General features: G+C 69.8%; 46 protein-coding genes and 1 riboswitch. Of the genes, 21 read left to right on the top strand and 25 right to left on the bottom strand.

Features of this window, described 5'->3' with window-relative positions:
* The first annotated feature begins 200 nt into the window (after positions 1–200).
* The 3 genes from QJS31_RS23555 (at position 201) to QJS31_RS23565 (ending at position 5,444) form a co-directional block, all read left to right on the top strand.
* Positions 201–2,015 carry a protein kinase gene (locus tag QJS31_RS23555; protein WP_372341805.1) on the top strand — a complete coding sequence of 605 codons (1,815 nt, stop codon included), beginning with the start codon at positions 201–203 and terminating at the stop codon, positions 2,013–2,015.
* Positions 2,016–2,136: 121 nt separating this feature from the next.
* On the top strand, positions 2,137–2,913 hold the full coding sequence (locus QJS31_RS23560) for an ABC transporter ATP-binding protein (protein ID WP_029931541.1): 777 nt from the start codon (positions 2,137–2,139) through the stop codon (positions 2,911–2,913).
* Positions 2,913–5,444, top strand: coding sequence for an ABC transporter permease (locus tag QJS31_RS23565; RefSeq protein WP_306357699.1), 2,532 nt, complete (start codon positions 2,913–2,915; stop codon positions 5,442–5,444). The genes QJS31_RS23560 and QJS31_RS23565 overlap by 1 nt, the downstream gene beginning before the upstream one ends.
* Positions 5,445–5,584: 140 nt before the next feature.
* Here QJS31_RS23565 and QJS31_RS23570 read toward each other — a convergent pair whose 3' ends face one another.
* The 5 genes from QJS31_RS23570 to QJS31_RS23590 form a co-directional block, all read right to left on the bottom strand.
* Positions 5,585–7,057: a serine/threonine-protein kinase gene (locus tag QJS31_RS23570; protein WP_306357700.1), complete on the bottom strand. Its 1,473-nt coding sequence runs from the start codon at positions 7,055–7,057 to the stop codon at positions 5,585–5,587.
* A gap of 171 nt (positions 7,058–7,228) precedes the next feature.
* Entirely contained in the window at positions 7,229–8,401 is a 1,173-nt protein-coding gene (locus QJS31_RS23575; protein ID WP_282786273.1) for a VWA domain-containing protein, read from the bottom strand.
* A gap of 228 nt (positions 8,402–8,629) precedes the next feature.
* Positions 8,630–11,203: a DUF5682 family protein gene (locus QJS31_RS23580; RefSeq protein ID WP_306357701.1), complete on the bottom strand. Its 2,574-nt coding sequence runs from the start codon at positions 11,201–11,203 to the stop codon at positions 8,630–8,632.
* Positions 11,200–12,300, bottom strand: coding sequence for an AAA family ATPase (locus QJS31_RS23585; RefSeq protein WP_306357702.1), 1,101 nt, complete (start codon positions 12,298–12,300; stop codon positions 11,200–11,202). The genes QJS31_RS23580 and QJS31_RS23585 overlap by 4 nt, the downstream gene beginning before the upstream one ends.
* Positions 12,297–15,017: a DUF5691 domain-containing protein gene (locus QJS31_RS23590; protein ID WP_306357703.1), complete on the bottom strand. Its 2,721-nt coding sequence runs from the start codon at positions 15,015–15,017 to the stop codon at positions 12,297–12,299. Before QJS31_RS23590 ends, QJS31_RS23585 begins: the two co-directional genes overlap by 4 nt.
* Positions 15,018–15,119: 102 nt before the next feature.
* Here QJS31_RS23590 and QJS31_RS23595 point away from each other — a divergent pair, with 102 nt between their 5' ends.
* Positions 15,120–15,407 (top strand): SelT/SelW/SelH family protein, encoded by a 288-nt coding sequence (locus tag QJS31_RS23595; protein ID WP_282786411.1) that lies wholly within the window; start codon positions 15,120–15,122, stop codon positions 15,405–15,407.
* Between the two features lie 103 nt (positions 15,408–15,510).
* Here QJS31_RS23595 and QJS31_RS23600 read toward each other — a convergent pair whose 3' ends face one another.
* Complete coding sequence (locus QJS31_RS23600) at positions 15,511–15,732, bottom strand: zinc ribbon domain-containing protein (protein WP_306357704.1); 222 nt, start codon at positions 15,730–15,732, stop codon at positions 15,511–15,513.
* A gap of 96 nt (positions 15,733–15,828) precedes the next feature.
* Here QJS31_RS23600 and QJS31_RS23605 point away from each other — a divergent pair, with 96 nt between their 5' ends.
* Positions 15,829–17,403, top strand: coding sequence for a carboxylesterase/lipase family protein (locus QJS31_RS23605; protein WP_306357705.1), 1,575 nt, complete (start codon positions 15,829–15,831; stop codon positions 17,401–17,403).
* Here the strand turns inward: QJS31_RS23605 and QJS31_RS23610 are convergent.
* The 3 genes from QJS31_RS23610 to QJS31_RS23620 form a co-directional block, all read right to left on the bottom strand.
* Positions 17,400–18,701, bottom strand: coding sequence for a cytochrome P450 (locus QJS31_RS23610; protein ID WP_372341753.1), 1,302 nt, complete (start codon positions 18,699–18,701; stop codon positions 17,400–17,402). The genes QJS31_RS23605 and QJS31_RS23610 overlap by 4 nt on opposite strands.
* A gap of 127 nt (positions 18,702–18,828) precedes the next feature.
* A complete protein-coding gene (locus tag QJS31_RS23615; RefSeq protein WP_282785808.1) occupies positions 18,829–19,548 on the bottom strand; it encodes a TIGR03089 family protein in 720 nt (239 codons plus the stop codon).
* Entirely contained in the window at positions 19,536–20,957 is a 1,422-nt protein-coding gene (locus tag QJS31_RS23620; protein WP_306357707.1) for an LCP family protein, read from the bottom strand. Before QJS31_RS23620 ends, QJS31_RS23615 begins: the two co-directional genes overlap by 13 nt.
* A gap of 324 nt (positions 20,958–21,281) precedes the next feature.
* Here QJS31_RS23620 and rfbD point away from each other — a divergent pair, with 324 nt between their 5' ends.
* The 3 genes from rfbD (at position 21,282) to QJS31_RS23635 (ending at position 24,253) form a co-directional block, all read left to right on the top strand.
* Positions 21,282–22,157: a dTDP-4-dehydrorhamnose reductase gene (gene rfbD / locus QJS31_RS23625; RefSeq protein WP_372341755.1), complete on the top strand. Its 876-nt coding sequence runs from the start codon at positions 21,282–21,284 to the stop codon at positions 22,155–22,157.
* An 11-nt stretch (positions 22,158–22,168) separates the two neighbouring features.
* The gene (locus QJS31_RS23630) at positions 22,169–23,071 is read left to right on the top strand and encodes a glycosyltransferase family 2 protein (RefSeq protein ID WP_029931555.1); all 903 of its coding nucleotides are present in this window, start codon (positions 22,169–22,171) and stop codon (positions 23,069–23,071) included.
* A gap of 108 nt (positions 23,072–23,179) precedes the next feature.
* Entirely contained in the window at positions 23,180–24,253 is a 1,074-nt protein-coding gene (locus QJS31_RS23635; protein ID WP_282777788.1) for an NDP-sugar synthase, read from the top strand.
* Between the two features lie 71 nt (positions 24,254–24,324).
* On the opposite strand, the gene QJS31_RS23640 is transcribed toward QJS31_RS23635, so the two are convergent.
* Positions 24,325–24,540 (bottom strand): DUF4287 domain-containing protein, encoded by a 216-nt coding sequence (locus tag QJS31_RS23640; protein ID WP_282777790.1) that lies wholly within the window; start codon positions 24,538–24,540, stop codon positions 24,325–24,327.
* Positions 24,541–24,909: 369 nt separating this feature from the next.
* Between QJS31_RS23640 and QJS31_RS23645 the strand changes: the two genes are divergently transcribed.
* On the top strand, positions 24,910–26,409 hold the full coding sequence (locus QJS31_RS23645) for an NAD(P)/FAD-dependent oxidoreductase (protein ID WP_306357708.1): 1,500 nt from the start codon (positions 24,910–24,912) through the stop codon (positions 26,407–26,409).
* A gap of 191 nt (positions 26,410–26,600) precedes the next feature.
* Here QJS31_RS23645 and QJS31_RS23650 read toward each other — a convergent pair whose 3' ends face one another.
* Positions 26,601–27,524, bottom strand: coding sequence for a cation diffusion facilitator family transporter (locus tag QJS31_RS23650; RefSeq protein WP_306357709.1), 924 nt, complete (start codon positions 27,522–27,524; stop codon positions 26,601–26,603).
* 142 nt (positions 27,525–27,666) lie between these two features.
* On the opposite strand from QJS31_RS23650, the gene QJS31_RS23655 reads away from it, so the two are divergent.
* Positions 27,667–27,912: a type II toxin-antitoxin system Phd/YefM family antitoxin gene (locus QJS31_RS23655; RefSeq protein WP_306357710.1), complete on the top strand. Its 246-nt coding sequence runs from the start codon at positions 27,667–27,669 to the stop codon at positions 27,910–27,912.
* Positions 27,893–28,282: a type II toxin-antitoxin system VapC family toxin gene (locus QJS31_RS23660; RefSeq protein ID WP_282777798.1), complete on the top strand. Its 390-nt coding sequence runs from the start codon at positions 27,893–27,895 to the stop codon at positions 28,280–28,282. Before QJS31_RS23655 ends, QJS31_RS23660 begins: the two co-directional genes overlap by 20 nt.
* Positions 28,283–28,293: 11 nt before the next feature.
* On the opposite strand, the gene QJS31_RS23665 is transcribed toward QJS31_RS23660, so the two are convergent.
* The 6 genes from QJS31_RS23665 to QJS31_RS23690 all read right to left on the bottom strand — a co-directional run bounded on the left by QJS31_RS23665 (position 28,294) and on the right by QJS31_RS23690 (position 30,464).
* Positions 28,294–28,431: a hypothetical protein gene (locus QJS31_RS23665; protein ID WP_282777800.1), complete on the bottom strand. Its 138-nt coding sequence runs from the start codon at positions 28,429–28,431 to the stop codon at positions 28,294–28,296.
* A 183-nt stretch (positions 28,432–28,614) separates the two neighbouring features.
* A complete protein-coding gene (locus QJS31_RS23670) occupies positions 28,615–28,878 on the bottom strand; it encodes a hypothetical protein (RefSeq protein ID WP_306357711.1) in 264 nt (87 codons plus the stop codon).
* A gap of 35 nt (positions 28,879–28,913) precedes the next feature.
* The gene (locus QJS31_RS23675; RefSeq protein ID WP_306357712.1) at positions 28,914–29,090 is read right to left on the bottom strand and encodes a hypothetical protein; all 177 of its coding nucleotides are present in this window, start codon (positions 29,088–29,090) and stop codon (positions 28,914–28,916) included.
* Between the two features lie 2 nt (positions 29,091–29,092).
* Positions 29,093–29,260 carry a hypothetical protein gene (locus QJS31_RS23680; protein WP_306357713.1) on the bottom strand — a complete coding sequence of 56 codons (168 nt, stop codon included), beginning with the start codon at positions 29,258–29,260 and terminating at the stop codon, positions 29,093–29,095.
* Between the two features lie 2 nt (positions 29,261–29,262).
* Positions 29,263–29,514 (bottom strand): hypothetical protein, encoded by a 252-nt coding sequence (locus QJS31_RS23685; RefSeq protein WP_306357714.1) that lies wholly within the window; start codon positions 29,512–29,514, stop codon positions 29,263–29,265.
* Between the two features lie 176 nt (positions 29,515–29,690).
* Complete coding sequence (locus tag QJS31_RS23690; RefSeq protein WP_306357715.1) at positions 29,691–30,464, bottom strand: GntR family transcriptional regulator; 774 nt, start codon at positions 30,462–30,464, stop codon at positions 29,691–29,693.
* A 45-nt stretch (positions 30,465–30,509) separates the two neighbouring features.
* Between QJS31_RS23690 and QJS31_RS23695 the strand changes: the two genes are divergently transcribed.
* Positions 30,510–31,601 (top strand): DUF1152 domain-containing protein, encoded by a 1,092-nt coding sequence (locus QJS31_RS23695; protein WP_282777810.1) that lies wholly within the window; start codon positions 30,510–30,512, stop codon positions 31,599–31,601.
* A gap of 122 nt (positions 31,602–31,723) precedes the next feature.
* On the opposite strand, the gene QJS31_RS23700 is transcribed toward QJS31_RS23695, so the two are convergent.
* The 5 genes from QJS31_RS23700 to QJS31_RS23720 all read right to left on the bottom strand — a co-directional run bounded on the left by QJS31_RS23700 (position 31,724) and on the right by QJS31_RS23720 (position 37,080).
* Positions 31,724–32,653 (bottom strand): cation diffusion facilitator family transporter, encoded by a 930-nt coding sequence (locus QJS31_RS23700; RefSeq protein WP_306357716.1) that lies wholly within the window; start codon positions 32,651–32,653, stop codon positions 31,724–31,726.
* Between the two features lie 106 nt (positions 32,654–32,759).
* Positions 32,760–33,986, bottom strand: a complete 1,227-nt coding sequence (manA, locus tag QJS31_RS23705) for a mannose-6-phosphate isomerase, class I (protein WP_282777815.1) — start codon at positions 33,984–33,986, stop codon at positions 32,760–32,762.
* Positions 33,986–35,167, bottom strand: a complete 1,182-nt coding sequence (locus QJS31_RS23710) for a tobH protein (protein ID WP_306357717.1) — start codon at positions 35,165–35,167, stop codon at positions 33,986–33,988. Before QJS31_RS23710 ends, manA begins: the two co-directional genes overlap by 1 nt.
* A 70-nt stretch (positions 35,168–35,237) precedes the next feature.
* The gene (locus QJS31_RS23715) at positions 35,238–36,614 is read right to left on the bottom strand and encodes a phosphomannomutase/phosphoglucomutase (RefSeq protein WP_306357718.1); all 1,377 of its coding nucleotides are present in this window, start codon (positions 36,612–36,614) and stop codon (positions 35,238–35,240) included.
* A gap of 79 nt (positions 36,615–36,693) precedes the next feature.
* Positions 36,694–37,080, bottom strand: coding sequence for a DUF3499 domain-containing protein (locus QJS31_RS23720; RefSeq protein WP_029931564.1), 387 nt, complete (start codon positions 37,078–37,080; stop codon positions 36,694–36,696).
* Between the two features lie 652 nt (positions 37,081–37,732).
* Between QJS31_RS23720 and QJS31_RS23725 the strand changes: the two genes are divergently transcribed.
* Positions 37,733–38,212, top strand: coding sequence for a metallopeptidase family protein (locus QJS31_RS23725; protein WP_162836498.1), 480 nt, complete (start codon positions 37,733–37,735; stop codon positions 38,210–38,212).
* Positions 38,213–38,979: 767 nt separating this feature from the next.
* Here the strand turns inward: QJS31_RS23725 and QJS31_RS23730 are convergent.
* On the bottom strand, positions 38,980–39,246 hold the full coding sequence (locus QJS31_RS23730; RefSeq protein ID WP_169335033.1) for a WhiB family transcriptional regulator: 267 nt from the start codon (positions 39,244–39,246) through the stop codon (positions 38,980–38,982).
* Between the two features lie 584 nt (positions 39,247–39,830).
* Here QJS31_RS23730 and cofD point away from each other — a divergent pair.
* The 4 genes from cofD to QJS31_RS23750 all read left to right on the top strand — a co-directional run bounded on the left by cofD (position 39,831) and on the right by QJS31_RS23750 (position 43,561).
* The gene (gene cofD / locus QJS31_RS23735) at positions 39,831–40,790 is read left to right on the top strand and encodes a 2-phospho-L-lactate transferase (RefSeq protein ID WP_306357729.1); all 960 of its coding nucleotides are present in this window, start codon (positions 39,831–39,833) and stop codon (positions 40,788–40,790) included.
* Positions 40,787–42,142 carry a coenzyme F420-0:L-glutamate ligase gene (locus QJS31_RS23740; protein ID WP_282777824.1) on the top strand — a complete coding sequence of 452 codons (1,356 nt, stop codon included), beginning with the start codon at positions 40,787–40,789 and terminating at the stop codon, positions 42,140–42,142. The genes cofD and QJS31_RS23740 overlap by 4 nt, the downstream gene beginning before the upstream one ends.
* Before the next feature lie 28 nt (positions 42,143–42,170).
* Positions 42,171–42,689, top strand: a complete 519-nt coding sequence (locus tag QJS31_RS23745; RefSeq protein ID WP_282777826.1) for an NUDIX hydrolase — start codon at positions 42,171–42,173, stop codon at positions 42,687–42,689.
* Positions 42,690–42,873: 184 nt separating this feature from the next.
* A riboswitch (FMN riboswitch) is annotated at positions 42,874–43,041 on the top strand.
* Between the two features lie 55 nt (positions 43,042–43,096).
* A complete protein-coding gene (locus tag QJS31_RS23750) occupies positions 43,097–43,561 on the top strand; it encodes a 6,7-dimethyl-8-ribityllumazine synthase (RefSeq protein ID WP_255222221.1) in 465 nt (154 codons plus the stop codon).
* A 141-nt stretch (positions 43,562–43,702) separates the two neighbouring features.
* On the opposite strand, the gene QJS31_RS23755 is transcribed toward QJS31_RS23750, so the two are convergent.
* Complete coding sequence (locus tag QJS31_RS23755; protein WP_282777828.1) at positions 43,703–45,079, bottom strand: cation:dicarboxylate symporter family transporter; 1,377 nt, start codon at positions 45,077–45,079, stop codon at positions 43,703–43,705.
* A 120-nt stretch (positions 45,080–45,199) separates the two neighbouring features.
* Between QJS31_RS23755 and QJS31_RS23760 the strand changes: the two genes are divergently transcribed.
* The 3 genes from QJS31_RS23760 to QJS31_RS23770 all read left to right on the top strand — a co-directional run bounded on the left by QJS31_RS23760 (position 45,200) and on the right by QJS31_RS23770 (position 49,119).
* On the top strand, positions 45,200–46,756 hold the full coding sequence (locus tag QJS31_RS23760) for a sensor histidine kinase (RefSeq protein ID WP_306357719.1): 1,557 nt from the start codon (positions 45,200–45,202) through the stop codon (positions 46,754–46,756).
* A 169-nt stretch (positions 46,757–46,925) separates the two neighbouring features.
* The gene (locus QJS31_RS23765; protein ID WP_306357730.1) at positions 46,926–47,618 is read left to right on the top strand and encodes a response regulator; all 693 of its coding nucleotides are present in this window, start codon (positions 46,926–46,928) and stop codon (positions 47,616–47,618) included.
* 343 nt (positions 47,619–47,961) lie between these two features.
* A complete protein-coding gene (locus QJS31_RS23770; protein WP_282777831.1) occupies positions 47,962–49,119 on the top strand; it encodes an alkane 1-monooxygenase in 1,158 nt (385 codons plus the stop codon).
* A 187-nt stretch (positions 49,120–49,306) separates the two neighbouring features.
* On the opposite strand, the gene QJS31_RS23775 is transcribed toward QJS31_RS23770, so the two are convergent.
* Positions 49,307–51,397, bottom strand: a complete 2,091-nt coding sequence (locus QJS31_RS23775) for an NAD(+) synthase (RefSeq protein WP_306357720.1) — start codon at positions 51,395–51,397, stop codon at positions 49,307–49,309.
* 489 nt (positions 51,398–51,886) lie between these two features.
* Between QJS31_RS23775 and QJS31_RS23780 the strand changes: the two genes are divergently transcribed.
* A partial coding sequence (locus tag QJS31_RS23780) for an adenosylhomocysteinase (protein WP_306357721.1) occupies positions 51,887–52,109 on the top strand: 223 nt, incomplete at its 3' end.

The following is a 52,109-nucleotide window of genomic DNA, read 5'->3' on the forward strand; positions in this document are numbered from 1 at the left end:
GTGGTCAGCGTATCGACCCCCACCGACAACCATGCCAAGCGATCCATAACTGTTGCGTAAGCGGCCCGACGGAAGATAAGTCCGTAGACCTACACGGCCCCACAGCTGGATTCGGGTGGTAAACAATGATGCGGCACACGCCGCGAACCCGCCCCGGAGCGCAGCGGAGGGGCGAATTGAACACGGAAGTGGGATTAGCCATGCTGTCCAGCGGTGACGTTTTCGCCGGCTATGTCATCGAGCGCCAGCTGGGCCGCGGCGGCATGGGCTCGGTGTACCTGGCCAAACATCCGCGCCTGCCCCGGCTGACCGCGCTCAAGCTGCTGAACCGGGACATGGTGTTCGACAAGGAGATCCGCACCCGCTTCGAGCGCGAGGCCGATCTGGTCGCCCAGCTCGACCACCCCAATATCGTCACCGTCTACGACCGGGGCATGGAGGACGGTCAGCTGTGGATCTCCATGCAGTACATCGACGGCCCGGACGCGGCCAGCGTGGACGCCCGGACGCTGCCCCCGGAGCGGGCCGTGCAGATCGTGGCCGAGACCGCCGACGCGCTCGACTACGCGCACCGCAACGGCGTCCTGCACCGTGATGTGAAACCGGCGAACATCATGCTCGCCCGCGCCATCGGCGGTAAGGGCGAGCGGGTCTACCTCACCGACTTCGGCATCGCCCGGCTCCGCGACGACACCGGCCACCTCACCCAGACCGGAACCTTCACCGCGACCCTGGCCTATGCCTCCCCGGAACAGCTGACCGGCTCGGCGCTGGACGGCCGCTCCGATCAGTACTCCCTCGCGTGCAGCCTGTTCTGGCTGCTCACCGGTGCGGGACCGTTCGCGGCCACCAATCCCGCCGCCGTCATCCAGGGCCATTTGCAGAATCCGCCGCCGCCGCTGAGCACCGCGCGCCCCGGTCTGCCGCCCGCCCTGGACGTGGTGCTGCACAAGGCCATGGCCAAGCGTCCCGACGAGCGCTTCGACAGCTGCGCCGAGTTCGCCGCCGCCGCCCGCCGCGCCCTGGCATCGCCGGGCGCGTCCGCCGTGCCGCTGTCGAATCCGAACACCGCCCCGCCGCAGCTGCTCCAGCAGTTGCGGCCGCCCACGCAACCGCCCACCGCGACGGCAGCGCCCACGCCGTACCAGCAGACCGGCACCGCGCCCACCGCGTACCAGCAGCCCGGCACCGCGCACACACCGTTCCAGCAGCCCGGCACCACCGCGGGCACGCTGACCCCGCCGGCGCAGCCGAATTACACCGCGCCCCGCCAGGCCAACCAGTACACGCAGCCGGGGTACACCCCGCCGCCCTCCTTCCCCGCGCAGCAGTTCGCGGGTAGCGGGGCGCCGCCATCGGGACCGCCGCCCCAGGGCTTCCACGGGCATCCGCCGCCGGGCAAGTCCAATGCCGGGTTGATCATCGCCGCCATCGTGGGTGTGGTCCTGCTGCTGGTCGTCGCCGTGGTGGTGATCGTCGCGGCGAGCGACAGCGGCACGACCACCACCTCGGGCGGCACCACGACCACGACCGCGGCGACCACCACGGTGGTGGCCGACCGGCCGGTCGACGCACAGTCCCTGATCGCCGAATTCCCGAACATGGTGCCCGCCACCGCCTCCGCCGATGTGGGCTACAACGGGGCCAGCTGCTACCTGGCCGATCCGAACAGCCCGCCGGACAAGACCGAGGGCGAACCCGACTTCAAGACGTGGGCGGTGCAGTGGCGCTGCTTCGGCGGCGCCGACAACGCCGACCCGTTCTACCGTCTCTACGCCTACGCCACGGCGGCCGAGGCGCAGGCCGTGGTCGCCGCGCTGGCGCCGGACCAGCGGACCACCGACACCAACGGTGGCAAGACCTACACCAACTACCAGTTCGGTGGCGACCGGCCGCGCATGGTCACGGTGTTCACCGGTGACGACAACCGCACCCAGTACCTCATGTACACCGACGGCATCGTGGGCACATTGGACGAGGTGCTGACCTGGTGGCGGTCGGCCCCCCTGAACTGACGGCTTGCGCGAAAGCCCGCGATTCACCCGTTGTCGTGGGCTTTTGTGAATTTCCTGAGGGTGCGTGTTTCCGGGTGTTCCCCGATGGCGTCAGGTCGCGATCCTCGACACACTGGACACCATGACTTCAGACGCCTCGGCTTCCGTCGCCCTCGACAAGTCGGCCCCCGCCTCGGTCGCCGCCCGCGCGACCGATCTGGTGAAGCTCTACGGTTCCGGTGATACGCAGGTCAAGGCGCTCGACGGAGTGTCCGCGGAGTTCGCCAGGGGGGAATTCACAGCCATCATGGGCCCGTCCGGTTCGGGCAAGTCCACCCTCATGCACTGCCTGGCCGGTCTCGACTCGGCCACGGCGGGCACCGTGCACATCGGTGACACCGACCTCACCACGCTGTCCGACAAGCAGATGACCAGTCTGCGCCGCGACCGTATCGGCTTCGTCTTCCAGGCGTTCAACCTGGTGCCCACCCTCACCGCGATGGAGAACATCACCCTGCCCCTGGATATCGCGGGCCGCAAGGGCGATGAGGAGTGGATCGCCACGGTGGTCAAACGTCTCGGCCTCACCGATCGCCTCGGGCATCGGCCCGCCGAGCTGTCGGGCGGCCAGCAGCAGCGCGTGGCGTGTGCCCGCGCGCTGGCGGGCAAGCCGGACATCATCTTCGGCGACGAGCCGACCGGCAACCTGGATTCGCACTCCTCGGGTGAGGTGCTGTCGATCCTGCGGGCGGCGGTGGACGAATTCGATCAGACCGTCGTGATCGTCACCCACGATCCGCGCACCGCCTCCTTCGCCGACCGCGTCGTATTCCTGGCCGACGGCCGGATCGTCGACGAATTGCGCGACCCCACCGCCGATTCCGTCCTCGACAAGATCAAGTCCCTGGAGACGATCTGATGTCCGGAAGCCCCATGCGCAAGGTCGCCTTGCGCAATCTCGCCGCGCACAAGGTGCGCCTGGTGCTCACCGTGCTGTCGGTGGTGCTCGGGACCGCCTTCATCGCGGGATCGTTCGTCTTCACCGACACCCTGCAGCGCACCTTCGACAATATCTTCGCCAACCAGGCCAGGGGCGTGGATGTCCGGATCAGCCCGGAGGAGCAGCAGTCCATCGGGGTACCGCTCACCCTGGTCGACAAGGTCACCGCCATGGATGGTGTGCGCACCGTGGCTCCGGGCGCCAACGGCCCGGTCACCCTGCTGAAGGACGGCAAGGTCGTCCAGACCGGCGGCGCGCCGACCATCGGCGAGGCGTACCTGCCGCCGGAGCGTGCGGTGGCCGAACCACAGCGGTTCGTCGACGGCGGACCGCCCTCCGAACCCGGGCAGGTCGCCATCAACCAGGGCGGTGCGGACCGGGCCGGACTCCGGGTCGGCGATCCGGTCACGGTGGTCACACCCGCGAAAGGCAATGTGGCCGCCACCATCTCGGGTATCTACCAGCTCGACGGCGGCGGTGCGACCGGCGGCTTCATCGGCCTGCAATTCGACTACGACGAGGCCATGCGGCTGTTCACCGACGGCAAGCACGTCGCCTACCTGGACATCGCGGCACGACCCGGAACCGACCCGGACCAATTGCGCTCCGAAATCGTCACGGCCTTACCCGACTACAAAGTGCAGAGCGGTGACGAGGTCCGCGAGGACATGAAACAGCAGCTCGGTGACGCGCTCAAGTTCATCAACTACTTCCTGCTCGCCTTCGGCGCCATCGCACTGATCGTCGGTACCTTCATCATCTACAACACCTTCTCCATGCTCGTCGCCCAGCGGCTGCGGGAACTGGCGCTGCTGCGCGCGGTGGGCGCGAGCCGCGGACAGGTGGGCCGCTCGGTGGTCGGGGAGGCGCTGATCGTCGGATTGGTCGGCAGCGCACTGGGTCTCGCCGCCGGTATCGGTCTGGCCTACGGCCTCGCGGCGCTGCTCAACGCCTTCGACCTGGGGCTGCCCACCGGGGCCATGGCCGTGCTGCCGCGCACCGTGGCGGTGGCGCTGGTGCTCGGCGTGGTCGTGACCGTGGTGAGCGCCTACGCGCCCGCCAGTCGCGCCGCCCGGGTGCCGCCGGTGGAGGCCATGCGGGAGGAGTTCGCCTCGCACTCCGAATCGCTGCGGCTGCGCACCATCGCCGGTGCGGTACTGGCCGTGATCGGTGTGGCGCTGGTGGTGCTGGGCGCGCAGAACACCGGCGGCAATGCCGCCGCCACCGTCGGAATCGGCGCGGCCGCACTGATTCTCGCGGTGCTGTTCGCTTCGCCCGCGCTGTCGCGCCCGGTGCTGGCCGGGCTCGGTGTGCTGGTGCGACCGTTCGGTCCCGTCGGCCGGATGGCGCGCAACAACGCCATCCGCAATCCGCGCCGCACCGCCGCCACCGCCTTCGCGCTCACCCTGGGACTCATGCTGGTGTCGGCCATCGGCATGCTCGGCGCCTCGGCCAAGGCCAGCGTCGGGGAGCTCGTGGACAAGGGAGTGCAGGCCGACTACATGCTGTCGGGTCCGCCCGGCGCCCTCATCGGCGTTCCACTGCAGGCCACCGACGAGGTGAAGGCGGTGCCCGGTGTCGAGGAAGCGGTGGCCTTCCATGGTCTCGCCCTGAAGGTCGGCGGTGACCAGGTCTTCGGCACGGTGCCGGAGGGGCCGTTGGACCGCGTGCTGTCCTACGAGATCCAGCAGGGCAGCGCTTCCCTCGGGGACAACCAGATTCTGGCCTCGGAAACCCTTGCCTCCGACAATGGTTGGCAGGTCGGGCAGACCGTCGAGGTAGCCGGCGTGGACGGCAAGAAGTACCAGGTCGAGGTGGCGGGCATCTACGCGGACACCCAGCTGCTGCAAGCCCTGGTGGCTCCCATGTCGCTCTACGAGCAGACGGTGCCGACCAGCTTCCGGAGCAGTTTCATGGTGGCGGTCGATGCCGCGCCGGGCACCGACCTCGCCACGCTGCGCACCGATCTGGAGCAGGCCACCGAGAAGTACGGCAACGTCCAGGTGATGGACCGCGAGGACTTCAAGGGCGTGCAGGGGCGTCAGATCGACACCATGCTGGCCATCCTTTACGGGCTGCTGGCCCTGGCGGTGGTGATCGCCATTCTCGGCATCGTCAACACCCTGGCGCTGTCGGTGGTGGAACGCCGCCGCGAGATCGGCATGCTGCGCGCGGTGGGCATGCAGCGACCGCAGGTGCGGCGCTCCATCTACCTGGAGTCCATGCTGATCGCCATCTTCGGTGCTGTGGTCGGCGTCATCCTCGGCCTGGGTCTCGGCATCGGATTCCTGCGCACCCTGCAGGATCTCGGCCTCGGGACCATCGCGGTGCCGTGGGGGCAGATCGTGGGCATGCTCATCGCCTCGGGCGTGGTCGGCGTGCTGGCGGCGCTGTGGCCCGCGGTGCGCGCGGCCCGCACCCCACCGCTGGCGGCCATCGCGGATCTGTAAGCGGTTCCGCGCGAATGCCTTCCGCCCCCGCGCGATCGGCGCGGGGGCGGTGGCGTGAGAGGAATATTCGGGTGGTGCGCTGGGCGCCGGTGCAGGCGAGCAGGTGCCGGAAGTGACGTGCGGGTGGGCCGTCGGCGATGTCAGGCCAGGGCCACGATGACGATCACCGCGATGACCGCGATGATCACCGCCGCGACGATACCGAGGATGATACCGGTGTTGGAACCGGAACCCTGGTGGGGCGGACCGTAGTTCGTGGGCGGATTCTGATATCCGTACGGCTGGGGCGGGGTGCCCTGCGGGGTGAACGGCGCGGACTGCGCGTAGGGAGCCGGGCGGGGCATGGACTGGCTCGGATTGAACGCCGACGGCGGATTCGGCTGTCCCGGTAGCGGATTGAGCGGGGCCGACTGTGGGTTGTGCGGCGCGGCCTGCGGCTTCGGCGCGCCCGCCTGCGGGTTGTACGGCGTGGATTGCGGTCCGACCTGCCCTGCCTGCGGGCTGTGCGGGGCGGATTGCGGTCCGACCTGCCCTGCCTGCGGGTTGAAGGGGACGGATTGCGGGTTCGGCTGGCCCGCGTGCGGATTGTGTGGCGCGGACTGTGGATTCAGCGGACCCGGTGGCGGGGTGTACGGCGTCGACTGTCCCAACGGACCCTGCTGGCCGACGAGCGGGCGCGGCGTTGAGGGCGTGTGCGTCGGCGGCACGACGGGCTGCGGGCGGGCCGGGGTGGGCGGGCGCGGCGGCTGCACCGGCTGCGGGGGAGCGGTGCGGGAGATGGTGAACGCCCGTTCGGCCGCGTTCGCGAACTCGGTGCACGAGCGGTAGCGGTCCTGCGGGCGCTTGGACAGCGCCCGGGCCAGCACGCCGTCGATGGCGCGGGGCAGGTCCGGGCGCAGCGCGCTGGGCAGGCGGGGACGCTCCTGGAGATGGCCGCGGATCACCGCCGCCGGACTGGTGCCCTCGAACGGCACACTGCCGGTGAGCAATTGGAACAGCGTGCAGGCCAGCGAGTACTGGTCGGAGCTGCCGTCCAGCGTCGCGCCGGTCAACTGCTCCGGGGAGGCGTAGGCCAGGGTGGCGGTCACGGTGCCGGTCTGGGTGAGATGACCGGTGTCGTCGCGCAGCCGGGCGATGCCGAAATCGGTGAGATACACGCGTTCACCACCCGCCCCCGCACGACCCGAGCGGGCCAGCAGGATATTGGCGGGCTTCACATCGCGGTGCAGGACGCCGATACCGTGCGCGTAGTCGAGGGCCTTGGCGGTCTCGGTGATGATCTGCACCGCGCGTAGCGGCGGCAGCTTGCCCGGATCGACGTTGGCGGCGTTCACCCCGTCGATGAACTGCATGGAGATCCACAGCTGTTCGTCCACCGCGCCGCGGTCGTAGACCGTCACGATATTCGGATGATCGAGCTGGGCGACCAGATCGGCTTCCCGGATGAACCGGGCGCGGATCTCGTCATCGGAGAACATCTCCTGATTGAGCAGTTTCAAGGCCGTCATGCGCGGCAGCCGCGGATGCTTGGCCAGGTAGACCGAACCCATACCGCCGCGGCCCAGTTCGCGCTCGATGACGTAACCGGCGAAATCTTCACCAGAGTTCAGCAACCGAGAGCCCCCCGTTTCCACGAGTCGAATCGCCAGGCAGCCTAGCAGTGTTTGCGTGCGCCGCTTCCGCGCTCACTGCGAATATATCGCCTGAACTGGGCGTTTTCGTTATCCGACCGGAATCCTGGCGATCCGGCCGGGCCGCCGGACGCGCTCCGTCGCGCACCCGAGTCAGGGGGAGGCCCGCCCGGCGTTCAGCTCGGCCCACCGCCGCACGTCCCCCCGGTCCAGGGCCACCGCCAGCAGCTCCGGGAAGCGATCGGGAGTGCACGCGAAGGCGGGGACGCCGAGGGCGTCCAGGGCGGCGGCGTTCTCGCGGTCGTAGGCGGGCGCGCCGTCGTCGGACAGCGCCAGCAGCACCACGACCTGAACGCCCGCCTCGGTCATGGCGCGCACGCGGCGCAGCATATCCGCGCGGACTCCACCCTCGTACAGATCGGAGATGAGCACGAACAGGGAGTCGGCGGGGCGGGTGATGAGCGACTGCGCGTAGGCGAGGGCGCGGTTGATATCGGTGCCACCGCCGAGTTGGGTACCGAACAGCACGTCCACCGGATCGGCGAGCCGATCGGTGAGATCCACGACGGCGGTGTCGAACACGATCAGCGAGGTCCGCAGCGACCGCATGGTCGCCAGCACCGCCCCGAACACCGACGCGTACACCACGCTCGACGCCATGGAACCGGATTGGTCGATGGCCAGCACCACATCGCGCCGCACCGCCTGCGCCTTGCGGCCGTAGCCGACCAGCCGCTCCGGCACGATGGTGCGGTACTCGGGCAGATAGGTGCCGAGATTGCGGCGAATGGTGCGGTCCCAGTCGATATCCCGCGGTTTCGGTCGCGCCACCCGCGCCGCCCTGTTCAGCGCGCCGCCCACCGCGGCGACGGTGCGGGCGGCGATGCGCCGCTCGATCTCGCGCACCACCCGCTCCACCACCATGCGGGCGGTGGCCCTGGTGGTCTCCGGCATCACCTTGTTCAGGCCGAGCAGGGTGCCGACCAGATGGACGTCCGGTTCGACCGCGTCCAAGAGTTCCGGTTCCAACAGCAGTTCGGTGAGATCCAGCCGCCGCACCGCGTCGCGCTGCATCACCTCGACCACCGTGGTCGGGAAGTACGAGCGGATATCACCCAGCCAGCGCGCCACATTCGGCGCCGAACCGCCAAGCCCGCCGGAACGCCGCCCACCCTGCCCCATGCGGGCGTCGGAGTCGTAGAGCGCCGACAGCGCCCGGTCCATGGCGGCGTCCTCGGCGCTGCCGAGCCCGCCCAGCTCTGTCTCGCCCGCCGCCCCCAACACCAATCGCCAACGCCGGGAACGGGTTTCGTCATAGTCGTGCATCGGCCAGCCTCGTGGTTCGAGTGGAGGTCACGGGTTCGGCGTACGCGTGCCAGCGTGGGGGGAAGTCAGCGACGGCTGCTCCGCGCATGGACGGTCGCCGGACTTCCCGAGGCCACCCGGCCGCGGCCGGGCACTGGCCCGAACGGTGAGCGGGGGTGCCCGCCGAATCCGGGACGGTTCTGGTGCTGGGGATCGCAGCGCTGCGTAGCGAGTCTCCGAGTCGGCCGTTCATGTGCCGGCTCCCAGGATCTCGCGGGCGGCGCGTAGTGCGATCGCACCACGTGCCGGGTCGAAATGTGCTGTCGTCCCGGCCGTGGTGACGGGCGCTCCGTGGCGGATCGCCGTGGCGATGGATCGCCGCTCACCGCTGTCGAAGTCGCCGAACGTGCGGCGCAGCAGGGGCAGGACGGCGACGAAATCCGGCTCCGCCAGGCCGACCAGCCAGGAGTCGACGAGTGTCAGCAGGTTGCGGTCGTGGACGAGCAGCAGGCCGCGCCCACCGAGGAAGCCGTCGATCCAGGCGGCCTTGTCGGTGGCGGTGCGGCCCACCGAGAGCGCGGCGGAGAATCGCCGGGCCGACTCGGCGGCGTCGATGACCTCGGCGTCGCGGAGCAGCCGCACGGCGCGGCCGACGAGACCACCGTGCACATCGTCGCGGTCGGCCAGCCCGCGCAGGGTGGTGAGCCAGGCGTTCGTGGCCCAGTCGTCGGCGCGGGTGGCCAGCGCCAGATGGACGGCATCGAGCCGGGCGCGCAGGTGTGCCGCGGCGTCGGTGTCCAGGCCGGCGACCGCGCTGGGCAGGCCCGCGCACACCCGCACCAGCAGGCCGTCGGCCACCCGCGCCAGCGCGGCGGTATCGGTGCCGCGCACATCGCCGTAGCGCAGGGTGCGCAGCAGTTCGGGCAGCGCGGCCAGCAGGTGGGTGATGTCGTGGTCCAGCGCGGCCACCGACTCCAGTCGGCTGACCAGTCCGTCGACGGCGTCGCCCAGATCCGCCAGCAGGGCGGCGTCGAGGGCGGCGGCCACCTCGGGCAGCCCGGTATCGGGCGCGTGCACGCGGTCGAGGATCCGCGCCGTGGCGGCCGTCGCCAGGGTGGTGCCCCAGCGTGACGCCTCCACCACCGCCATCACCAGTTCGGGCCGCCATTGCAGCGTCCAGGTCTCGCGGAAGGTGCCGGTGCCGCGCACCTCGTCGCGGGTGCGCCGCCCCCAGTCGATGCCGAGCAACTCCAGGCGGTGCAGCAGTTGGGATTTCGCCATATCGCGCTCGGTGCGCAGATCCAGCTCCACGGTGCGTTCCGCGGTTTCCTGCCGCAGCCGCAGGGTTCTGATTCGCGCCCGCAGATCCGCCTCCAGCGGGACGGTCGGCGTGTCCTCGGGCACGGTCCCCAACGCCTCGCCGATCACCAACTCGCGAGTGACCAGATCCAGCATGGTCTCGTCGCCGTCGCACAGCACCGATCGGGTGGCCTCGGTGACCTCGGACAATCCGGCCAGCGGCCGTCCGCGCAGGGTGGCGAGGGTCTCCGCGAGCCGGACGGCCTCGATGATGTGCGCACTCGACACCGGCAGGTCGTGCCGCCGCAGCATCCCCGCCACCTGGGTCAGCCAGCGCGCGATCGGCTGCTCGGTCTCGGCGAACAGGTGCCGGTACCAGCCCGGCGAGGTGATGCCCGCGCCGTACCCGGATGAACTCGACAGTCGCGAATGCGTCCACGGCACCCAGGTGAGTGTGGTCTTCACCTTCGGCATGCCCTTCAGCAGCCGCGCGTCCGCCACCGCCGGAGGCAGCGTCCCGCTCAGTGCGGGCGCGTGCCAGGCACCGCACACCACGGCCAGTCGCCGCGCCCCGCCCTGCAACGCCTTGCGCATGACCTGCCGCATATGCGCCTCCCGGCGCAGGGTGTGCGCGTCGACCACGATCTCGGCCGCGACCCGCCGCCGCACCTCGATATCGGCGCTCGCGACTTCCCGTGCTTCGCCCCCACCGGTCGCCGCGCCGTGTCCTGCCTCGCCTGCACCGGCCGCCGCGGGGTATCCCGCACCGCGCGCACCGGCCGGCGCGGGGTGGGGCGTCGTATGGTCGTGGCTTGGAGCCGCGCCGCTCGCGGTGCTGATGTCCGTCGGGGTGCTGATGTCCGTCGGGGCGCTGGCGTCCGTCGGAGTGGTGTCGTCGGTCGGTGCTGTAGCCGCGCCGTCGGCCGGGGCGGTTGGTGCCGCGGCGCTGCCGGCGGTCGGGGGTGGGGCGGCGTCTTCGTTGTTCGAGGTGGTGTTCGCGGGGACCGCGGCTTCGCGCAAGGCGGTCATGGCCTCGTGCACGGCATCGAAGATGTCCGCTTCCGAGCTGGATTCGATGACGGCGTCCCACCAGCGCTCGGCGTCGTCGTAGCCACCGGCGGCGGCCAGCAGGCTCAGCGGGTCGGTGCGGTCGCCGGGTTCCTCCGCCGCCGCGAGCGCGGTGGCGGCGGGCAGATCGCAGAACCCCACCCGCACACCGTGTTCCACCCCGTACCGCAGCGCCTGCCATTCGGGGGAGAACTCGGCGTAGGGCCAGAACGCCGCCGTGGACGGCTCCTCCGGTCGATAGGCGAGCAGCGCCACCGGCGGTGCCATCGCCTCGGCGGCCACGTAGCGGACCAGGCCGTCGGCGTCGGCCGGGCCCTCGATGAGAATCACGTCCGGCCGAAACCGCTCCAGGGCCGAGCGCAGCGAACGCGCCGATCCGGGCCCGTGGTGGCGGATGCCGAAGATCCGGGTCCGCGGCTCGGAGTCGGCCTCCGGCGGCAGGGCGGGGGCACTCACGTGTGCACCTCGCGGCAGGCACGGTAGAAGTCGGCCCAGTCCTGGCGTTGGCGCACCACGGCTTCCAGATATTCGGTCCACACCACGGCGTCGGCGACCGGATCGGAGATGATCGCGCCCTGCACCGCACCCGCCACATCCTCGGCGCGCAGTACGCCGTCACCGTAATGCGCGGCCAGCGCCAGCCCACTGGTGATCACCGAGATGGCCTCGGCGGTGGACAGCGTGCCCGACGGCGACTTGAGTTTGGTGCGCCCGTCCACCGTCATCCCCGAACGCAGCTCCCGGAAGACCCGGACCACCCGCCGGATCTCCTCCGCGGCGGCGGGCACGGCGGGCAATTCCAGTGCCGCGCCGAGCTGTTCGACCCGCCGGGTCACAATGGCCACCTCGTCGTCCTCGCCGGCGGGCAGCGGCAGCACCACGGTATTGAAGCGTCGCCGCAGCGCCGAGGACAGCTCGTTGACGCCGCGGTCGCGGTCGTTGGCCGTCGCGATCACCGTGAAGCCCTTGGTCGCCTGCACCTCCATGCCCAGTTCCGGTATCGGTAGCGTCTTCTCCGACAACACGGTGATCAGCGCGTCCTGCACGTCCGAGGGGATGCGGGTGAGTTCCTCGATGCGGGCGACGGACCCGGTCCGCATGGCCGTCATGACCGGCGACGGCACCAGCGCCGCCGCGCTCGGCCCCTCCGCCAGCAGGCGGGCGTAGTTCCAGCCGTAGCGCACCGCCTCCTCCGTCGTCCCCGAGGTGCCCTGTACCAGCAGGGTCGACGCACCCGAGATGGCGGCCGAGAGATGTTCCGACACCCAGGTTTTGGCGGTGCCGGGCACGCCGAGCAGCAGCAGTGCGCGATCGGTGGCCAGGGTGGCGACCGCGACCTCCATGAGCCGCCGCGGCCCCACGTACTTGGGTGTGATGACGGTGCCGTCGGTCAGCGTGCCGCCGAGCAGATAGGTGACCACCGCCCACGGTGAGAGCCGCCACGACGGTGGCCGCGGGCGGTCGTCGGCGGCGGCCAGGGCGGCCAATTCGTCGGCATAGGACTGTTCGGCGTGCGGGCGCAGCAGGGCGTCCCGATCCGCGGTGCTGGTCACTGCAACTCCTCGAGCATGGTCCGACGTTCCACGAGGTCCGCGGCGAGCTGGTCGAAGGCCTGCTCCCAGTAGGGTTCTCCGCAGTGTCGGGCGGTGGCGGTGACGGCGGGCGCGCTCGTCACCGGGAAATGGGTGGCGGCCGCCCGGAACAGCGTCCGGTACGACCCCGGCACCAGACTGGGCGCACCCGGCCGGTCCGCGCTCAGCCGCGCCCGCTCCAGGAGCAGGCGCAGCACATGCTCGGCCACCGGTTCCGGCCACGGATGCGGGAGCGCCCGCAGCAGCGATTCGATCTCGGCCAGCCAACTGCTGTCCAGGCGGCGCAGATGCCGCACCTGATCGTCGAGCGGCTGCACGGCGAACAGTTCGCGCAGCTGCTCCATATCCGGATCGCCCGCCGCCGGCGGCGCGGCGATGATCGCGAACAGCGCTCGCGCCCAGGCCGGATCACGTTGTGCCAGGGCGGCATCGGCCCAGCCGTGCAGCATCGGGCCGCGCAGTCCCTCGGCCATGGGCACCCGCACCGCCTCCTCGGGCGGGCCCAGCGGTTCCCAGTGCCGCAGCGGGGTCGCGGCCACCACCCGGTGCAGCCATGCGGCGGCCAGGTCCGGTGCGCCGTCGGCCCGGTAGGCGGTGAAGGGGAACGGGTCCGCGATGCCGTCGCGGCGGGCGGCGTCGTCGAGCACGCCCGGACCGGTGGTGGTCAGGCGCGGACCGTCGGGGTGCGCGCCCATGGTGAGCCATGCGCTCGCGCGCCGCGCCATCCGCTCGGCGAAAGCCGAATCGGGCAGGCGGGCCAGCAGATCCGCGGCCAGTCTGCGCACCTCGGCCCGGCGATCGTCCAGGCCGGATTCCAGCAGCGGTGCGTCGGCCGTCGACAGGCCGTCCGCCAGCACCGCCAGCAGCTCCACCTTGCCAGGGCCGGATTCGGTGGGCCAGGAGGTCGCGAGTGCCGTGCGCGCCGCGCCGGGATCGGTGCGGCGCAGCCGAGCCAACCAGGCCCGGCGCTCCGCCGGGCGGCCGTGCGACCATACCGAGTCGTCGTCCGCGGCGGCGCGGATCAGACCGCGCCAGCCGGGATGCCGCGCCGCCAGCCAGCGACCGCGCGCACCGGCCAGGCGCAGCAGGGCTTCCCGATGGGCGGCAACCGATTTGGCGCGTTCCAGCAGCCGGCTGCACATGGCGTCCGGGGCGCGGTAGTCGAACGGCTCGGCCGCCGCGAACCACTCCGCCAGAAAGGACGAGGTACCGGTCAGCAGGCTTCCCAGCCGTGCCGCGGCGGCGGGCGGCAGCAGCGGGCGCGGATCGTCTTCGGCGATATCGGACTTCTCCGCCGCACTCGGCGATACCGCCCCGCGCACGAAACAGTCCTGCAGGGCAATGGCTTCGAGCAGGGCGACGGCCGGATCCGCGCCGGACCGGGACGCCGCCGCGACGGGTGCCGGAAGCGCGGCGGTATCGACGGTGCGCCGGGCCGTGCCGACCAGCGCCGTGGAGACGAGCTCCGCGATACCCGGCTCGGCGGCGGCCGCGGTACCCGACCGACCACCCAGCGCGCCGGCGACCGGCGGCGTGGCGACCGAAATCCCGTCCGCCGCCACGGCATCCACGACCGTCCCCCCGGCGTGCACGGCGAGCGGCACCAGCCCGTCCGTGGTCCACTCGCCGACCACCGTCACCGGATGGCCGCCGGAGACGCCCAGCATGCGCCACGGCTCGCCGTCCTCGACGGTGACCGGAAGCGAATCCCCCGCGGCTTCCACCACATACCAACCATTCTCGGACCGCACCGGCACCACATCGACCAGCATCATCGGCCACGAGCGCAGCAACGGATCCGCACCCACCGCCGCGGCATGCGCGCCCAGCGCGGCGGAAATGCCGAGCCCGGCCGCGTCGATGGAGCCCGGTGGCCCGGTGACCGGATCGCGCCCGATCCCCGCGCTCGCGGCGGCCGGTGGTGCGGTGGAGGTTTCGGGTCCGGGTGCGGGGAGCGGGCCGGGCGGTGGTGAGGCCGAGGAGATGTCGGCGTTCGGTCGTTGGGTGTGGGAGGCGGGTTCGCCGTAGCGCTCGCCCCAGACCGCGCGCAGTGGTGCGGCGGCGGGGTAATAGTGCAGGTCGGCGTCGATGTGGACGCCGGGGGCGGGGGTGTCCTGGGGGAAGGTGGGGCTGCCGTAGTGGTGGTCGAGCAGGAGCGCCCAGCGGGCGGTCGTGGTGCCGCGCAACCAGGTGCGGCGGGAGTACAGGCCGTCTTCGACGGTGGTGCGGGTGGCGAGCACCTGCCAGATGTCGCGCACCGCGGGTTGTTCGCGCACCGAATCCACGGGGGTGGGGTAGCCGATGTGGGCCCGCACGCTGGCGCGGAGGGCGGGGGAGAGGTGGTCGAGTCGCTGGTGGGCGGCGATCAGCAGATGCAGGCGGCCGAATTCCCGCAGCAGTCGCTGCGGCCAGTCGGCCCGCGTTCCGACGCGCGCGAGTTCACGCAGCGCCCGCGCCACACCGGGGGCCTGCGCGTCGACCATCCGCGCCGCCACCGCCTCGAACACCTGGTGCGACCGATCCATCTGAGCCAGGCCGGTCCGTACCTGATCGGCCAGCCACATATCCAGATCCGCCAGCCCCGCGCTCACCCGCACGTGCCGCTTGTCCGCCGTCGACGGTCGTCCGGCCACCGCTGGCGGATCATTCGGCACCGCCGCGGTCTCTCGCGTCCGCATCGCTCCCCCTTCCACTGTTGCCCCGAGTTCTATCGCAGACCACCGACATGTGCGGTCGCCCGCACGATCGGCGTTCTGCCCCGGACCGGTAGGGTGCGCACCATGTCCCGCGTCGCGATCGAGTACTGCACGCAATGCCGCTGGCTGCTGCGCGCCGGCTGGATGGCGCAGGAACTGCTGAGCACCTTCGCCACCGACCTCTCCGAGGTGGCGCTCATCCCGGGTGAGGGTGGCATCTTCCGGATCAGCGTCGACGGCGATCAGATCTGGGAACGCAAGGCCGACGGCGGCTTTCCCGACATAGCCGTGCTCAAACAACGCGTCCGCGACAAGGTTGCCCCCGGCCGCTCCCTGGGCCACTCCGACAAACGCCAGGAGAGCGCGGACTGACCGCGACCGTCCCACCGGCCCGCCGCTCGGGCCGTGGGCACGTCAGCCGCAGCGCGCTCTCGGAGGTCGCCGCCGCGTGCTCCGCCCGTCCCGTGCCGCGGCCTCAGCCGCAGCAGCCGCCTCCGCAGCACCCGCCACCGGCGGGGGCGCTGGGGGCGGGGGCCGGGTTGCCGCCGCCGCGGGTGACCGCCGCGAAGGTGGTCAGCAGTTTCACGGTGTCGGCGTGCCCGTGCGGGCAGGTGGCCGGGGCGGACGCCTCGGCCATGGGGCGCGTCAGTTCGAAGGTGTCGCCGCAGCCGCGGCAACGGTACGCATAACTCGGCACGACGTCAGGGTAGACCAACGGCACGCTGGTCGGCGGTGTCGATAGCGCGGTCGTATCAGCCAGTACCCTCGAATACGGAGTACGAGGAGGTCTGGTGTGAGCGCTGCGGAATCCTTCGATGCCCCCGAGGCGGACGTTCTCGCGAACGGCCCGGTGGTCAAGACCGAATTCGGAGCGGTGCGCGGCCGACGCGAGGGCGATGCCCACGTGTGGCGCAGCATCCCCTACGCCGCCCCGGCGGCCGGACCGCACCGGTTCGCGCCGCCGCGACCGCCCGAGCCGTGGGAGGGCGTGCGCGACTGCCTGGAATACGGCGAGATCGCCCCGCAGACCCTCGGCGTCATGGTGCCGGTCGACTCCACCCTGCGCATGGGGGAGGACTGTCTCTGGGTGAACGTATGGGCCTCCGCCGCGCCCTCCGAGGAACCCCGCCCGGTCATGGTGTGGCTGCACGGCGGCGCGTACTGCCTGGGCACCGCCGCCCAGGAGATCTACGACGGCCGCAAACTGGTGGAGACCGGCAAGGTGATCCTGGTGTCGGTGAACTACCGGATCGGGGTGCTCGGCTTCCTCGACCTGTCCTCGCTGGGTCCGGAGTTCACCCCCAATCTGGGCCTGCACGACCAGATCGCCGCCCTGGAATGGGTGCGCGACAATATCGCCGCCTTCGGTGGCGATCCGGGCAATGTCACCCTGTTCGGCGAATCCTCGGGCGCGGGCTGCGTCACCGCACTGCTGACCGCACCCCGCGCGGCGGGCCTGTTCCATCGTGCCATCGCCGAATCACCGCCCGCCACCACGGTTTTCGGTAAGGAGCGGACCGAGGCCGTGGCCCGGCGCTACCTGGAGATCCTGGACCTGCCCCGCGATCGCGTCGGCGACCTGCTGGAGTGTCCGGTCGAGGTGCTGCTCCCCGCCGCCGGGGTGCTGCTCGACGAGGTGCCGCTCACCGAACCCGGCCGCCTGGCCGCCGCCCCCGTGGTGGACGGTGACCTGCTCCCGGCGTACCCCACCGAACGCTTCCGGGACGGACGCTCGCATCGGGTGCCGCTCATCATCGGCACCAACAAGGACGAGGCGTCGCTGTTCCGGTTCTTCCGCTCGCCGATCATGCCGGTCACCCCGGACGCGGTGAACGCCATGCTGCGCAGCGTGGCCGAGGAACATCCGGGGCTCTCGCCCGCCCGGATCGCCGAGATCACCTCCGCCTACCCGGATCTCACCTCCACCCGTGGGGCGCTGGCCATGTCCACCGACGCCGCCTTCCGGATGCCCGCGCACTGGGTGGCCGACGCCCACTCCCGGCATTCGCCCACCTGGATGTATCGCTTCGACTACGCCACCCCCATGTTGCGCGCGGCTCGGGTCGGCGCCGGACATGCCACCGAATTGCCGTACGTCTTCGGCAATTTCGGCTCCTTCAACTACGACCCGACCTTCTGGCTGGGCGGACGCAAAGTGGCGCAGGAGGTTTCGGGTCGCATCATGCGGCGCTGGCTGGCCTTCGCCGAACACGGGGTGCCCGCGGCGCTGGACGGGTCCAAACACTGGCCGCCCTACCACGGGAACACCCGCACCACCCTGGTCATCGACGCCAACGACCGGGTGGTGGACGATCCCGACCGGGACCGGAACGCGGTGTGGGGCAGCGAGGCCGTGGGGTTCTTCTAGGGCTGGACGGGCGCGTGCGCTCGATTGCCCAGCGTCACCGGCATGCGCTGATATCCGTGCAGTGTGAACAGCTCTCGCAGTTGAGGTTCGCCCGCCAGTGACAGTTCCGGGAACTGCTCGAAGAGGGTGCGCAGCGCGTGCGTGGCCTCCATCCGCGCCAGGGCGGCCCCCAGACAGGTGTGGATGCCGCTCGAAAAGGTGAGGTGTTCACGGGCATTGGAGCGGGTGATGTCGAAATGGTTGGGGTCGGTGAACATGCGAGGATCCCGATTGGCCCCCGCCAGGGACAGCACCACCACCGCACCCCGCCGCAGTCGCACGCCGTCGAGTTCCACATCGCACAGCGCCTGCCGGGCGGTGGTGCGCACCGGCGGATCGAACCGCAGCACCTCCTCCACGGCGCCCGCCCACAGGTCCGGTTCCGCGCGCAGCCGCGCCAACTGCTCCGGATGCGCCAGCAACTGCACCACCGCGTTGCCGATGAGGTTGACGGTGGTCTCGAAGCCCGCGCCCATGAGCAGGGTGGCGGTGGCCTTCAGCTCCCGTTCGTCGAGGTGTCCGGCGGCGACCAGGCTGCTGAGGATGTCCTCGCCGGGCTCCCGGCGCAGCCGTGCGATATGTCCGTCGAGGTAGCGGTCCATCTGCGCGATGGCGCCCGCCGCGCCGCGCCAGCTGCGCCAGGTGAGCCCCAGATCGAGCATGGGCGTGGTGCGGTCGCCCCACTCCAGGAACTCCGCGCGCATCTCGTCCGGGAAGCCGAGCATCTCGGAGATGATGGCGATCGGCACCTGCGCGGCGAAGTCCGCGACCAGATCGGTCGACCCGTTCGCTCCGAGCGCGTCGATCAGTTCCGCGGTCACCGACTCCACCCGGTCCCGGAGGCGGCCGACGGCGCGCGGGGTGAAGGCCGCGGACACCGATTTGCGAATGCGGGTGTGATCGGGCGGGTCGATGGTGAGCATGGACGGCGGCTCCACCGGGTTGGCGGGCAGCGCGGCCCTGCGCACCACAGCGCGCAACGGTGCGGGGGTGTTCACATTGTCGAGGACGAAGACGCCGAAGCGATTGTCGCGCAGCATGCTTCGGGTGAGTTCGTAGTCGGTGGCGATCCACGCGTACGGGGTGCGCACCAGCCGACCGCGCTCGCGCAGCTCCTCGATGAGCGGGTACGGGTCCCGCCGTGCCTCCGGTTCGGTGTGCAGCTTGCCGAACGGATCGCCGCGGCGGGCCTGCCAGCGCATCACCCAGCGGGGCGCTCCCTGCTCCACCATCCATCGAATCCAGTACCGAGGCATCATCGCCGCTGACTCCCGTCGTCGTCGGATGTCTAGACGGTACGGAAATCCGGTGCGGTCCGGAACGTTCCACGGCGGGAGCCGCAGGTCCTACCACGGTATGAGTGCGTACCGCGGCTGGCGAGCGCGATCAGTCGCCGCGGCGTGCGGTGACCCGCTCGCTGGCCACCCGCTTCTCCTGGACCGCCGGATCGGGATTCGCCACCTGCACCAGCGAAGCCCCCGCCGCCAGCACCGCCACCAGGCCGTCGATCAACTCGGTCGGCGTCTCCCACGGCGTGGTCGACAGCACCCGGTCCTCGGCCGTGAAGCCTTGTCGCGCCGCGGATTTGCGGGCCTCGTCCAGGACCGCGCCCGCTGTCATGCCGTCCAGTGCCGCACCGACGCCGCCGGGCAGGAACTGATCGCCGTGCACGCGCACCGAGGTGGCGTAATCGGTGACACCGATCGGCAGATCTCGCACCGGCATGCCCATCGGATCCAGTGACAGCGCGGCCACCTCGGCGATGCCGTCGGCCTCGTCGACGCGGTCGGCGGTCACCAGCGCCAGCTCGGCGTCCGGGTCGGCGCGCAGCACCACCTCGGTGCCCGCCCACCAGCAGCCCAGCAGCACCGCGGCGGTCTGCCAGTGCGCGGGCAGCAGCACGGCCACCCGCGCGCCCGGGGTGAGCCCGAATTCGTCGCGGATCATATTGGCGGTCTTGGCCGCCCAGTTGGCGAGGGTGAGCGCGGACAGTTCGATACGCGCACCGGTGGTGTCGTCGTAGTAGGTGATGCGGGGGCCCGCGGGGTCGCGGGCCAGGATCGGGTCGAGCACCGCTTCGGTGAGGGTCTCGGTCAGTTCACGCATTTCGGTCCGTTCTGCCCGGCGTCGATGGGTGGGGCGGGCGGCACCGGCGTGGGGGTGGTCGACATTCCGGTGAAGTCGACGCCGCCGTCCGCCGACGAGCCCGGACCAGAGTAGTCACCCGCAAGCAGCACGCGCACCGCCCCCGCCGCCAGGCCCGGCTCGCTCATCACCGGCAGTCCGCCCAGGGCCTCGGCGACGGCGCGCGCCCCGGGGTCGGTGGCGCTGCTGGCCAGCACCCGGCTGCTCTGGATGGGGCCGCCGATCCAGTTGTCCACGGTGCCGGTGCCGAACCCCTTGCCCGCCAGCGCCTGTGACACCTGACCGGCCAGGCCGCCGATGGAGCTGGCGTTGTACACATCGGCGGTGACGGTGGACGGGTCGACGCCGTTTTTCTTCTCCTCCGGCTTCTCCTCGCCCACCATGGCGGCCACGTACTTCTGGACGGGCTCCGGGTCCACCTTCACCACCGAGACGCCGTCCTCGGTCATGCCGTTGAGGTCTTCGACCGGAATGGTCTCGAATTTCACCTGGCCACCGGAGAGATCCTGGAGCTGGCCGAGGAAGTCCAGCACATTCCAGCCGTCGTCGATCACCACGGTGCGGCCCACGGCGTCGCTGAGCTGTTGCAGGCGGCCCGGATTGGTGAGCGTCTTGGCGCTGAGCACCTGATTCACCAGCTGTGCCATGTACACCTGCTGGCGCACGATCCGGTCCAGGTCGCCCCGGGGCAGGCCGTGGCGCTGGCGGACGAAGCTCAGCGCCTGCGCGCCGTCGAGCCGCTGCTCTCCGGCGGGGAAGTCGGCACCCGAATACGGTTCGTAGACGGCGTCGTTCAGACACACCTCGACACCGCCCACGGCATCGGTGAGCAGGACGAAACCGAGCAGGCCCACCTCGGCGTAGTGGTCCACGGTGATACCGGTCAGGTTGGCGACCGATTTGATCAGCGCCTGCCGTCCGGCCTCGGTGGATTTCGCGTCGGCCTCGGACGCGTCCACCCCCTTGTCGAGCAGCTTCTGCTGTTCGGTGAATTTGGTGGTGCCGAAGGCCGAGTTGATCTTGCCCCTGCCCTGTCCCGGGATGTCCACATACGAGTCGCGCGGGATGGAGATGGCCGTGGCCGACCGCCCGTCGTTGGGCACCCGGATGAGCACGATGGTGTCGGTGTTGAGGCCCTCCTCGTCACCGGCGTGCAGCATGGCCCGCTCGGTGTCGGTGAGTGGATTGCCGTGTGCGTCGGTGCGGCTGTCGATGCCGACCATGAGGATGTCCACCGCGCCGTCGCGGCCCCCGCCCAGCCCGAGATTGCCGATGCGCTCGATGCTCGACACCAGCCCGTCCACCTGATGCCAGCCGAGGCCGGTCAGGACCAGCACCGCCACCGCGGCGGCGGCCGACAGCGCGCGCATCGCGCCGAGCCGCCCGGCCCGCGTCCGCGCGGCCGGTCGTCGCGACGGTAGCGGCGTCGATACCCTCGTGCGTTCCGGCAAACCCCGTATCCTTTCGGCGACCATGCCCACCACCCGGCCCGGACAGCGTCCCGGTCGGTATCCGTGGACTACCCCCTGAGTGCAGGCTAGACGCGCGACGGAGCGGGACGGTGGAAGCCGCTACCCGTGCGTTGCGTGCCGTGCGCCCGGCACTGCGCGGCGGCTATGGCGACCGCGCGCCGGGGCCGCCGTCGTTCCGGCAGGTCGCACCGGGTCGCCGCCCGGTCGGCACGGCGTGCCAGACTGACCGGCGTGACTCTCCCCTCCGTGACACCTGTCACCGGGCGGCTGGTGGTGACCGGGGCGCGGGGTCAGCTGGGCCGTGCGCTGCTCGACCTCGCACCCGAAGCCCGCGGCTACACCCACGCCGACCTGGACATCACCGATCTGGACGCGGTGCGCGCCGCGCTGCGGTGCGGCGATGTGGTGATCAACTGCGCCGCCTACACGGCCGTGGACCGGGCCGAAACCGATATCGACGCGGCCTGCGCCGTCAATGCGCGCGGGCCGATGGCGCTGGCGGTGGCGTGCGGGGAGGTCGGGGCGCGGCTCATCCACGTCTCCACCGACTACGTGTTCCCGGGCACCGGGTCGCGGCCGTACGAGACCGCCGACCCCACCGGGCCGACCTCGGTGTACGGCAAGTCCAAGCTGGCGGGGGAGCGGGCGGTGGCGGATCTGCTCCCCGAGACCGGTCATATCGTGCGCACCGCCTGGGTGTACACCGGGACGGGCAGCGATTTCGTCGCCACCATGCGCCGCCTGGAGCGGGAGCGGGAGACCGTCGACGTGGTGGACGATCAGATCGGTTCGCCCACTTACGCACCCGATCTCGCGGCGGCGCTGGTCGAACTCGCCGAACAACCCGACGCGCCGCGAATTCTGCACGCCGCCAACGCGGGACAGGCCAGTTGGTTCGATCTGGCGCGGGCGGTGTTTTCGGGCATCGGAGCCGATCCGGACCGGGTCCGGCCCTGCTCGACCTCGGCTTTCCCGAGACCCGCTCCGCGCCCGGCATATTCGGTGCTGTCCACGGCGTCCTGGACCGCGGCCGGGCTGTCGCCACTGCGCCCCTGGCAGGATGCGCTGAACGACGCGCTCGCCGCCGCTTCCGACTAGGCTGGTCGCCCGTGAGCCCCTCGGATTCAGTCGGACGGCCGACACTGGCCGTCGTCACGGTGACCTACTCGCCCGGTGAGCACCTCGAACACTTCATCAGTACCCTCGCCACCGCCACCAGCGAGAAGCCCCAGGTCATCCTGGCCGACAACGGATCGAACGACGGCGTGCCCGAACTGGTCGCCGACGCCAACGAACATGTGCGGCTGCTACGCACCGGCGGCAATATCGGCTACGGCGGCGCCATCAACCGCGCCGTCGCCGAGATCGATCCGGAGATCGAGTTCATCGTCATCGCCAACCCGGATATCCGGTGGGGGACCGATTCCATCGACGAGCTGCTGGCCGTCGCCAAGCGCTGGCCGCGCGCCGGAGCGCTCGGACCCATGGTGCGCGAGCCCGACGGCAGCGTGTACCCGTCCGCGCGGCGGGTGCCCGGGCTGGCCGACGGCGCGGGCCACGCCATTCTCGGCACCTTGTGGCCGTCCAACCCGTGGACCCTGCGCTACCGGCAGGACAACGAGGAGATCTCCGAGCGGGCGGTGGGCTGGCTGTCCGGTTCGTGCCTGCTGGTGCGCCGCGCCGCCTTCGACGCCATCGACGGCTTCGACTCCCGGTATTTCATGTACATGGAGGACGTGGACTTCGGCGACCGCATGGGCAAGGCGGGCTGGCACAATGTATTCGTGCCATCGGCCGAGGTCACGCACGCCAAGGGCCACGCCGCCGGCAAGCACCCCGAGGCCATGCTGCCCGCCCACCACGCCAGCGCCTACCGATTCCAGGCCGACCGGCATCCACACTGGTGGCAGGCGCCGCTGCGGGGGGCGCTCAAGGCCGGACTTGCCATTCGGTGCAGGCTTGCGGTTCGATCCGCTCTGCGCGAGCGCGACCGCGCGGCCGGTACGAACTGAGCGGTCCGCTCAGGCACAATGACCCCGGCCGCGCGGTGCGCGCGGCCGGACAGCTCGGCCTCGGCATGCGCCGACGCGACCGAAAGACGACCTGATACAGGGGAGAAGATGTCGAACGGAACGGATGCGGTGATCCTGGTCGGAGGCCAGGGGACGCGCTTGCGTCCGCTGACCCTGTCGGCCCCCAAGCCGATGCTGCCCACGGCCGGTCTGCCGTTCCTCCAGCATCTGCTGGCCCGCATCGCCGACGCCGGAATCCACCACGTGGTGCTCGGCACCTCCTACAAGGCCGAGGTCTTCGAGGAGCATTTCGGCGACGGCTCCGACTTCGGGCTGGAGATCGACTACGTCACCGAGACCGAACCGCTCGGCACCGGCGGCGGCATCCGCAATGTGCTGCCCAAGTTGCGCGCCGACACCGTGATGGTGTTCAACGGTGACGTGCTGGGCGGCACCGATCTGGGCGCGGTGCTGGAGACACACCACTCCACCAACGCCGATGTGACCCTGCACCTGGTCCGGGTCGGCGACCCGCGCGCCTTCGGCTGCGTGCCCACCGACGAGTCCGGCCGCGTCACGGCCTTCCTGGAGAAGACCCAGGATCCGCCGACCGACCAGATCAATGCCGGGTGCTACGTCTTCCGCCGCGAGTACATCGAGAAGATCCCCGCCGGCCGTCCGGTATCGGTGGAGCGCGAGGTCTTCCCGTCCCTGCTCGCCGAGGGCGCGCACATCCAGGGCCATGTGGACACCTCCTACTGGCGCGATATGGGCACCCCGGAGGACTTCGTCCGCGGCTCGGCCGACCTGGTGCGCGGCATCGCGCCCTCCCCGGCCCTGCCCGGCCAGCGCGGTGAATCCCTGGTCCACGCGGGTGCGGGCGTGGCCCCCGGCGCCCTCCTCATCGGCGGCACCGTCGTCGGTCGCGGCGCCGAGGTCGGCGCGGGTGCCCGCCTGGACGGCGCGGTCCTCTTCGACGGCGCCTGCGTCGAGGCCGGGGCCACTGTCGAACGCTCCATCATCGGCTTCGGCGCCCGCATCGGTCCGCGCGCCCTCGTCCGCGACGCCGTCATCGGTGACGGCGCCAATGTCGGCGCCCGCTGCGAACTACTACGCGGCGCTCGTGTCTGGCCCGGCGTCGAACTGCCCGACGGCGGCATCCGCTTCTCCACCGACGTCTGACACCGGCGCACGGACGCCCGACGACGCGGGTCGCTCACCGGGTGGCGAGCGACCTCGCGCCGTAGCGCTGCTCAGATCGCCCACTTGTCCGGATTCAGGTGGTACTGAACGATGGCCGTGGCGTGACCGTGGCCCATGCCGTGTTCGCTCTTCAGCCAGTTCACCAGGTCCTTGTGACCGCTGTGGCCGGATTCCCGCACGGCGCTGAACCATTCGTCCACCGTGCGGCCGTACTTGGCTTCGATGGCGGGGAAGTAGGACGCGGGTCCGTGAGGCTTGGTGGTCATGGGGTGCTCCTTGTCGTAGTCGACAGTGATGACGGATCGGCGGGGCCGGATTCGTCGTGGGGTGACGCGGGTCACGCGCGGGCGGGGGTTGGTGCGGCGGGGAGGAGCTGGCGCGACATCGGTGGATCCGGCGGTGGCAGCATCGCGACGTGAGCGCACCATGGCCCGCCGCGCGGCATGGAGTTCACGGCCCCCTCGAACGCGCGGCCACAGCCCGATACCTCCGTGAGCAGCGCCTCGCATTTCGGGGTGAACCGCTGGGGCGGGGGTCCGACCCGATTGACCGATTCGGTCGGATCAGGGTGATCCCGGACAGAATTCACCTTTCGGGCGGACGCTCATGCCGGGGCCGGGGCCTAGAGTGTGATCATGGCTGACGCAGTGGTGGTCGGATCCGGGCCGAACGGGCTGGCCGCGGCCGTGATCCTGGCACGCGCCGGACTGCATGTCCAGGTGTACGAGGCGGAGGAGACGATCGGCGGCGGCTGTCGCACCGCCGAACTCACCCTGCCGGGCTTCCAGCACGACGTGTGCGCGGGCGCGCATCCCATGGCGGTCGCCTCGCCCTTCTTCCGTGCCTTCGACCTCCCCGCACACGGTGTGGAACTGCTTGCGCCGCAGGTGTCCTACGCCCACCCGCTGGACGGCGGGGTGGCGGGCCTGGCCTGGCACGACCTCGAACAGACGGTGGACGGCCTCGGTCGCGACGGCAAGAGTTGGCGGCGGCTGTTCGGGCCGCTGGTGCGCAAGTGGGAAGACCTGGTCGGGTTGGCCATGTCGGATCTGCGGCATCCGCCGCTGGATCCGATGGGGTTGCTGCGCCTGGACCCCGGCATCGAACTGCGGTTCGCCAAACGCCTACTGGAACAGGCGAGTCCGCTGTGGAATCTGCGTTTCCGCGAACAGCTCGCCCCCGCCCTGCTGACCGGCGTCGCCGCGCACGCCATCATCCCGCCGCGCGCCATTCCGGCCGCCGGGGTCGCCATGCTGCTCGGCGCGCTCGCCCACGTGGGCGGCTGGCCGGTGCCGCGCGGCGGCTCGCAGGCCATCATCGACGCTCTCGCCGACGACCTGAAAGCCCATGGCGGACAGATCTTCACCGGCCACCGCGTGGACTCCATCGACGAATTCGAGGAGGTGCGCGCGGTGCTGCTGGACCTGGCGCCGGCCGAGGTGCGCCGCATCGCCGAACACCGTCTGCCCGGCCGCTACGACGCCGCACTGCAACGCTTCCGGTACGGCGGCGCGGCCTGCAAGGTGGATTTCGCGCTCTCCGGACCCGTCCCGTGGCAGGCCGTCGGTTGCGACCGCGCGGGCACCCTGCACCTGGCGGGCAGCCGCGCCGAACTGGTGGCGGCCGAACAGGCCGTGGCGCGCGGCGACCATGCCGAACGCCCCTACGTGCTGGCCATCCAACCCGGTGTGGTCGACGAAACCCGCGCGCCCGCAGGGAAACACACGCTCTACACTTACGCGCACGTGCCCAACGGCTCCACCCGGGACCTCACCGAGACCGTCACCGCGCAGGTGGAGCGCTTCGCCCCCGGCTTCCGTGACCTCGTCCTCGCCTCGCACGTGCGCACCGCCGCAACCATGCCCGCGCACAATGCCAACTATGTCGGCGGCGATATCTCGGCGGGCGCGATGACGCTGCGCCAGACGGTGTTCCGTCCGGTGCCGCGCTGGAATCCGTATCGCACACCGCTTCCCGGCGTCTACCTCTGCTCGTCGGCCACCCCACCCGGCCCGGGCGTGCACGGGATGAACGGCATGCTCGCCGTGCGCCACGTGCTACGCCGGGAGTTCGGCCTGCACACCGATCCGGTCGAACTGCTGGAATCCGAACGGCTGCACCGCAAACCGGTGTAGTCGAACCGGGCGCGGTGTCGTCGACCCCCGCCGCGGTCGAACCTGGCGTGGCCATCCCCGGTGCAGTCGAGCATGGCGCGGTCGGCTCTGGCGTGGTCGAACGTGGCGCGGTCGGCTCTGGCGTGGTCGAACGTGGCGCGGTCGCCCCTGACGTGGTTCGGATCCGGTGCGCTCGAACCCTCCGGATGTACTCAGACCGCGCGCGCGCGATACAGATCCGGCTCGATATAGATGTCGCGCGCGTTCGGCACCGCCGCCCGCACCCGCGCCTCGGCGTCGTCGATGGCCGCCGCCACCTCCGCGATCCCCAAGCCCGGCACGATGGACACCTTGGTGGCGACCAGCAGATCATCCGGGGCCAGATACTGGGTCTTCAGGTAGATCACCCGGTCGATGCGCGTCCCGTCCACCAACCCGGCGCGAATCAGGCGATCCTCCTCCGGTGTCGCTCCCTCCCCGATGAGCAGACTCTTCATCTCCACGATCAGCACGATCGCGATGACCAGTAGCAGCCCTCCGATGAGCAGCGTGCCGATCCCGTCCCACACGGCGCTGCCGGTGAGCATGGTCAGCCCGACCCCGAGGAAGGCGAACAGCAGGCCGATGAGCGCACCGGTGTCCTCGAGCAGCACCACCGGCAGTTCGGGATTGCGGGTGGTGCGGATGAACTTCCACCAGCTGGTGCGCCCCTTGAGCGCCGCCGACTCGCGCCGCGCGGTGGCCAGGCTGTAGGACTCCAGTGCCAGCGCCACCAGCAGGATCACGATGGCGATGATCGGATCGTCCAGCCGCTCCGGATGCCGGATCTTGGTGATGCCCTCGTCGATCGCGTACAGCGCGCCGAGCAGGAAGATCACCAGCGCCACGATGAACGAGTAGAAGTAGCGGTTGCGCCCGTACCCGAACGGGTGCAGGTCATCGGGAGCCTGCTCCGCACGCCTCCGCCCGAGCAGCAGCAACCCTTGATTGGCGGTATCGGCGGTCGAGTGCACCGCCTCGGCCAGCATGGACGCCGAACCGGTCAGGAACGCACCGACGTACTTCGCGACCGTGATCCCGGCATCCGCCGAGAACGCCGCCACAATCGCCTTCTTGCCGCCGCCTGAGGAGGACACGTTTCACACGTTACGACGTGCCTGGGTGGCGTTGCCGATTACGCGCCGGGCGGCGGTCGGCCAGGTTCCCGGGTTGATCACGCGATTGATTCGTGACCATATGACAGTGGACTGGACTAGACTTAGTCAATACCGTGGAGGGATGACGGCAGTGAATATCCACGAGGCCAAGACTCACCTGTCCAGGCTTCTCGAACGCGTCGCGAAGGGGGAACGGATAGTGATCTCGAAAGCGGGCAAGCCGATTGCCGACCTGGTCCCACACCGGGCTACGCCGGTGACATTCGGTGGCCTGAAGGGGCAGCTGGCGTACGACGACAGCGTCTTCGGTATCGATCCGGACATCCAGCGGATGTTCTATGGGGACGATGCCGATGCTCCTGCTTGACAGTCAGACGGTGGTGTGGCTGCTCGATGACAACCCTCGCCTGGGCACACGGGCACGATCCACGATCACGGCCGCCACGGAGGTCTACGTGTCCTCCGCGACGATCTGGGAACTGACGATCAAATCAATTCTGGGCAAGCTGACGATTCCCGTCGAGTTCACCGAAGCCGTCACGAGTCAGGGGCTCTCGGTTCTCGATATCACCGGAGCGCACGCGGAAGGCATCCGACATTTTCCGGAATTGCTGAGGCACGACCCCTTCGACCGATTGATCGTTTCGCAGGCGTACTGCGAGCGTCTTCGCTTGCTCACCGCCGACACCGTGCTACTCGGCCTGGAACGGGACTTCATCACCGACTCGACCGCGTAGCCGTTCGGTCGCTACGCGTTCGTGACGGCGGTGGCGCGGTACAGATCCGGCTCCAGGTACATGATCTTCGCGATCGGCACCGCCGCGCGCACGCGTGCCTCGGCGTCGTCGATGGCGGCGGCGATTTCGGCGATCTCCAGTCCGGTCACGATGGCGACCTTGCTGGAATCCGAACGGCTGCACCGCAAACCGATGTAGTCGACGCTTCATCTCCGCGACAGCAGCAGCGTCCCGATGCCGTCCGCTTCTCACGTCACGACGAACCTGGGTGGCGGTGTCGATTTCGCGCCCATCGCTCAGCGTTCTCCTGGTGGTTCAGTTGTCATGCCCGGTCATCGCATGTGTGGATTGCGGCGGGTGACGTCCGCCAAGCGGGTGAACACCGTTTCTGGGGCCAACCCCATCTCGGTGAGTTCGCGGGTCGGGATGGCGGCCGGGTCGTACAGCATGTGTAGCAGCAGATGCTCCGCGCCCATGCGCGTGGCTCCTTCGGCGGCGGCCATCTTCAACCCGTGGTTGAGCAGGTCCCACAGCCGGTGTCCGCACTCGACAGCACCCGCGACGCGGTCCTGTTCCATCTCGTAGTAGCGGCGCACGCTGGCGAGGCGGTCCTGCTCCTACTCGTCATCGGTCACGCGCGGCTCCGGTTCGAATCGGGCACGATCGTCCCGGCAGCCACGAGCACTTTCCAAGCAGCGCCTTTGGTCTCGCACGTGTCGGGGTGGCAGTCGATATGCACCTGCATCGCGAGTCGGGGTTCCTTGCGGCCCCAGTCGCGGTTGCGGTGGGACAGGCAGTCGAACCGCATCCTCACCACCCCCGCAACGGGAGATAGGTGCGCTCCGCTTCGGCTTCCAGGCGGGCTTGGATGTCGGCGAACGACAAACCGTGACGGTGCCGCGCGGTGGACTGCTGCCCGAACGTGGCGGTGAAGACGATTAGGCCGCTGACGAACAGGAGGATGCCGAGCAGTTCCATGGTCAGGCTCCCGCTGGGACGTCGATGAGCGCGCGCCCGGTCGGTGTCTCGACGTACGCGCGTCCGTAGCGGGTGAGCGTCCAGGTGCCGGGCCGGATGCCGACACGAGTGACGATGAACCCCGAGTAAGCGAGGTAGCCGATAGCGCGGCGGGCCGCTCTGGTGGTGATGTTGGCGCTGTCAGCGATCTGGGCGGCGGACAGGTGGCCGCCTGGAGCGAGGGTGGCGAGGACGCGCGCCTCGGTGATGTTCATCCCGGTCCCTCCGGTGTGTGCCGTGGCAGATATGAGCGTGGCCCTGACGTCGAGGGGGCGTGAATTTTCACCCGACGCTGGGCCACATCTGGACTATGCCACTGCTTAGGCTAGTGGCATAGTCCACTCGTCGAAGAGTGGAAAAGTTCCGGAGCGATTGCGGAATCGACCAAGACCTAGAGGGTGACCGGGAACTCCTGCCGGAAAGCCCAGCGCTCGGGCGGGTACACGGCCTCGTCGAACTCGATCGGATTATCGCCGCTGTCGTACGCGACGAGCCAGTAGACCAGTACTGCTGACGGTTCCGGCAAGCCGAGCACTTCGCGCTCCTCGTCGCTTGCCAGTCGTGCCGAAACCTGGTCGCGTGCGTACAGAGACCGCAAGCCGAAGACATCCGACAAGTACGGCAGCGTCCCGCCGCGAATCCCCTTCGTGGTATCGAGGAGTCGTGGTGCATCTTGTGTGAGCGCGGCGGGGAACCATGAGATCGACAGTTCGGTCGGGCCGCTGATCGCATTCCAGATGATCCGCCGCCGTTGAGCCACCGGAGCGCCGACCTCCAGGGCGAGAGCGGACGCGACGTGAGGCGGAGCGTCCAGGATGCCCGCGGAGGAGAATTCGACCTTCTCGGTCGACGAGTACATGGTGCCCATCGCCGCCGCGCGCTCGTAGCGCTCACGAGCTCGCGGGGCAGCGTGCGGCTCCAGCACGAAAGTGCCTGATCCCCTGCGGCTTTCGACCAGTCGCTGTTGGCGGAGGACCTGAAGTGCCTTGGCCGCTGTCGGGCGTGCCACCTTCCAGTCCGTGGCCAGCTCGCGCTCGGATGGAACCTCGTCGCCCGGTGCGAGATCACCCCGCACGATCTGGTCGCGGAGGTGTCCGGCGATCTGTAGGTACTTGGGAAGTACCTCCTCGATTTCTGGCAACGCAATCCTTCGAGTGAGTACCATATGCCACTAGCCAATATACGGCTCAAAGGAGATGGGTGGGGAGCGATGCACACCGCGTTGGCGATCGCCGCTGGCGGTGGCGGCGACGCCATCACCGCTGCCATGCTCGCCACCGCTATGCCGGAGCTCCGGGTCAGCGCGATCATGAGCTATTCGTGGGATCGGTTCATGATGGACCCCACGCCAGGTCCGCGATCGAGCGCCGACTTCCAGGGGCTAGCCGAACACGGCGGGGTCGCGACAATCTCGGCGACGTCCACGCTGCGGACAGGGACGTCCACGTTGCCGCGATTAGCTGGCAGCATTGCGCATCCGGTGCTGCTGCTCGAGGCGCACGGCGGTGCGGCCGGGATGGCTAGCAGCATCAGCAATGCAGCGGCGATGTCCAGCGCCGACGAGTTGATAGTGGTCGATGTCGGCGGCGATATCATTGCCGAGGGACACGAGATAGGGCTACTCAGTCCACTGGCCGATTCACTCGCTCTCGCCGCTGCCGTCCTCACCGGGATACCTACCCGCGTGCTGATCGCTGGTCCCGGCGTCGATGGTGAACTGTCGCCAGGCGAGGTTCACGCGCGGCTCTCAGACCTGGGCGCTGACCGGGTAGCGGGTCTGACGCCGGCAGATGCCGCACCGTTCGCCGACCTCTGGTCTTGGCATCCATCCGAGGCGAACTCGCTGCTTGCAATGGCGGCCGATGGCTGGCGCGGCGCGGTCGAGACCCAGCGTCGCGCGGTCGTAGACCTGACCGACGATACGACTGGGATCTACGAAGTGGACGCACAGGCGCTGGCACAGTCATCACTGGCAGCGCCCCTCGCATCAACGAATAGCCTGGATCAGGCGGAGCAGTTGCTGCGGGATCGCCGCAGCGGCCGGAGTGAACTCGATATCGAACGCCGCAAGGCTGCCGGGGAGCATTCCCACGACCGCATGCCGACTCTCCAGTCGTTGAACGTCATCGACGCGTACGGCAGCCAAGCGCGGGACCGCGGTATTGATGCGCTCACGTTGCGGCGCGTCGCCGAACTGGTCCATGCCGTCAGTCCGGCCACAACCTCGAAGCTGCGAGAACTGCTGGCCATGCAGCGTCCCGACAACTTCCATCCGCCCCTGTACGGGGTGCGCGCAGTCTAGGTAGGGCACGGGATCGTTTCGCAGGCGTACTGCGAGCGGCTTCGCTTGTTCACCGCCGACACTGTGCTGCTCGGCCTGGAACGGGACTTCATCACCGACTCGACCGTGTAGCCGTTCGGTCGCTATGTGTTCGTGTCGGCCGTGGCGCGGTACAGATCCGGCTCCAGGTACATGATCTTCGCGATCGGCACCGCCGCGCGCACGCGTGCCTCGGCGTCGTCGATGGCGGCGGCGATTTCGGTGATCTCCAGTCCGGGCGCGATGGCGACCTTGGCGGCCACCAGCAGCTCCTCCGGGCCGAGGTACTGGGTCTTCAGGTGGATGACGCGGTCGATCCGGGTGCCGTCGACCAATCGCTCGCGAATCAGCTCGTCGTCCTTGGCGGTCGCGCCCTCACCGATGAGCAGGCTCTTCATCTCCACGATGAGGATGATGGCGATGACGCCCAGCAGCACGCCGATGCACAGCGTGCCGATACCGTCCCAGACCGGATCGCCGGTGACCACGGTCATGCTGACCGCGCCGAAGGCCAGGATCAGGCCGATCAGCGCGCCGGCGTCCTCGAGCAATACCACCGGCAGTTCCGGATGCCGCGAGGTGCGGATGAACCGCCACCAACTGGCGTCACCCTTGAGCGGACGCGACTCCTTGACGGCGGTGATCATGGAGAAGGTCTCCAGCACGATCGCGATCCCGAGGATCACGATGGCCACCATGGGACTGGACAGTTCCTCCGGATGCTGGACCTTGTGCACGCCCTCGTAGAGCGCGTACAGCGAGCCGAGCGCGAAGATCACCAGCGCGACCACGAACGAGTAGAAGTAGCGGTTGCGCCCGTACCCGAACTGGTGCAGGTTGTCGGCCTCCTGCGCGGCCCGGCGCTGCCCGAACAGCAGCAGGCCCTGATTGCAGGTGTCGGCCACCGAGTGCACGGCCTCCGCCAGCATGGACGCCGACCCGGTGATCCCCGCGCCCACGAATTTCGCCACCGCGATACCGCCATTGGCGGTCATCGCCGCGATGATCGCCTTCCTACCGCCACCCGCAGCCACTGTGTTCCTCCCGGCCTGTGCCCGACCCTGCGCCGAATCGCCGCGGTAACTGTACTACCGGATCCGCGCGTGGATCGGTTTCGGATCGCAAGGGGCGGGGAGCAGATCACACACTGGCGCAGAACAGTTGCGCCGGACCGTCCACCGCCTGTGCGGTGATCGGCGCGTCGGTGGCGGAGATCCAGGCCGCGCGGCCGCAGGGGACCTCCAGGTAGCGGCCGTGCTGGGTCAGGCGCACCGCGCCCAGGGTGCACAGCGCGATCTCGGGTCCGGAGGCGGGCAGCGGGAGCGGTGGTTCGCCCTCCGCCAGTTCCACTCGCCGCAGGGTGAATTCCGCTGCGGGCGTGCGATACCGGAACACGCCCTCGGCCTCCGTCTCCGGCGCGACGATCGGGAGATCGAGGGGTTCGAAATCGAGGACACGCAACAGCTCCGGCACGTCCACGTGCTTGGGGGTGAGTCCGCCGCGCAGCACATTGTCGGAGTTCGCCATGATCTCCACCCCGACGCCGCGCAGGTAGGCGTGCAGATTCCCGGCCGCCAGGAACAGGCCCTCGCCGGGTTCGAGGGTGATGCGGTTGAGCAGCAGCGCGGCCAGCACCCCGGCATCACCCGGATATGCCTCCGCCAGCTCCAGCGCGGTCTTCACCTCGGCGGTGAATTCCTTGCGCGCGCCGTTGTTTCCGGCGTCGCGGTCGGACAGGTAGTGCACGCAGCCGTCGAGCACCTTGGGCAGCAGGGTGGCCAGCGCGTTCTGCGGCAGCGCGATCCAGGTGGTGAACAGGGTGCGCAGGCCCGCCGAATCCGGCTGGGCGGCAAGCAGGTCCGCGTAGGAGGAGAGTTCGGGCACCGCCAGGGCCTGGAGCAGGCGCACGGTGGCGTTCGGGTCGCGGAATCCGGCCAGGGCCTCGAAACGGTCCAGGGCGACCACGAGTTCGGGCTTGTGGTTCTCGTCGCGGTAGTTGCGCATGGGCGAGTCGATGGGCACGCCGGTGTGGTTCTCCCGCGCGAATCCGGCCCGCGCCTGTTCGAGACTGGGATGCGCCTGCAGCGACAGCGGCTCCTCGGCGGCGAGTATCTTCAGCAGGAACGGCAGCCGTCCGTCGAATTCGCCCGCGACGGAGCCGAGTTCGCGTTGTGGGTCGGCGGCGAGCAGATCCAGCAGCGAACGGTCGTGGCCGTTGACGCGCACGCGCGCCGGGTCGGCGGGGTGTGCTCCGAACCAGAGTTCGGCTTCCGGATGCGCGGACGGGACCGGTCGGCCGCACAACTGAGCGAGCGCGGTGCGCGAACCCCAAGCGTAGGAACGCAGCGCACCAACGAGTTCGTGCACTAGTAGTGTCCCCCGTCGTAGTGTCCCGGCGTCGTTGCCGGACGGGAACCGAGTAGTCGTAGATACGCCGCGGCCATCTCCAAGCGCAGCGCCAACACCGCCAGCTGTTCCAATTCTCCGCCTCGTCCGGCGGGAGCGGCCTGACCTTCGACGGGGGCGGGCGATCCCGCGCCCATGAGTTCCACATCGACATTGACCAGATCGGCGTCCACCAAACCCTGGCCCACGCCGAAGACGGCCAGCCGCCGTCGCGCCGCCACCTGATCGGCGTCCGCGGTCACCACGAACACCCGCACCTTGTCCACGGGGGCGAGACCGTCGAGCTGCTCGTCGTGGAACAACGGGTCGTAGCCGGGGGCGTCCACCCCGGCGGCCTCCACCATGCGGGCGTGCGCGGCGACGGTCTCGGCCAGATCGGCCGAGGCCACGATCTGACCGGCGGTGGCCAGCAGCACCTCGGCGGCGTGCTCGGCCAGTTCGATGGCGGCGGGGGAATCACCCGCCAGCACGATGCGCCGCTCCCGCATCCGGGTGGCGAGGGTTTTGGCGGGATTGTGGAAGGACTCGTTCTGCGGGCCGCCGCGCAGCGCCTCGGCGTCCAGCAGATCGGCGAGCGAACCCAGATCGGGGACCAGCGGGGCGATGCGCCCGGGATCCAGCGCCGTCAGCACGGCGGTGCCGACCGCCAGGAACCGCAGCATCCGATTGTGGTCGAGGACGGGCACACGCGGGGGCAGCACGGTGGCCCGGCCCGCGGCGACGGCGCGCAGCGGACCCTCGTCCGGAGCGGCGACCACCACCTCGGCGCCGCGGCGCAGCGCCCGGTCCACCGCCTCGGCCAGCCGCGGATCGCCCGCGTCGTCACCGGCCACCAGCACCACGTCGAGCGGGCCGACCCACGGCGGAATCGTGGTGGCGGGCACGACCGGGAGGTTGGCGCGGTCACCGAGGGCGGCGATGAGAATGCCCGCCGCCCGGGCCGCGCGGCCCGAACCGGACACCATGACCAGGCTGCGTGGCCGCATTCCGGTGAGGCGACGCAGGATGTCCTCGTCGATGGCCGCGGCGGTGGCGCGCACCTGCGCACCTGCCGACGCGGCGGAACGCAGTGTCCCTCCGGAGTCGGCCGCCTCCAGCGAGGCGACGTCATCGAGGTCCAGAACCGGTGTCCCAGCGATCATCGGGCGTTGCCACCTCCCCTCATCGGGTCACCCGCGGGCGAATCCACGCTCTGTGATTCCACTATTCCAGTCAGCCGCGCACGATGCTCAGAATCTCGGTTACGAGTGCGTCTACATCCTCCTGCGATCGGGCTTCGACGTTGAGGCGCAGCAGCGGTTCGGTATTGGAGGCCCGCAGGTTGAACCACGCACCCGCGGGCAACTGCACGGTCACGCCGTCGAGCCGGTCCACCGAGCTGGCCCGGTCGCGGAACGCCTCGACCACCGCCGTGGTCCGCTCCTTCGCATCCGCCACTGTGGAGTTGATCTCCCCGGAGGCCGCATATGTTGCATAGGCGGATGCGAGCTCGGACATCGGGCGGTCCTTCTCGCCCAGCGCGGCCAGCACGTGCAGGGCCGCCAACATGCCGGAATCCGCGCCCCAGAAGTCGCGGAAGTAGTAGTGCGCGGAATGTTCGCCGCCGAAGATCGCGCCGGTGGCGGCCATCTGCTGCTTGATGAAGGAGTGGCCGACGCGGGTGCGCACCGGGGTACCGCCGAGCTCGGCCACCAGCTCCGGCACCGCCTTGGAGGTGATCAGATTGTGGATGATGGTCGCGCCCGGTTCCTTGGCCAGCTCACGCTCGGCCACCAGCGCGGTCACCGCCGACGGGGAGACCGGTTCGCCCTTCTCGTCCACCACGAAGCAGCGGTCGGCGTCGCCGTCGAAGGCCAGCCCGATATCGGCCCCGGTCTTGCGGACGTACTCCTGCAGATCCACCAGATTCTTCGGATCCAGCGGATTGGCTTCGTGATTGGGGAAGGTGCCGTCGAGTTCGAAATAGAGCGGTTCGATGGTGAACTGCGGCAGCGTGCCCAGCACGGCGGGCACGGTGAAACCGCCCATGCCGTTGCCCGCGTCCACGGCGATGCGCAGCGGGCGGGACGCGCTCAGATCGACCAGTTCGTGCAGGTAGGCCGCGTAGGCGGAGAGCAGGTCCTGCTCGGAGGCGGTGCCCGCCGCGCCGTCGTAGGCGGGCACACCGTTGATCACCTCGTCGGTGATGGTGGCCAGGCCGGTGTCCTGTCCGACCGGCAGCGCCTTGGCGCGGCACAGCTTGATGCCGTTGTACCGGGCCGGGTTGTGCGAGGCGGTGAACATCGCACCCGGGCAGTCGAGATGGCCGGAGGCGAAGTACAACTCGTCGGTGGAGGCCAGGCCGATGTGGACCACGTCGAGGCCCTGGGCCTGTACGCCCGCGGCGAAGGCGGTGGCCAGCGCGGGGGAGGAATCACGCATATCGTGGCCGATCACGACCTGCCGCGCGCCCTCCTCGCGCATCAGCCGCGCGAACGACGCGCCGACATCCTTGACGAAATCCGCGTCGATCTGTTCGCCCACTACCCCGCGAACGTCGTACGCCTTGATCACTGCATGAACGGAATCGGCAGACCGGGCGACTGTCATAGCCAACACCCTAGTAGGAGAACCCCTGTGCTGGTCCGCCTGCCCGACTTCAGCGCCCGGTCGAGTGCGCATCGGGGGATCAGTTCGGTGGGTCGGGCAGGACCCGGAGGTGACCGCGGCGTCCCGTGCGGCCGGTGCGGGTGGTGCGCTGCGGGGGTGCGTAGTCGGAGTAGCCGGGTTGTTCCGGTTCCGGTGACCGTCGCCGTAGCCCCGCTTCGCGCACGGCCTCGGCCAGGGCGGTCAGGTCGTCGTCATCCGGTGTGCTGGACGAGAAGCCGCCCTCGTGCCGCACCATCTCCCACCCCTTCGGGGCGGTAATCCGGGACGCATGTGTTTCACACAGGTCCCAGGAGTGCGGCTCGGCCACCGTGGCCAGCGGCCCGACCACGGCCGTCGACTCGGAGTACACATAGGTCAGCGTCGCTACGGCCGGGTTCTTGCAGCCTGGACGGCAGCAACGACGCATGGGAATCACGCCAAGCAGGGTAACCCCCCTCACGCCTCGCCGGGGACAGACACGCTCAATGTTGCCGGTCTCACTCCGGCGGGTCCCCCGCATACAGGGCCTTTCCTGCCAGCGATCCGACCCCGAATCCCGGTGGGATCGACACCGCCTCCCCACCACCCGCAACCACCGCGTGTAACCCGCCGACCACCCCGAACCCCAGCGGCACACCCCTGTCCGCCACTCCGCCGAGCCGCGCACCCCCACAACGCGATCCGGGCCACCCGACCGTCGGCCGCCCCCGGAAGACTGCCCCGTCCAGACCGCCGGACGACCACCTCATCCACGCTACGAACACCCCTGCACCCGCTGTCCGCGTCGCGCTGCGTTGTGTCCTCATCGGCGCGACGGCTGCTGTTGCGTGTGCTTTCGGTGTTGCGCTGCGTTGTGTCCGCATCGGTGCCACGGCTGGCTCTACGTGCACTCTCCGATTCGCGGCGCGTCCCGGTTCTGGACTGACCGGAGCGGAGGAGCGAAGCGGGGGAGCGGAGGGAGGGAAGAACCGGGACTTTCAGCGCCGCGAATCCGCCCGGAGCGCAGCGGAGGGCAGATCGAACACAGCCGCGAATCCGCCGGAGCGGAGCGGAGGCAATCAACACAGTAGATTCATCGTATGACCCGTTCACGTAAGAGGCGACCGCCCACCGCGCGGTCGGTGATCCGCCGCGGGCGGGGTGTGCGCGGGCCGATGTTGCCGCCGACCGTTCCGGCTTGGCGCACTCGCGGCCAGCAGTTCGACCGTCTCGTGCTGGAGGCGTTCGCGCCCCTCGACGGCCGCTGGCACGACCGTCTCACGAAGCTCGATATCGCAGTCGACGACGTCCCGAAAATCCGTCCGCTGCATCCGGATTCGGTCACCTGGCCGGATGAGGTGGTGGCCGACGGCCCGGTGCCGCTGTCCCGGTTGATCCCCGCGGGCGTGGACCGCCACGGTGTGGCCACCCGCGCCCGCGTGGTGCTGTTCCGCAAACCCCTGGAGTTGCGCGCCAGCGACCCCGACGACCTGGTGGATCTGCTACGCGAGGTGCTGGTCCAGCAGATCGCCACCTATCTCGGCGTGGACCCGGACGTCATCGACCCGGCCCCGGAGTAGTCCGGGGTTTCCACCGCACAGACCCGGCCGGGACGTGTCCGGGGCTCCCGCCGCCCTCGGGGCGTCGGCGCTCGCCGCGCCGGATGCCACCGGCCGACGAGGCATCTCCACGCGTCCCGCCCGCCCGGCGTTCGCGCCGCGCGGACGGTCACCGGTGCGGTGTGGCCCCCGTGCCGTGGCCACCTTCCGCGCCGCACGTCCGGACTCGGTGGGTCTCCGGCCGACGCACGCATCGCCGTGGCCGATTGGATGGTGCCGTGCGTGTCGCGCACCGGTACGGCGCGATAGGTTGGTAGCTGAACGCGCTACGAGCGGGTGCCCGCACTGGGCAGGGCCGCAGTTGCGAGCGGCGACCCACCGATGTGGTCCGTGTCGTGGGGCGCGCTGCGAGACGACGCCGTGTTGTGAAGCCGCGCTGTGCCGCTCACCGGCTCCGCGCTGGCACAAACCCGGTCGTGTCGGTGCGGGGGTGCCGTGTGGGTGTGCCGCTGGGGAGGGTTGGTCACCCGCAGTGCCGTGCGGGCTGGGGAGTCGAGTGGGTTTGCCGCTCGGGACGATTGGTCACCCGTATGCCGCGGCGGGTTCGGTGCCGCGCGGATCGTGTTGGGGTGCTGGGACCTTGGAGTGCTGGGGAGTGGCCCGCCCTCATCGGATCTCGTCGCGGTGGTCGCGACGGGACCGGGGGCCTACTCGTCCCGCTGTGCTACCTCGCCACCGCGGCGGCGGGGTGGAAACTCAGGTGATGCAACGGGTTCCGCTGCGGTACCTCAGATGATGCCGCGCTTGAGGCGGCGGCGTTCCCGTTCGGAGAGCCCGCCCCAGATGCCGAAGCGCTCATCGTGGGCGAGGGCGTACTCGAGGCATTCGTCGCGGACCTCGCAGCCGGAGCAGATGCGCTTGGCCTCGCGGGTGGAGCCACCCTTCTCCGGGAAGAACGCCTCGGGGTCGGTTTGGGCGCACAGCGCCCGCTCCTGCCACTGTTCGGCGTCCATCTCCCGGCTCGAACGCGCGACGGCGTCGAGCATGTCGTCCATTCCGGTGACGATCAGGCTGAGCCGTGGCGCTTCCGGTTGGATCTGCGTGCGGGCCCACTGTCCCCCGTGGTGCCGTGTCGTCATGTCACCCCCCTCGTATCCGATTCGGTTGTCGGCGCAGAAGTCTGGTGCTGCGCCTGCTGTGGAATCGGTTTGCGATACACCGCCCGGAATGCCTGACGGGGCCAGCTCATCGGCCATCGCTCCGCCTCCTCACTGTGTGTTAGCGCAGAATGATTAATCCGTCGACAGCCGTTCCCACCGACGGCCCAACACCGCGACGTTGTCCCGCGGACATCCCCGAGCTAGCGCCATTCCGGTGCGAACATCTGTTCGAAAACCCGTTCGCGCCTTGCTCTCTCGCGCGAACCCGGAATGACATGCCTGTGATTAGACACGCCGGGCGTGGCGGTGGTCAAGCCGCCGAAGCTATTCCGTTACCATCCACGACCCCTTTACCCGAACCGGAGCGACTCAAACCAGCAAATGACCGGCAAATATGGCGTGCGGCGGGTTCGCGCGGCGACCGCATAGGCTGTGCGGATGTGACTGGAGAACAAGCGGAGAGCGCGCCCGGCGCCGGCCTGCGGATCGCGGTCCTGGTCGGTGGCGTCGGCGGCGCGCGGTTCCTGCAGGGCGTGCGTGAGCTGCTGCCCGGCGCGGACGTGACGGCCATCGTCAATGTCGGCGACGACGTCTGGATGCACGGCCTGCGTATCTGCCCTGACCTGGACACCTGCATGTACACCCTGGGTGGTGGCATCGACCCGGAGCGCGGCTGGGGGCACGCGAACGAGACCTGGAACGCCAAGGAGGAGCTCGCGAGATATCAGGCTCAGCCCGATTGGTTCGGGTTGGGGGATCGCGATATCGCCACCCATCTCATCCGCAGTGAAATGCTGCGCCAGGGATACCCGCTCTCGGCGGTCACCGAGGCCCTCTGCAATCGCTGGCAACCCGGCGTGACGCTGCTCCCGGCAACCGACGACAGGTGTGAAACGCACGTAGTAATCGATGATCCGGACAACGCTGGCGAACGCCGCGCGATCCATTTCCAGGAGTGGTGGGTTCGCTACCGGGCCAACGTAGAGACCCATGGATTCGTGACTATTGGGGCGGATGTGGCGAAACCAGCTCCGGGTGTGACGGAAATCATAGAATCCGCGGATGCGGTGCTGCTGGCCCCCTCCAACCCCGTCGTGAGCATCGGAGCCATCCTGGCCGTGCCCGGCATTCGCGGCGCGCTGCGCACCACCACCGCCAAGGTAGTCGGTATCGCGCCGGTGATCGGTGGAAAACCGTTGCGCGGCATGGCCGATGCCTGTCTGTCGGTGATCGGCGTCTCGTCCGACGCCGAAGCCGTCGGCAACCACTACGGCGCGCGCTCGGCCACGGGCATTCTGGACGGTTGGCTGGTGCACAGCACCGACACCGCCGCGGTGCCGGGCGTCGAGGTGCGCAGCGTGCCGCTGCTCATGACCGATCCGGCCGCCACCGCCGAGATGGTGCGCGAGGCCCTGGACATCGCGGGAGTCAAGCCGTGAGCGCGGAGCCTGTGATCGACCACGCGGTGGGCGGCGAACTGCGCATCCTGCCCGTCCACGGCCTGCCCGAATTCCGCCCCGGCGACGACCTGGCCGATGCCCTCGCGGCTCGGGCGCCCTGGCTGGCGGACGGGGACATCCTGGTGGTCACCAGCAAGATCATCGCCAAGGTGGAGGGCCGCATCGTGGCGGCCCCGGCCGAGCCGGAGGCGCGCGACACCGCGCGCCGGGAACTGGTGGCGCGGGAGGCGGTGCGGGTGCTGGCCCGCAAGGGTCGCACCCTCATCACCGAGAACAAGCTCGGCATCGTGCAGGCCGCCTCCGGGGTGGACGGCTCCAATGTCGAACAGGGCGAACTGGTGCTGCTCCCGGTCGATCCCGACGCGAGCGCCAAGGCGCTGCGCACCGCACTGGCCGACCGGCTCGGCGTGCGGGTCGCCGTGGTGGTCACCGACACCATGGGCCGCGCCTGGCGCAACGGCCAGACCGATACCGCCATCGGCGCGTCGGGCCTGCGGGTGCTGCACGACTACAACGGGGCGGTCGACGGACAGGGCAATGAACTGCACGTCACCCAGGTCGCGGTCGCCGACGAACTGGCCGCCGCCGCCGACCTGGTGAAGGGCAAACTCGCCGGTGTGCCCGTGGCCGTGGTGCGCGGATTCGAATACGGCGATGACGGCTCCACCGCCGCGGATCTGCTGCGCCGCGGCGCGGAGGATCTGTTCTGGCTGGGCACCGCCGAGGCCATCGACCAGGGCCGCCGGGAGGCGCTGCTGCTGCGCCGCTCGGTGCGGCAGTTCGCCGACACCCCGGTGCCGCCGGAGATCATCCGCTCCGCCGTCGCCGACGCCCTCACCGCACCGGCTCCCCACCACACCCGCCCGGTGCGCTTCGTCTGGGTGCGCGAGCGCGGGCTGCGCACGCGCCTATTGGAGGCCATGGCGGAGAAGTGGCGCGCCGACCTCACCGCCGACGGCCTGAGCCCCGAACGCGTGGAGCGGCGGGTCGCCCGGGGCCGCATCCTCTTCGACGCCCCCGAGGTGATCATCCCGTTCTGCGTGCCCGACGGCGCGCACGACTATCCCGACGCCACCCGCCGCGCGGCCGAGTCCACCATGTTCACCGTGGCGGTCGGCGCAGCCGTCCAGGGCCTGCTGGTCGCCCTCGCCACCCGGGGCGTCGGCAGCTGCTGGATCGGCTCGACCATCTTCGCGCCGGAGCTCACCCGTGATGTACTCCGCCTGGAGGACGATTGGAATCCCCTGGGGGCCATCGCGATCGGCTACCCGCCGGAGGAATTGGCGCCCCGCGAACCGCGCGATTCCGGCGTCGGTCTGGTGGAACTGTGAGCCGTCGATTACTGCCGGGGGTGCCCGCGTGAGCGCGGAATCACTGCACAAGTCGGCGGTCGAACTGCTCGAAACCTGGTCGCCGCCAACGGCATCCGACGCATCCCTGCGCGAGGCCATGTTGGCGTTCCTGGGCTCGGCCCCGCGCGGCTGCCTGCGCGAGCACGCGCCGGGCCACATCACCGCCTCGGCGGTGGTCTTCTCCCACGACGGCGGTGAGGTGTTGCTGACCCTGCATCCGAAGGTGGGCCGCTGGATTCAGCTGGGCGGCCACTGCGAGGAGGCCGACGATACGGTGTCGGCGGCCGCCTTCCGGGAGGCCACCGAGGAATCCGGCATCCCGGGCCTGGTCCTGGAGCCCGGCCTCTACGGCGCGCAGGCCCACCCCATCACCTGTTCGCTCGGCGTCCCCACCCGCCACCTGGATCTGCTCTTCCGCATCCGCGCCCCCGAGGGCGCCGTGCCGGTGCGCAGCGCGGAATCCACGGACCTGCGCTGGTGGCCGGTCGACGCCCTGCCCGACGACGCGGACGTCCTGCTGCGCTGACCGCGCCGCTGCATGGCGAAGAATCTCGAATCCGGCCGCGGGGTGCAGGGCACCCTCGTCACCCGTGCCGCACCCGGACCAGGCACTGCGGCACGTGTAGCACGGGTGCGGGATTTCGGCGGTGCTCCCGCCCATCGGGCACGCCGGTTTCCGGGTGGCGGCACCCGTGTTATGTTCGGCGAGTACACGTTCTCAGGGCGGGGTGGAAGTCCCCACCGGCGGAAATGGCGTCCGGACCGATCCGGTGCGCACGAGCCCGCGAGCGCCGCACGGTTCACGGACCGGGCGGGTCGAGCAGATTCCGGTGTGATTCCGGAGCCGACGGTCACAGTCCGGATGGAAGAGAACGCGGCGCATCAGCCTTCCCGTCGAACGCGGGTGGGCCTGTTCGCGTCGCCTTGCCCTGGGTGACAGCGAACAGGAGGAAACTCATGTCACCCACTCGGATCGCCCTCGTCGCCGCGCGCTGGCATGCCGACATCGTCGACCGGGCCGTCGAGGCCGCTCGGATCGCACTGGCCGACCACGGCTTCACCGAGGTCGACGTGATCGAGGTGCCCGGCGCGTTCGAAATTCCGCTGCGGGTCCGGCGTTTGGCCGCCAGCGGCGAGTACGCCGGAATCGCCGGTGTGGCGCTCGTGGTGGACGGCGGCATCTACCGGCACGACTTCGTGGCCGCCACCGTCGTGGACGCGCTCATGCGGGTGCAGTTGGAGACCGATGTGCCGGTGTTCTCGGCCGTGCTCACCCCGCATCACTTCCATGAGCACGCCGAGCACCTGGAGTATTTCGCGCGCCACTTCACGGTCAAGGGAACGGAATTGGCGAATGCCATCGCGGCCACGGTGAGCGTGCCCGCCGCGGCGTCCTGATCCGGAAGACGCGGACGTCCCCGCACCGCTGCCGCGCCCGCTGTGGGCTGCGGGGGCATGGGGTGCGGGGACGCCGGCCGCCGATTCGCCAGGGGTGCGTCTCGGCGGCGACTGGTTTCGGCCCGGGAAGTGTTGGGCAGATCAGGCCGAAACCAGGGTCTTCTTCGCTTCCGGCTCGGGTGCGGGTGCGGGATGGTCGTCCACCATGGTGGTCTCGTCGAAGGGCAGCTTGCGGTCCAGCACGTCGCGCACCTGCCCGGCGTCGATGGTCCGGGTCCAGGTGCCGACCAGTACGGTGGCGACGGCATTGCCCGAGAAGTTGGTCAGCGCACGGGCTTCGGACATGAAGCGGTCGATGCCGACGATGATGCCCACCCCGTCCAGCAGGTCGGGCCGGTGTGACTGGAGCCCGCCCGCGAGTGTCGCCAAGCCCGCACCGGTCACCCCCGCCGCGCCCTTCGACGCCACGATCATGAACAGCAGCAGTCCCAGCTGTTCGCTCCACGCCAGCGGCTGGCCCATGGCATCGGCGATGAACAGGGTCGCCATGGTCAGGTAGATGGCGGTGCCGTCCAGGTTGAACGAGTATCCGGTCGGCACCACCACGCCCACGGTGGTGCGCTCCACCCCGAGGTGCTCCATCTTGGCGATGAGCCGCGGCAGCGCGGACTCCGAGGAGGAGGTGGCCACGATCAGCAGGTACTCGCGCGCCAGGTACCGCACCAGTTTGAAGATCGACACCTTGGCCACGGCCCACATCAGCACGCCGAGCACCCCGAACACGAACACCACGCAGGTGAGGTAGAAGGCGATCATCAGCACCGCCAACTGCTTGACCGCGTCGAGTCCGGTGCGGGCCACCACATTCGCGATGGCGCCGAACGCGCCGACCGGAGCCAGCCACAGGATCATGGTGAGAATCCGGAACACCAGCTTCTGCAGCAGCGCCACCCCGCGCAGCAGCGGTTCACCGGTCGGACCCATGGCCTGGATGGCGAAACCCACCAGCAGGGCCACGAACAGCGCCTGCAGCACACTGCCGGCGGTCAGCGACGACACCAGCGTGGTGGGCACGATGCCGGAGATGAAGTCCCAGGTGCCGCCGGCGCCGTGGGCGTCCTCGGCGTACTTGGCGGCGGCTCCGGCGTTCGCCGACAGGTCGAGGCCGGTACCCGGCTGCAGCAGGTTGCCGACCACCAGGCCGATGGCCAGCGCGGCCGTCGACATGAGCAGGAAGTAGGCGACGGCCATGCCGCCCACCTTGCCGACCCGCGCGGCCGCCCGGACCGAACCGATGCCGAGCACGATGGTGCAGAAGATGACCGGCGCGATCATCATCTTGATCAGGCTCACGAACAGAGCGCCCAGCTCACCCACGGACTTGCCGAACCCGGGGGCCAGCCAGCCCACCAGGATGCCCGCCAGCACCGCCACGATGACCGCCGAATACAGCCAGTGGGTACGGTCGCGGCGGGGTCGCCGCGCTGTCGTCTCGCCGGACGCTGTCGCTTCGCTCATCGGGGTTGTCCTTCGCCGTTCGCTGCGTGAGCGCACTCACACACTTTCGGTCAGAATGATGGGCCGCGGCAGTGATGCCGGTCACTGTTTCGTTCATTACGTTCACGGAAGGGCCACCGGGTGAAACGACGAGTCCAGCGCCGTCGGCGCAGTCTGGCCGGACAGGTGTTCGTGGTGCAGCTGGTGGTGTTGGCGCTGGTCATCGGCGCGGGCACGGCCCTGGGGGTCTTGCAGACGCGGCGCGAGCGCGACGAGGCGACCCGCCGTCAGGTGATCGATGTGGCCGTGACGCTGGCGCAGGCCCCGTCCACCCTGGCGGCGCTGCGCAGCCCCGATCCGCCCGCACTGCTGCAACCGGTGACCGAACGGATCCGCACCAGCGTCGGCATGGATTTCATCGTGGTGATGGCTCCCGACCGCACCCGCTACACGCACACCGATCCGGGGCGCATCGGAAAACCGTTCAGTGGCACCATCGACCGGGCGCTGGCGGGGGAGACCTTCACCGAGACCTACGCCGGGAGCCTGGGGCCGTCCATGCGCGCGGTGACGCCGGTGCGCGATGCCGACGGCCGCATCGTGGCGCTGGTCTCGGCGGGCGTCACCCGGGCCCGGATCGGCGATCAGGTGGAGGAGCAGCTACCCGGCATCCTCGGCATCGCGGCGGCGGGCCTGGTGTTGGCGACCATCGGATCACTGTTGTTGCGGCGCAGGCTGTTGCGGCAGACCCACGGCCTGGCTCCGGCCGAGCTGCGCGCGCTCTACGAGCATCACGAAGCGGTGCTGCATTCGGTGCACGAGGGGCTGCTCGTCTTCGACGCGGAGGGGGAGGACGCGGTGGTGGTGAACGACGAGGCGCGGCGGCTGCTCGGACTGCCGGAGGGGCGGGTGCGTCGGACGGATCTGCCGCAGTCGTTGCGGCAGTTGGGTTCCGACGCGGTGCGCGACGAGATGCACGTGACGCCGGACCACGTGCTGGTGGTGAATCAGGATGTGGTGGAGCGCGAGGGGCGGCGTATCGGTACCGTGGTCACCCTGCGCGACCACACCGAACTGCGGGATGTGCTGGGCGAACTCGATTCGGTGCGCGGGTTCGCCGACGCCCTGCGCGCGCAGGCGCACGAGGCGGCCAACCGGCTGCACACCGTCATCACCATGGTCGAACTCGGCCACACCCGCCAGGCCGTCGATTTCGCCACCGCCGAACTGGAGTTGACCCAGTCGCTCATCGACCGCATGACCGGTGCGGTGGCCGAACCGGCGGTGGTGGCGCTGCTGCTGGGCAAGGTCGAGCAGGCCGCCGAGTTCGGGGTGGAGCTCACCGTGAGCGGGGACACCGCGCTGGAGTCCACCGATCCGCTCACCCCGAACGAAATGGTCACGCTGCTGGGCAATCTCATCGACAACGCGCTCGACGCCGTCGGGCGCGACGACGACGCGTGGGTGGAGGTCACCGTGCGCAATGATCCGGAGGGACTGTTCGTGCGGGTGGCCGACAGTGGCGCGGGGATGTCCGAGGAGGTGTTGACCCGCGCCACCGAACGCGGGTATTCGACCAAGACCGACCATCACGGGCTCGGGCTCGCCCTGGTGCGCCGGTTGGTGACGCGGCACGGCGGTGAGCTGCGTGCGGTGCGCACGCCGGAATCGGCTGTGGTCGTGAGGTTTCAGCGATGACGGGAAGCGCGGTCGCCGCGCGGGCGCGGTGGAACTCGGTGACGGGAAGGAACTCGGTGGGATGGATGTCGGCGCGATGGATGTCGGCGGAATGGATGTCGGTGGTGGGTCGCGCGCCGGTGCCGCGGCGGCGCGCGCGGCCGCGGCGGCGGATGGCGGGGTGCGCGCGATGATCAGGGTGCTCGTGGTGGAGGACGAACCCGCGATCGCCTCGGCGCACCGCTCGTATGTGGCGCGGGTGCCGGGTTTCGAGCCGGTGGCGGTGGCGCACAGCGGGCGCGCGGCGTTGGACGCGGTGGCCAAGGCCGCCCGCGCGGAGGAGCCGATCGATCTGGTGCTCATGGATATCGGGCTGCCCGATATGAGCGGCCTGGAGGTGGCCGCGGTGCTGGCGCGGTCGCGGCGGCGGCCGGATGTCATCGCCATCACCTCCGCGCGGGATCTCGAGGTGGTGCGGGCGGCGGTGGCGCACGGGGTGGTGCTGTATCTGCTGAAGCCGTTCACCTTCGCGGCCTTCCGCGACAAGCTGGAGCGCTACCTGGAGTTCCGGGCGGCGCTGCCCGACACCACCGACGCGGTGTCGCAGCAGGACATCGACCGGGCCTTCGGTGCGCTGCGCACCACCGATACCAGGGTGGGCACGCCCAAAGGTCTTGCGCCGCAGACCTTGCAGGAGATCACCCGGGTGCTGCGCGATGCCGCCGCCGGGTTGACGGCCGGGGACGCGGGGCGGGCCATCGGGGTCTCGCGGGTCACCGCCTGGCGGTATCTGGAGCGGCTGGCCGATGACGGCGTGGTGCGGCGGCAAACCGACTATGGTCGCACCGGGCGGCCGCGCGTCCGCTATGTGTGGGGTCGGTGAGCGCGGCGAGCGAAAGTCGTTTCGCGCCTTCGCAGCTCCGCTGCGCCGGGCTGCGCTCACAACAATTTGGTATGAGAGGGTCGTACGGTTTGCTGCGTCCGGTGGATTACCGCAGTGCGGCTGCGAGTTCGCTCAGGGGGGTTACGCAGGTAGTGGAGTTCACCACGAGTTTGCCTGTGATGTGCGGTGATAGACATCATATCGGTAAGTCTCACGCAACCAACTGCCTGGCATGTAACCGTTGCCACCTTTGCTCGGCTGCGTGTGACGTAACGGCGGTAGGGTCTGTACATATCTACCTGCGAAGTTCCAAAGGTATCTAATTAGCGGGGCAAACGTGCAAATGGTTGGCAAACGTTCGGGTTCTCCCGATCCGAAACGCCACCTGTGGGTGTTGGGGTTGATTGCCCCGGGGTGTGCGTTGCTGCCCTCGCAGCTGGTGTTGCACACCGGCTCCGAGGTGTTCTGGTGGATCGGTCCGATCATCGTGCTCATCGTCATTCCGGTGCTGGACTGGGTCGTGGGAGAGGACGGCACCAATCCGCGCGACGAGGACTACGAGCTATTGTCCAACGACCGCTACTACCGCTGGTGCACCTACCTGTTCCTGCCCATCCAACTCATCGGCCTGATCATCGCCTGCTATATGTGGGCCGGTGACGAACTGACGCTGACCGACAAACTGGGCTTGGCGGCCACCCTCGGCTTCGTCAGCGGCATCGGCATCAATGCCGCGCACGAACTCGGGCATCGCGTCGAACACCTGGAGCGCTGGCTGTCCAAGATCGCGCTGGCGCAATCGGGCTACGGCCACTTCTTCGTGGAGCACAACCGTGGCCACCACGCTCGCGTGGCCACCCCCGACGATCCGGCCAGCGCGCGCATGGGCGAATCGCTGTGGGGGTTCCTGCCGCGCAGCATATTCGGCGGCTTCCGGTCCGCCATCACCCTGGAACGCGACCGGCTGCGCCGAAAGGGACACGGCTGGTGGAGTATCCACAACCACATCCTGCAGGCGTGGTCCATGACGCTCGTGCTGTTCGGCGGGCTGCTCCTCGCCTTCGGCTGGGCGGTGCTGCCCTACCTGCTGCTGCAAGCGGTGATCGGGGCCGGGCTGCTCGAGACGGTCAACTACGTCGAGCACTACGGTCTGCTGCGCCGCCGTCGCGCCAACGGCCACTGGGCCCGCTGCTCGCCGCGCGACAGCTGGAACTCCGACCGCCTGGTCACGAACATCTTCCTGTTCCACCTCCAGCGGCACAGCGACCACCACGCCAATCCCGGCCGCCGCTACCAAACCCTGCGCAGCTCCGACGAGGCTCCGCAACTTCCGGCGGGCTACGCCACCATGATCGTCCTGGCCCTCATCCCCCCGCTGTGGCGACTCGTCATGGACCCGCGCCTGCTGGCCCACTACGGCGGCGACATCAGCCAGGCCAATCTCCACCCCCGCAAACGCACTCGACTACTGACCCGCTACGGAGTGACAACCGCGGCCTGACCGGCCCGCCGGGCCGGTCCGCTCGGCTGCAACGCTCGGCTATTGCGTTGGGCCGCTGCGCTTGGGCAGTCTGCGCCAGGGGCGCAGGGTGGGCAAGCGCAGCACCCTCCGGGACAGGCACTTCGCCCAGCGCCGCTCCCGCCGTGCACCGCCTCGGCGAACTGCTCCGCGGCGCGTGCGCACCCCCTCAGCGGTCCGGCACGTTGCGGTGCAGTTCGTCGATCCACGCGGCGGCCGAGGCGTCGCTCGGCGCCCGCCAGTCCCCGCGCGGGGAGAGCGACCCGCCCGAACCGACCTTGGGCGCGTTCGGCAGGGTGGAGCGCTTGAACTGGCTGGTCTGCACGAAGCGGTGCAGGAATTCGCCCAGCCAGTGCTTGATGGTGGCGAGGTCGTACTCGTTGCGCTGGTCGGCCGGGATCAGGTCGGGCCAGCGCCCTCGAGTGCGATCCCCCCACGCGTGCCGCGCCAGGTAGGCGATGCGGCTGGGCCGGTCACCGAAGCGCAGCAGATGGTAGAGGTGGAAGTCCTGAAGTTCGTAGGGTCCCACGGTGGCCTCGGAGCTCTGCGCGGGCGCGTCGCTGTCGCCGGGAATGAGCTCCGGTGAGATCTCGGTCGCCAGAATGGATTTCAGCACCTCGCTGGCCTCCGCCCCCAGACCATCGGTGTCGATGGTCCACGCCACCAGGAATTTCACCAGTGTCTTGGGCACCGACGCGTTCACGCTGTAGTGCGCCATGTGATCACCCACGCCGAAGGTGCACCAGCCGAGGGCCAGTTCGCTCAGATCGCCGGTGCCGACGACCAGCGCCCGGTGCATATTGGCCAGCCGGAACAGATGTGAGGTGCGGTCCCCGGCCTGCACGTTCTCGTAGGTGACGTCGTACTGCGGCGCACCCTCGGCGGCCGGGTGTCCGAGATCCCGCAGCATCTGGGTGGATGACGGCCGGATGTCGATCTCGTGCGCCGTCGCCCCCACCGCGCGCATCAGCCGGCGCGCGTCCTCCAGGGTGCGGGTGCTGGTGCCGAAGCCGGGCATGGTGTAGGCCAGCACATTCGAGCGCGGCAGCCCCAGCCGGTCCATGGTCTTGGCGGCGACGATCAGCGCCACGGTGGAGTCCAGACCGCCCGACACCCCGATGACGACCCGCTGCGAGCCGGTGGCCGCCATGCGCGTGCTCAGGCCCTCGACCTGGATGTGGTGCACCTCGGCGCAGCGCTCGTTGCGGCTGGCCGGATCGGCCGGGACGTAGGGGAAGCGCGGGATCTCCCGGCGCAGCGGCACCGCGCCGTCGGGAACCGGCAGGTCGAGGTCGATGCGCCGGAAGCGGCGCAGCCGGTCGCGGTGGTCGTGCACATTGTCGGCGAAGCTGGTCATGCGCAGCCGGTCGGCGGCCAGCCGGTGCAGGTCGATATCGGCCGTCACCAGTTGGGGCTGTGCGGCGAACCGTTCGCCTTCGGCCAGCAGATTGCCGTTCTCGCAGATGAGCGCCTGCCCGTCCCACGCCATATCGGTGGTCGACTCCCCGTGTCCGGCGGCCGAATACAGGTAGGCGGCCATATAACGCGCCGAATGCGAGGTGCACAGGTCGCGGCGGTAGTCGGCCTTGCCGATGACGATATTGCTGGCGGACAGGTTCACCAGCACCGTCGCTCCCGCCAGCGCGGCGAATCCGCTGGGCGGCAACGGCACCCAGCCGTCCTCGCAGATCTCCAGGTGGGCGACGAAGCCGGGCACGTTCGCGGCCTGGAACAGCAGGTCGTCGCCGAACGGAACCCGTTGTCCGGCAATGGTGATGTGATCGTCGAGCGATTCTCGTGCCGCCGCGTACTGCCGTTTCTCGTAGAACTCCCGGTAGTTCGGCAGATAGCTCTTGGGCGCGGCGCCCAGTACCCGCCCGCCCTGGATCACGATGCCGCAGTTGAACAATCGCCCCTGTGTCCGCACCGGCGCACCCACCACCAGCACCGTGGCGATATCCGCGCTCTCGGCCACGATGCGCGCCAGCGCCGCCCCCACCGCGTCGTCGAGCGCGTCCTGATGGAACAGATCGTCGGCGGTATAGCTCGACACCCCCAGTTCCGGGAACACGGTCAGCACCGCCCCGCGCTCGGCCGCCTGCCGCGCCAGCCCCAGCGTCTGCTCGGCGTTGTAGGCCGGATCGGCCACCCGCACGCGCGGTACGGCCACCGCCACCCGCGCGAACCCGTGCCGATACAGCGAATCGAACGGCAGTTGCTGTGCCACCGGCGGCCCCTTACGTCCCGGCCAATCGATCATGCTCGCCCGCAAATCTACCCATGCCCGCCCGTGAAACCCACCAACCGCCCCGCAGGTTTCCGTCCCCCGGTACCTGCCTCGGCCGATTCGATCCGCCGGCACCTGCGGCGGCCAGGCGAGATTCGCCGCCGCTGCCCGCTGTGCGGCCGATGATCGGATCGCCGTCAGTCGGGTGTGAGCCGTACCGCAGCGGTGGGGCCGGTCGGACCTTCCCGACGCACGGCTGGGCCCGCGATCTGTCGAACCGCACTCGTGCCGCGCCGCCCGGTCCGGCAGCGGGACCGGCCGCTGCCCATAGGCGCGGGGACGGCGCGCCCGCTGTCCTCCGGTCCGGCAGCATGGACCCCGCCCGTCTTCCGCCGGGTTCGGGGCGGCAGCCCCCGGGACGGATCTCATCGACCCCCGGTAGGGGGTTTCCGGGGCGCAGCCCGGGATAGCGTCGTGAGTTGGACTAGCCTTGCCTGGGAAGCAGCCGACCAGGAGAGGCAGATGACGACCGCAGTGTCCAGCATGATGACCCCCGATGTCCGCAACGGGATCGATTACAAGGTGGCGGACCTGTCACTGGCCGAGTTCGGCCGCAAGGAGATTCGCCTGGCCGAGCATGAGATGCCGGGCCTGATGGCGTTGCGTCGCGAGTACGCCGACGTGCAGCCGCTGCGGGGTGCGCGGATCTCCGGTTCGCTGCACATGACCGTGCAGACCGCGGTGC

This window comes from Nocardia sp. CC213A, assembly GCF_030766805.1.
GTDB lineage: Bacteria > Actinomycetota > Actinomycetes > Mycobacteriales > Mycobacteriaceae > Nocardia > Nocardia otitidiscaviarum.

Bases quoted from the DNA above. Each gene is read 5' to 3' on its own strand.
- QJS31_RS23775 (WP_306357720.1), bottom strand. From the start codon at position 51,397: ATGATCGATTGGCCGGGACGTAAGGGGCCGCCGGTGGCACAGCAACTG.
- QJS31_RS23680 (WP_306357713.1), bottom strand. From the start codon at position 29,260: ATGGAACTGCTCGGCATCCTCCTGTTCGTCAGCGGCCTAATCGTCTTC.
- QJS31_RS23575 (WP_282786273.1), bottom strand. From the start codon at position 8,401: ATGCACGACTATGACGAAACCCGTTCCCGGCGTTGGCGATTGGTGTTG.
- QJS31_RS23595 (WP_282786411.1), top strand. From the start codon at position 15,120: ATGTCCCGCGTCGCGATCGAGTACTGCACGCAATGCCGCTGGCTGCTG.
- QJS31_RS23765 (WP_306357730.1), top strand. From the start codon at position 46,926: ATGATCAGGGTGCTCGTGGTGGAGGACGAACCCGCGATCGCCTCGGCG.
- QJS31_RS23675 (WP_306357712.1), bottom strand. From the start codon at position 29,090: ATGCGGTTCGACTGCCTGTCCCACCGCAACCGCGACTGGGGCCGCAAG.
- QJS31_RS23720 (WP_029931564.1), bottom strand. From the start codon at position 37,080: ATGCGTCGTTGCTGCCGTCCAGGCTGCAAGAACCCGGCCGTAGCGACG.
- QJS31_RS23645 (WP_306357708.1), top strand. From the start codon at position 24,910: ATGGCTGACGCAGTGGTGGTCGGATCCGGGCCGAACGGGCTGGCCGCG.
- QJS31_RS23610 (WP_372341753.1), bottom strand. From the start codon at position 18,701: ATGATGCCTCGGTACTGGATTCGATGGATGGTGGAGCAGGGAGCGCCC.
- QJS31_RS23620 (WP_306357707.1), bottom strand. From the start codon at position 20,957: ATGCGCGCGCTGTCGGCCGCCGCCGCGGTGGCGGTGCTGGTCCTGACC.
- QJS31_RS23660 (WP_282777798.1), top strand. From the start codon at position 27,893: ATGCCGATGCTCCTGCTTGACAGTCAGACGGTGGTGTGGCTGCTCGAT.
- QJS31_RS23565 (WP_306357699.1), top strand. From the start codon at position 2,913: ATGTCCGGAAGCCCCATGCGCAAGGTCGCCTTGCGCAATCTCGCCGCG.
- QJS31_RS23695 (WP_282777810.1), top strand. From the start codon at position 30,510: ATGCACACCGCGTTGGCGATCGCCGCTGGCGGTGGCGGCGACGCCATC.
- QJS31_RS23640 (WP_282777790.1), bottom strand. From the start codon at position 24,540: ATGACCACCAAGCCTCACGGACCCGCGTCCTACTTCCCCGCCATCGAA.
- QJS31_RS23690 (WP_306357715.1), bottom strand. From the start codon at position 30,464: ATGGTACTCACTCGAAGGATTGCGTTGCCAGAAATCGAGGAGGTACTT.
- QJS31_RS23755 (WP_282777828.1), bottom strand. From the start codon at position 45,079: ATGAGCGAAGCGACAGCGTCCGGCGAGACGACAGCGCGGCGACCCCGC.
- QJS31_RS23635 (WP_282777788.1), top strand. From the start codon at position 23,180: ATGTCGAACGGAACGGATGCGGTGATCCTGGTCGGAGGCCAGGGGACG.
- QJS31_RS23725 (WP_162836498.1), top strand. From the start codon at position 37,733: ATGACCCGTTCACGTAAGAGGCGACCGCCCACCGCGCGGTCGGTGATC.
- QJS31_RS23555 (WP_372341805.1), top strand. From the start codon at position 201: ATGCTGTCCAGCGGTGACGTTTTCGCCGGCTATGTCATCGAGCGCCAG.
- QJS31_RS23685 (WP_306357714.1), bottom strand. From the start codon at position 29,514: ATGAACATCACCGAGGCGCGCGTCCTCGCCACCCTCGCTCCAGGCGGC.
- QJS31_RS23770 (WP_282777831.1), top strand. From the start codon at position 47,962: ATGGTTGGCAAACGTTCGGGTTCTCCCGATCCGAAACGCCACCTGTGG.
- QJS31_RS23590 (WP_306357703.1), bottom strand. From the start codon at position 15,017: ATGCGGACGCGAGAGACCGCGGCGGTGCCGAATGATCCGCCAGCGGTG.
- QJS31_RS23615 (WP_282785808.1), bottom strand. From the start codon at position 19,548: ATGCGTGAACTGACCGAGACCCTCACCGAAGCGGTGCTCGACCCGATC.
- QJS31_RS23710 (WP_306357717.1), bottom strand. From the start codon at position 35,167: ATGATCGCTGGGACACCGGTTCTGGACCTCGATGACGTCGCCTCGCTG.
- QJS31_RS23730 (WP_169335033.1), bottom strand. From the start codon at position 39,246: ATGGACGACATGCTCGACGCCGTCGCGCGTTCGAGCCGGGAGATGGAC.
- QJS31_RS23655 (WP_306357710.1), top strand. From the start codon at position 27,667: ATGACGGCAGTGAATATCCACGAGGCCAAGACTCACCTGTCCAGGCTT.
- QJS31_RS23560 (WP_029931541.1), top strand. From the start codon at position 2,137: ATGACTTCAGACGCCTCGGCTTCCGTCGCCCTCGACAAGTCGGCCCCC.
- QJS31_RS23715 (WP_306357718.1), bottom strand. From the start codon at position 36,614: ATGACAGTCGCCCGGTCTGCCGATTCCGTTCATGCAGTGATCAAGGCG.